The organism is Pseudomonas jessenii (assembly GCF_002236115.1).
In the GTDB taxonomy this organism is placed as follows: Bacteria; Pseudomonadota; Gammaproteobacteria; order Pseudomonadales; family Pseudomonadaceae; genus Aquipseudomonas; species Aquipseudomonas jessenii.
In genome coordinates this window covers 399,441-457,111 of the sequence record NZ_NIWT01000007.1, presented here as the reverse complement: position 1 = coordinate 457,111, position 57,671 = coordinate 399,441, and the positions used below count along the sequence as shown (strand labels likewise).

The following is a 57,671-nucleotide window of genomic DNA, read 5'->3' as shown; positions in this document are numbered from 1 at the left end:
GCCTGACCGGCAAGCCGGACTTCGGCAAAGGCGTGGAAGTGCTCGAAGTGGTCGAGCAGAGCCCGGAGCGGATCAAGGTCAAGCTCAAGGCCGCCGCCAATGCCCAGCCAGGTTTGCGCGCGGTCAGCGTCGGCACGCTAAAGGGCCCGAGCCTGTCGGTGTACAGCAAGATCGCCTCGGTCAAGGTTGTGCCGGAATTCTCGGTTGCACGGATCGGCGAGGGCGGTGGTTCGACGCCGAAAGTCCAGGGCCGTTTCGACGCGGAAGCCTGGGGCAAGGGCGCTGATGGCAAGCCGTACCGCATCGGTGTGTTCCCGGCGCAGTGGAAAGTCGAGGCCTTCGACGACCGCGCCAGGGAAGACGAAGACGTCAAGTTCGCCGGCACCATGCAGGCCGACACCGGCGTGTTCACTCCGGGCGATGCCGGGCCGAACCCGGCACGCAAGATGTCCACCAACAATGCCGGCAACCTCAAGGTGATCGCCGCCGTCGACGATGCAGGGAAATCCCTGACCGGCGAAGGCCACCTGATCGTGACCGTGCAACGCTGGAACAATCCACCCATTCCGTGAGTTGGCTGACGGCACAGGCTTCAGACACTTTTCGGAATGACCGCAAGCCCCGCCAAGCGGGGCCTGCACAGGAGGTTTGCCATGGGCGCTATCTTGAATCTGGTCGAACGCAACCTGCACGAAGTGCAGGTCGATGCCGACCGCATGCTGTTTCACATCCCCAGCAGTTCGCTGTTCGCCAGCGATGAACTGACGGGTACCATCATCGATACCTTGCGCGGGCCAGGTTGTTCCTCGGACGACCTGATCCAGCGCCTGGCCGCGCGTTTCAACGGCGAGGAAATCACCGAGACCCTGCGCGAGCTGATGGCCCTGGAACTGGTCAGCGACGGCTCGCCGCTGACCCCCGACATCGCGACCAAGCGGGTCGAGCGCACGGCGATCAATACCGTGGTGCTCAACGTCAACACCGGCTGCAACCTGAGCTGCACGTATTGCTACAAGGAAGACCTCGACAAACCGTCGGCGGGCAAGAAAATGGACGTCGAAACGGCGATCGCCTCGGTGGAAATGCTGCTGCGCGAATCCCCGGACGAAGAGCGTTTCACCGTGGTGTTCTTCGGCGGCGAACCGCTGAGCAACCGCAAGCTGATCGAGTACATGGTCGACTATTGTGAGAAGCGTTTTCGCGAGGCGGGCAAGTTCGTCGAATTTGTCATGACCACCAACGCCACGTTGCTCACCGAAGAAACGGTGGATTACCTCAATGCCCATCGTTTCGGTTTGTCGGTGAGCATCGACGGGCCGAAGACCGTGCACGACCGCAACCGCATCACCGTGGGCGGGCAGGGCACCTATGACGTGGTGCGGCGCAAGGCCGAGATGCTGTTGTCGCGCTACAACAGCCGTCCGGTCGGAGCTCGCGTAACGCTCACCACCGGCGTGACCGACGTCGAAACCATCTGGGATCACCTGTTCAACGAACTGGGTTTTGCCGAAGTCGGCTTTGCCCCGGTGACCTCCGGCGACATCAGCAGCTTCAACCTCACCAGCGATGAACTGGTGCAGGTGTTCGCCAACATGAAGGCGCTGGGTCGTCGTTACCTGGAAGCGGCGCTGGAACACCGCAACATCGGTTTCTCCAACCTGCACCAGCTCATCACCGACATCCACGAAGGCCACAAGAAAGCCCTGCCATGCGGCGCGGGCCTGAAGATGCTGGCGGTGGATCACAAGGGCGAGCTGAACCTGTGCCACCGTTTTACCGGTTCGAGCCTGCCGACCTTCGGCAACGTCCATAGCGGTGTGAAACAGGTGGAGTTGAACGACTTCCTGTCCCAGCGCCTGGACCGTACCAACACCGGCTGCGAAGACTGTCAGATCCGCAACCTGTGTTCCGGCGGCTGCTACCACGAGAGCTACGCCCGCTATGGCGATCCGACCCACCCAACCTATCACTACTGCGAACTGATGCGTGACTGGGTCGACTTCGGCATCGAGGTCTACACCCGGATCATGGCCAATAACCCTGCGTTCATCAGCAGTTACATCACTCCGCGCAAGGCTCACTGATATGAAACATCTCAAGGCAATCAATAACAAAGCGTTGAAGCTGGATCAGGCCGCGGATGAAAACCGCATAGAAGAAGTGGTGGCCATGAGTTCCGTGGCGGGCTGTGCCTCGACCACCGACCCGGGCTGGGAAATCGATGCGTTTGGCGGTGTGTCGTCGCTGTGCCAGCCGATGGAGGCCGACCTCTACGGCTGCTCCGACCCTTGCTGGTGGCCGGCCCAGGTGCCCGACATGATGAGCACCTACCCGGACTGGAACAAGGATGCCCAGGCGTCCAACGACAACTGGCGCAACCTCGGCACTGTCTTCCCCAAAGACAAGTGATCACAGAAGAAGGATTCCAGCATGCGTAACATCAAAGCCTGCGGCCTGGCCGCGTTCGCCGTCCTGAGCAGCTGTTCTGTCAGTGTTCTGGCCGATGAAAATACCGCGCTGCAAGTCGGTCACGAATACATGGTGACCACCAACTACCCGAACAACCTGCACGTGATCGACCTGGCCACCGACACGCTGTTCAAGACCTGCAAGATGCCCGATGCCTTCGGCCCCGGCTCCGTGCAGTTGTCGCCGGACCGCAAGACCGCCTACGTGCTGAACAATCACTATGCGGATGTCTACGGTGTCGAACTGGACAACTGCAAGCAGGTGTTCCACGCCAGCATCACCCAGAAGCCGGGTGAGAAGGCCAGGTCCATGTTCGCCTTCACGGTCAGCCACGACGGCAAGGAGCTGTACACCGTCGCCAACCCGACGCTGATGATGAACGATCGCTACGAAGTGCAGCAGCCACGGCTCGACGTGTATTCGACCGATGCCGGCATGGACGCCAAGCCGCTGCGCAGTTTCCCGGCGCCGCGCCAACTGACCATCATGCAGAGCGGTGACGACGGCACGCTGTACGTGGCCGGGGCGGACGTTTACAAGGTCAATGTGCAAACCGGCAAGTTCGACGTACTGATCCCCAGCCGTCACTGGAAACGCCCGAACTACAGCGCACCGGACGTGCTCTACGTGTGGAACCAGCAGACCTACCGGCATGACTTCTCGCTGCTGTACACCGCGGCGAAATTCAAGGACAAGAAACAGGACCCGGCCACCGCCGAATACCTGTACGGCCTGTTCAGCGTCGACCTGAAGACCGGCAAGACCGAAACCACCGACTTCGGCCCTTTGACGGAGATCTACTTCAGCGGTATGCGCTCGCCCAAGGACCCGAACCTGATGTTTGGCGTACTCAACCGCCTGGCCAAGTACGACATCAAGCAGAAGAAAATGCTCCAGTCCGCCGCGCTCGATCACTCGTATTACTGCATTTCCTTCAACAAGGACGGCAGCAAGATCTACCTGGCGGGGACGTTCAACGACGTGGCGATCTTTGATGCCGACAGCCTGAAACAGACGGGCAGCATCAAGTTGCCGGGCGGAGACATGGCGATTACCACGGCGCAGATTTTTGTCCGGTAATTGCGGCGCCTGAACTGACGCCTTCGCGGGCAAGCCCGCTCCCACAGTGGATTTTTGGTGTGGTCACTATTGTGTGAACACCACTGAACCCTGTGGGAGCGGGCTTGCCCACGATGGCGGCATGTCAGGCAACATCAATGTTGAATGTGCCGACCTCATCGCGAGCAAGCTCGCTCCCACAGTTTTTGTGGTGACGCCGGCATTGCGAGTACGTCCTAATCCCCTGTGGGAGCGAGCTTGCTCGCGATGGGGCCCTCAAAAACACCGCAAAAACAGCAAAAATCAAACCCCCGGCACCGGGCAACTCATATCCCCCTCCTGGCACTTCAGGTAGTTCTTGAACGTCTGAACCCGTGCCTTGGTCAGTTCCGTGGTGCAGTTGCTGTAAATCAGCGGATACACACTCCCGCCTTCCACCCCGGATGCCGAAAACTTGCACTCGGCATCGCGGAACGCAACCCACGCCCGCTGCGCACCCACCAACTGCTTCTTGCTGTCCGGGTTGCTCTTGAGCCGCGAAGTGATTTGCTGGTACAGCGCATTCAATTCCTTGTCGGCGGCCGCGTTCTGCTGCGCCGCGCACTGGTTCATCGTCGCCTGATCGCTGGCGTTGTCGCAGTCCACGGCGAACGCCATGGAGGTGAACAACAAGGGTGTCAGCGCCAATAAGAAGCGTGGGTTCATGCTGGAGTGCTCGCTGTGACCGAAAGAGAGGTGCAGTGTAGCGCTGAGGGGCACAGGCAACTGCCGCGCAGATTTTTCATGTCGCTATCCTTTTCCATGCTGTTTCGAGGGCGAACGTTAGCAGTTTCGACCCGCTGACTTTGCGATTGCCCAGAACTTATCCACGCAAATGCAACCGAATATCTCAGGTATGGTTGATTGCTTATCCCGATTGGTACAACTTTAGAGTTGGTCTTGTGGTCTTACTGACCTACTGTTCAAGTACAGGAGGTGACTTATGAACCCAGCATCTGATCGCATCGAAAGGAAAATCCTGCTCAAGGCCAAGCGTTCACAGGTCTGGCGTGTGCTGGCCAATGCCGAAGTGTTCGGACAGTGGTTTGGCGTGGCGCTGGAAGGCAAGCGTTTTGTGGCAGGCGAATGGACCCAGGGGCAGGTTACCTATCCCGGTTATGAACATTTGCGCTGGAATGTACTGGTAGAGCGGGTCGAGCCGGAACGGCTGCTTTCGTTTCGCTGGCACCCGTATGCCGTGAACCCTGAAGTCGATTACTCCCAGGAACCCACCACCCTGGTGAAATTCGAGCTCGAAGACATGGACAACGGCACGTTGCTCAAGGTCTCCGAGTCCGGTTTCGATCACATTCCCCAGGCCCGTCGCGAAAGGGCTTTCCGCATGGACAGTCGTGGCTGGGAAGAGCAAATGAACAATATCGAGCAGTTTTTGATCGACAATGCCAAAGCCCACGAGCAACAGAGTGGCTGAAGTCGGCTCGAAACCTGAGGCGTCTAAGGGTTTTCGGAGGGTGGTTTATAGCGAATGTCTTACACGCGATGGTAGCGATATCGCCTGTTACAAATTGGATCCGAAGCGTAATCTGGCCTCACCCACTGAAGCACAGGATGTGCTCAGGATCATGGATGATCGACCATATGCAAGGAACGCTACGACAAGGAGTCGTCATGGTCTTGGAAAAACCCGCTTCGGCGGGTTTTTTTTGCGTGCATGAAAAGTCGTGGCGGCAGGAACCGGGTTCCCGCCGCCATTTTTTCACTGTCGATCGAGTTTCGCCGCCGCACGCTCGGTGATCTGCGCCCGCAGTTTCAACGAGTCGGCAGCCCGCTGGCGAGCCTCTCCCAACACGCTGGCCGGGGCCGTCTCGGGGCTACCCGCGGTAAACGGCGGGGCCGGGGCGTATTCCAGTTGCAGTTGCACCAACTCGGCGGTGGCCTGGTCGAACAGCTCGGCGGCCAGGGTCAGAGCGAAGTCGATACCGGCGGTGATGCCGCCACCGGTCAACAGATTGCCGTCACGAACCACCCGGTCTTGCACCGCGATTGCGCCCAGCGGCTTGAGTAATTCGTGATATGCCCAGTGAGTGGTGGCGCGTTTGCCCTTGAGCAATCCCGCCGCACCCAGCACCAGCGAGCCGGTGCACACCGACGTGATGTACCGCGCGTTGGCGGCCTGGGCCTTGAGAAAGTCCAGAGTCTGGTCATCTTCCATCAAGGGTCCGACACCACTGCCACCGGGCACGCAGATCACGTCCAGTGCCGGGCAATCATCGAAGGTGGTGGTCGGTTTCAACAGCAGGCCGGTGCTGGCGGTGACCGGCATCAGGTCTTTCCAGATCAGATGCACTTTCACATCCGGCAGCGAGGCCAGTACGTCGTAAGGGCCGGTCAGGTCCAGTTGCTGAACCTGTGGAAACAACAGAAAACCGATCTGCAACGTCATGGTGTTTTTTCTCGTGAAGTGGGTGGACGGTTTGACTCTAGGCTCGTAGGCTTTGGCGCATACGCCAATATCCCCACGAATTACGCCAAATGTCGAAAACCATCCATGTACTCGCTTTCGCCAACGTGCAATTGCTCGACGTCACCGGGCCGTTGCAGGTTTTCGCTTCGGCCAACGACATAGCCCGCCAGCAAGGCCTGCCGCCACCCTATGCGCCGACGGTGATTACCAGTGGCGGCGGGGCGGTGATGTCGTCGGCGGGGTTGGCGCTGTTGGCCGAACCGTTGCCGGATGAGGGCACTGATACCCTGATCATCGCCGGTGGCTGGGGTGTTTACGCAGCGGCGCAAGATGCGCCGTTGGTTGCCTGGGTGCGCGAACATGCTCGTGGCTGCCGGCGGGTTTCCTCGGTATGCACCGGTGCGTTCCTGCTGGCGGCCAGCGGCTGGCTCGACGGCCGGCGCGTGGTCACCCACTGGACCCGTTGCGAGCAACTGGCGCAGCAGCATCCGCAACTGCACGTCGAGCCCAACCCGATCTTCATCAACGACGGCCCGGTCTGGACCTCGGCCGGGGTGACCGCCGGCATCGACCTGGCGTTGGCCATGGTCGAAGAAGACCTGGGGCGCACCATGGCCCTCGAAGTCGCGAGGCAACTGGTGGTGTTTCTCAAACGTCCGGGTGGCCAGTCGCAATTCAGCGTGACCCTGTCACTGCAACAGGAAGGCAACCGTTTCGACGAACTTCACGCCTGGATCAGCGAAAATCTGGCCCACGACCTTGGTATCCCGACTCTGGCCTTGCAGGCCGGCATGAGCGAACGCAGCTTCGTGCGCCACTACCGCGCCGACACCGGCCAGACCCCGGCCCGGGCCATCGAACTGATCCGCGTCGAAACCGCGCGGCGTTTGCTCAGCGATACCGGCGTGCCGATCAAACGAGTAGCGGTGCAATGCGGCTTCGGCAGCGAAGAAACCCTGCGCCGCAGTTTCCTGCGGGCCATGGGCGTGACGCCACAGGCTTATCGGGAGCGGTTTTCGGTCAGTGTCAGCGCAGATCCACTGGGGTCTTGAGCCACCTTTTGCCTGAGTTCGAACATTGTTTAACCCGTATTCACGGCTGCCAAAACCTCTTCTCCCCACTCAACCTCCGATCCAGAAAGCAAGCCGCACTGATCAACGCAAGATGCGTCAATGCCTGCGGCGTGTTGCCCATGTGCCGCCCATGGCTGTCGAACTCTTCGGCATACAACCCCAGCGGGTTGGCGTACCTGAGCAACTGTTCGAACTCCAGGTGGGCCTTGTCGAGCTGGCCGGCGCGGGCCAGGCATTCGACGTACCAGAACGAGCACGCGGCAAAGGCGCCTTCGCTGCCGGGCAGGCCGTCGATCTGGCTGTCGTCGTTGCGGTAGCGGTAGATCATGCCGTCGCGTACCAGGCTTCTTTCGATGGCTTGCAGGGTCGCCAGCCAGCGCGGGTCGCGGGCGCTGACGAAACGCACCAGCGGCATCAGCAGCATCGAACCGTCCAGGCCGGTGCCGCCGATGTGCTGGACGAAGTGCCCGCGTTCCTCGCACCAGAAGTTCTCCCAGATGTCGGTGTAGATCGCCTGGCGGGTCTGGTCCCAACGCGCGAACGGTGCCGGTAGCGAGCGCTTTGAAGCGAGGCGGATGGCGCGGTCCAGGGCGACCCAGCACATCAGCCGTGAATGCAGGAAATGGTATTGCTCGCCGCGCATTTCCCAGATGCCGACATCTTTCTGCTCCCAGGTTTCACAGACCTGATCGACCACCTCCACCGTGTGTTTCCAGCCTTCATGGGAGATGGCTTCGCCGTATTTGTTGACCAGGTAAATCGCGTCCATCAGCTCGCCAAAGATATCGAGCTGGACCTGTTCATAGGCCTGATTGCCGATGCGCACCGGTTGTGCGCCACCATGGCCGGACAGGTGCGTCAGCTCGATCTCCGGTAATTCCTGGCGACCGTCGATGGCATACAGGATGTTGAGTTTCATCGGCTTGCCCTGACAGTCGCTGACCCGCCCCCGCAACCAGCGCATGTAGGCGTTGGCCTCTTCGACGAAGCCCAGGCGCATGAATGCATAGACGGTGAACGAGGCGTCGCGGATCCAGGTGAAGCGATAGTCCCAGTTGCGCGAGCCACCAGGGCTTTCCGGCAGGCCGAAGGTGGCGGCGGCGAGAATGGCGCCGTGCTTGCGCGAGGTCAGCAGCTTCATCGCCAGGGCCGAGCGGTTGACCATTTCGCGCCAGCGGCCGCGGTAGTTGGACTGGCCGATCCAGTCGCGCCAGAATTTCAGGGTGCGCTCCAGGCACAGTTGTGCAGCGCCTTCCTTTAAGCGCGGATCGTCGAGGGCACCGAGCAGGAATTGACTGGTCTGGTCTTGTTCGAGGGTGAATTCGGCCACCGCCGCATTGCCGTCGATATGCAAAACCTGATCCGAAGACAGGCGCAGGGACGGCTGATCGACCGCGTCGAAGGTGACGTCTTTTTCATCCATGCGGGCGCGGGTTTTGGCGCGAGCGTAGTCATGACGCACGGCGCAGCGCATCTGGAAGGTGGCGCGGCCGCTGACCACACGGATCCGCCGCATCAGCAGCGGCAGGTCATCCTCGGTGTCACCGACGGGCAGCAGGTCGGTGACCTCGACCACGGCGCGATCACTGAGCCAGCGGGTCAGCAGCACATTGGTGTCGGGCAGGTAGATTTGTTCGCGACGGGCGTCGGGCAAATCCGGTGACAACTGAAAAATCCCCGCCTCGGGGGTGTCCAGCAGCGAGCAGAAGATCGACGGACTGTCGAATTCCGGCCAGCAGAAAAAGTCCACGCTGCCCTTGTCATTGACCAGCGCCGCGCTGCGCATATCGCCGATGATGCCGTGGGCGTCGATGGGGCTTTGGCGTTCGGGGTGATCAGCCATTGTCGCGAAACTCCGGGAACCTGGGGCCTATTCAACTGACTGGCCGGGGTCGGTGAGAGTTCATTTGGCGAAGGGAGGTGAGTTGTCTGTTCTGGCCCCATCGCGAGCAAGCTCGCTCCCACAGTTGATTGGTGTACGCCGGCCATTGTGGGAGCGAGCTTGCTCGCGATGGGGCCTTCACATTCAACCAACAATTCCACGCTTCCCCCGCAATCAGCCGTTATGGCAACGTGCAGTCCCCTGATGAGACCCGTCCCATGGCAAACCCCTATCGCGAGTTGTTCAAAGCCCCCGGCAGCCGCGCATTCGTGCTGGCCGGAATGATCGCGCGCATGCCGATTTCCATGACCGGCATCGGCCTGATCACCATGCTCTCGCAGTTGCAGGGTGGCTACGCAATGGCCGGCGCGGTGGCGGCGACGTTCGCCCTGGCCACGGCGTTTTGTGCGCCGCAGGTGTCGCGGCTGGTGGATCGATTTGGCCAGGGGCGGATTCTACCGGTATCGGCATTGCTGGGCGGTGGGGCACTGTTGCTGTTGTTGCTGTGCACGCGGTTGCAGGCGCCGCACTGGACACTGTTTTTCTTCGCCGCGCTGGCCGGTTGCATGCCGAGCATGTCGGCGATGGTGCGGGCACGTTGGACTGAGGTGTATCGCGGCCGCCCCGAGTTGCAAACCGCCTACGCCCTGGAGTCGGTGCTGGACGAAGTCTGCTTCATTGTCGGGCCACCACTGTCGGTGGGGTTGTGCGTGGTGGCATTCCCCGAGGCCGGTCCGCTGGTGGCCTTGCTGGCGCTGGCCATCGGCGTCACCGCATTCGTCCTGCAACGCAGCACGGAGCCGCCGGTGCATCCCCATGAAGAGCATCACCAGGGCTCGATCATCCGTTCCCGCGACATTCAGTTGCTGATGCTGTTGATGGTCGCCATGGGCACCATTGTTGGCGTGGTGGACGTGGTCAGCGTCGCCTTCGCCCAGCATCAGGGCCAACCGGCGGCGGCGAGCATCGTGCTGTCGGTGTACGCCATCGGCTCGTGCCTGGCCGGGTTGGCGTTCGGCGCACTGCGCTCGAAAGTGCCGCTGGCGCGCCTGTTCCTGTACGGCGGGGTGGCGACGGCGGTGACCACCTTGCCGTTGCTGTTGGCGACGAACATTTTAGGCTTGTCATTGGCGGTGTTTGTCGCCGGCCTGTTTTTCGCGCCGACGCTGATTGTCGCCATGGCCCTGGTGGAGCAGATCGTACCGCCGGCCAAACTCACCGAAGGCCTGACCTGGCTGGTCACCGGCCTGAGCATCGGCGTGGCGATCGGCGCCGCCGGCTCCGGCTGGCTGGTGGACGCCTTCGGCGCGCGCAGCGGGTTCTGGCTGGCGATTGCGGCGGGGGCAGTGGTGCTCGGTTCGGCAATCCCGAGCTATCGTCATTTGAAATAGAGATTCAATGCTGGAAACAGCCTCCTGTGGGAGCGAGCTTGCTCGCGATGACGGTGTGTCAGGCACTCATGATGTCGACTGACACTCCGCTATCGCGAGCAAGCTCGCTCCCACAGGGTTACTCACATGGCTAATTCTTTGGGCACCTCATCCGTTCTCTTAGCAGACAACTCTCGAGGAAAGCCCGGTGACCCCGCTGACATTGCTGTGCCTGCCCTATTCGGGCGCGAGTGCCATGGTCTATAGCCGTTGGCGGCGAAAACTGCCGGAGTGGCTCAAGCTGCAACCGGTGGAACTTCCGGGGCGGGGCGCGCGCTACGGCGAGCCCTTGCACACCGACATGCGCCGTCTGGCGCTGCAACTGGCCCAGGAACAGAAAGCCACGCTCAAGACGCCGTATGCGTTATTCGGCCACAGCATGGGGGCGCTGCTGGCCTGCGAGATGGCCCATGCGTTTCGCTCGCTGGGTTGCCCGGAACCGGTGGCGCTGTTCGCCTCGGGCACCGCCGCACCGACGTTGCGCGCCGATTACGACCGTCAGTATGCCGAGCCGAAAACCGACGCCGAACTGATCGAGCAATTGCGCACCCTCAACGGCACCAGCGAAGAGATCCTGGCCAATGAAGAGTTGATGAGCCTGACCCTGCCGGTGCTGCGCGCGGACTTCCTGCTGTGCGGGCGTTTCGAGCCGGTGCAGCGCCCGTTGCTCAGGTGCCCGGTGCACGTGCTCGGCGGCAAGGCCGACCGCGCCACCACCGAACAGTTGATCGGCTGGAGCCAGGAAACCCGTGGCAGTTTTTCGGTGGACATGCTGGCTGGCGGGCACTTCTTCATCCATGAGCAGGAAGCGAAGGTGCTGCGGGTGATCAAGGATCAGCTTGAGGTGCATCATCGGCGGCTTTCCATGGCTGCCGTGGGTTAACACCACTCCAAAATTCTACCCGATCCCTGTGGGAGCGAGCTTGCTCGCGATGGCGTCGTGTCAGCCGGCAATAATGGTGCCTGACACACAGCTATCGCGAGCAAGCTCGCTCCCACATTTTTGATTTTCAGTAGCCCAGAATTTCGCGTTTCACTCCCTCCTGATACTTGTTCCCATCCGCTAATTTTTCCCGCCTGCATTCGTTTTATAGGGACGACGCGCCCTTGCGCCTGCTGCCTACTGATGCGGATGCCGATAGATGAATGCTGAAGACTCCTTGAAACTCGCTCGCCGGTTTATCGGGTTGCCCCTGGAAAAGCGTCAAATGTTCCTTGCGGCCTTGCACAAGGAGGGCGTGGATTTCGCCCGTTTTCCGATTCCGGCCAGCATCGAGGCTGAGGATCGCCAGGCGCTGTCGTACGCCCAGCAACGCATGTGGTTCCTCTGGCAACTGGATCCCCACAGCGGTGCCTACAACCTGCCGGGCGCGGTGCGGCTGACCGGGTGCCTGAACCTGTCGGCGCTGGAGCAGGCGTTCGCCAGCCTGGTGGCGCGGCATGAAACCCTGCGCACGGTGTTCGCTCGTCAGGCCGATGACAGCCTGTTGCAAGTCCCGGCCACCGCGCCGCTGGTCATCGAGCAGGTGGATTTCAGCGCACTGCCCGCCGAGGAGCGCGAACGTGCCGTGGCTGAAACCGCCGAACAGCAATCGGTACTGCCGTTCGATCTGTCGACCGGTCCGCTGCTGCGGGTCACCTTGCTCAAGCTCGCGGGACAAGAGCACGTGCTGTTGCTGACCCTGCACCACATCGTCTCCGACGGCTGGTCGATGAACGTGCTGATCGACGAATTCATCCGCTGCTACGACGCCTTCGATGCCGGCACGCAACCGCAGCTGACGCCGCTGCCTATCCAGTACAGCGACTACGCCCTGTGGCAGCGCCGCTGGCTGGAGGCGGGTGAGCAGGCGCGGCAACTGGCGTACTGGCAGGCGCAATTGGGCGATGAACATCCTGTGCTGGAACTGCCGCTGGATCATTCGCGCCCGGCGATGCCGAGCTATCGCGGTACCCGCTACGAATTCGCGGTCCAGGCGCAACTGGCCGAGCAACTGCGCAGCACCGCACAGAAGCACAACATCACCCTGTTCATGCTGTTGCTCGGCGCTTTCAACACTTTACTGCATCGCTACACCGGGCAAACCGACATCCGCGTCGGCGTGCCCATCGCCAACCGCAACCGCGCGGAAATCGAAGGCCTGATCGGCTTCTTCGTCAACACCCAGGTGCTGCGCACCCAACTGGACGGCCAGACCCGGGTCGACGACCTGCTGCGCGCCATCAAGGAAACCGCCCTTGGCGCCCAGGCCCATCAGGACCTGCCGTTCGAGCGCCTGGTCGAAGCGCTGAAACTGGAGCGCAGCCTCAGCCACACGCCGCTGTTCCAGGTGATGTACAACCACCAGCCGCATGTGGCCGACATGGCCTCGGTCAGCACTGCGTCCGGCCTGGAGCTGGGCAACATCGACTGGCAAAGCCGCACCACCCAGTTCGACCTGACCCTCGACACCTGGGAAAAGGGCGGCAAGCTGCACGCCGCGCTGACCTACGCCAGCGACCTGTTCGAGGCCGATACCATCGCGCGCATGGCCCGGCACTGGACGCGCCTGTTGCAGGCGATAGTCGACGACTCGACACAAAAAATCGGCGAGTTGCCGATGCTGACGGCGGATGAGCAGCAAGTGCTGGTGCAGGACTGGAACCGCACCGCCGAGATCTATCCGGTCGAGCAGTGCATGCACCAGTTGATTCAGGCCCAGGCCCGACGCACCCCCGGCGCGCCGGCGCTGGTGTTTGGCGATCGTCAGCTCAGCTACGCGCAACTCGACGCCCGCAGCAATCAACTGGCGCACTGCTTGCGCGAGCAGGGTGTCGGCCCGGATGTGCTGGTGGGGATCTGTGTCGAGCGTTCACTGGAAATGGTCATCGGACTGCTGGCGATTCACAAGGCCGGTGGTGCCTACGTACCGCTGGACCCGGAATACCCGGCTGAGCGCCTGGCCTACATGATCGAAGACAGTGCGATTGGCCTGCTGCTCACCCAAAGCGCTTTACTCGGCGCACTGCCCACCGAGGGCGTCAAGGTCATCGCCCTGGATCAGGAGCAAGACTGGCTCGACGGCTACAGCGAGTCCTGCCCGCCAGTTGAAGTGCATCCACTGAACCTGGCCTATGTGATCTACACCTCCGGCTCCACCGGCAAGCCCAAAGGCGCCGGCAACAGTCACGCGGCGCTGGTCAACCGCTTGTGCTGGATGCAGCAGGCTTACGGGCTGGATGGCGGCGACTCGGTGTTGCAGAAGACCCCGTTCAGTTTCGACGTATCGGTGTGGGAATTCTTCTGGCCGCTGATGACCGGCGCGCGCCTGGTGGTGGCGCCACCGGGGGCGCATCGTGAACCGGCGCGGTTGATCCGCCTGATCGGTGAGTACGGCATCAGTACGCTGCACTTTGTGCCGTCGATGCTCCAGGCGTTCATCCACGAGCCGGGTGTCGAGGCGTGCACCGGTCTCAAGCGCATCGTCTGCAGCGGCGAAGCCTTGCCGCTGGATGCCCAATTGCAGGTGTTCAAAAAGCTGCCGGGTGCCGGGTTGTACAACCTTTACGGCCCGACCGAGGCGGCCATCGACGTCACCCATTGGACCTGCATCGACGAAGGCGCCGACAGCGTGCCCATCGGCCGGCCCATCGCCAACCTGCGCACCCATGTGCTGGATGCACAATTACTGCCGGTTCCGGCCGGCGTGGCGGGGGAGTTGTACCTCGGTGGCGCCGGGCTGGCGCGCAGTTATCACCGGCGTCCGGCGCTCAGCGCCGAGCGTTTTGTGCCGTGCCCCTTCCATGACGGTGCGCGCTTGTACCGCACCGGCGACCGCGTGCGGCAGCGCGCCGATGGGGTGATCGAATACCTCGGGCGCCTCGACCATCAAGTCAAATTGCGCGGCCTGCGCATCGAACTGGGGGAAATCGAAACCCGGTTGATGCAGCATGCGTTGGTGCGTGAGGCCGTGGTGCTGGTGCAGGGCGGCAAGCATCTGGTGGCGTATCTGGTGCTGGAAAACGCCGACACCGATGCGCAGTGGCCACAAACCCTCAAGGCCTGGCTGCTCGACAGCCTGCCGGAATACATGGTGCCCACCTACCTGATGCCACTGGACGCCTTGCCGGTGACCGCCAACGGCAAGCTCGACCGCAAGGCTTTGCCGCCGCCCGACGCCACGCCGCAACAGGCATTCGTTGCGCCACAAGATGCGATGCAGATCGCGCTGGCGCAGATCTGGCAGGACGTATTGGGCGCGGAACCCGTGGGCCTCGAAGACAATTTCTTCGAGCTCGGCGGCGACTCGATCATTTCCATCCAGGTGGTCAGCCGTGCCCGCCAGGCGGGCATTCGCCTCAGCCCGCGGGATCTGTTCCAGTACCAGACCGTGCGTAGCCTGGCGCTGGTCGCGGCGTTCGACAGCCGCAGCACTGTCGATCAAGGCCCGGTCAGTGGCGAGGTGATCCTGACCCCGGCGCAGCATTACTTCTTCGAACAGGCAATCGCCCAGCGTCAGCACTGGAACCAGTCGCTGCTGCTGACGCCCCGGGACGCGTTGAATCCTGAGGTGTTGGAGCAGGCCTTGGTTACCGTTATCAACCACCACGACGCCTTGCGCCTGCGCTTCATCGACGGTGCCGAAGGCTGGCAGCAGCGCCACGCAGCGCCAGTCGAGTCAGCTGGATTGTGGCAACGTCGGGCGTCTTCGACCGAAGCCTTGACCGCCCTGTGCGATGAAGCGCAACGCAGCCTCGATCTCGCAAGCGGGCCGCTGCTGCGTGCCTTGCTGATCAGCCTCGACGATGGCAGTCAGCGCCTGTTGCTGGTGGTTCATCATTTGGCCGTGGACGGGGTGTCATGGCGGGTATTGCTCGAAGATTTAAAACAGGCTTACCGGCAAGTGGCACTGCCCGAGAAAACCAGCGCCTATCAAGCCTGGGCCGCGCATCTGCAACAGCATGCCGGCACCTTGCCTGGGCAAATGCCGTACTGGCAGGCGCAACTGGCGGACGCCCGGGACCTGCCGTGCGACAACCCCAAGGGCAGCTTGCAGCAGCGCCACGGGCACAAGATCGAATCGAAACTGGATGAGGAACTGACCCGCCAGTTGCTGCAACAGGCCCCGGCGGCCTATCGCACCCAAGTCAATGATCTGTTGCTCACGGCGTTGGCGCGGGTCATCTGCCGCTGGAGCGGGCAGGGCTCGACGTTGATCCAGCTGGAAGGCCACGGCCGCGAAGACCTGTCCGACGACCTCGACCTGAGCCGCACCGTCGGCTGGTTCACCAGCCTGTTTCCGGTCCGCCTGCAACCCGAGGCCGGGGTGGCAAATTCGATCAAGTCGATCAAGGAGCAACTGCGCGCCATTCCCGGCAAAGGCCTGGGCTATGGACTGCTACGCTACCTGGGCGAACCGGCGCAGCGCCAGGCCCTGCAAGACTTGCCGACGCCACGGATCACCTTCAACTACCTGGGGCAGTTCGATCGTCAGTTCGACGACGCCGCGCTGTTCGTCCCGGCCCCGGAAAGCGGCGGCCAGGCTCAGGGCGATGATGCGCCACTGGCCAACTGGCTGACGGTGGAGGGCCAGGTCTATGGCGGGCAGCTCTCGCTGCAATGGGGCTTCAGCCGTGACATGTTTGCCGAGTCCACGGTGCAGCGACTGGCCGATGCCTACACCGAAGAACTCAAGACGCTGATCGAACATTGCTGTGCGACAGCGCCAGGCCAGGTTACGCCGTCGGACTTCCCGCTGGCGCGCATCACCCAGGCACAACTCGATGCCTTGCCTGTTGCGGCGCCGGCCATCGAGGACGTTTACCCGCTGACGCCGATGCAACAGGGCATGCTGTTCCACACCCTGTACGAACCCCAGGCCGAGGCCTACATCAATCAATTGCGCCTGGACATCCAGGGCCTGGAGCTGGCGGCATTCGGCCGGGCCTGGCAAACGGCGATCAACCGACACGACATCCTGCGCAGCAGCTTCCACTGGCTGGGGCTTGAGTGCGCGCATCAGGTGATTCATCGCCAGATCGACCTGCAACTGCAAGTGATCGACGCAGCCGACATCGACCTCGATGCACTGGCCGCCGAGGAGCGCAGCCGTGGCTTCGAACTCGGCACCGCTCCATTGTTCCGCCTGCTGCTGGTGCGTCGGGGCAGTGAAGGCTGGCACCTGATCCATACCAGCCATCACATCCTCATGGACGGCTGGAGCAACGCCCAGTTGCTCGGCGAAGTGATCCAGCACTATGCCGGCCAGACGTTGGCCAGGCCGTTGGGGCAATACCGCGACTATCTGGGCTGGATTCAACAGCAGCCGCTGCTGGCCGCCGAACAGTTCTGGAGACAGGCGCTGGCGCCGCTGGAAACGCCGACGCTGCTGGCGCAAGCCTTGCCGACGCCTGCACATGGGTACGGCATGGGTGAACATCAATTGACCCTTGAAAGCGCCGCGCTACAGCGCCTGAGCGATTTTGCCCGCCAGCAGAAAATCACCCTCAACACCTTGCTGCAAGGCGCTTGGGGCCTGCTGTTGCAACGCTACACGGGCCAGTCCTGTGTGGCGTTTGGCGCAACGATTGCCGGACGCTCCGCGCCGCTGCCGGGCATAGAGCAGCAGTTGGGGCTGTTCATCAACACCTTGCCGATCATCGCCGCGCCGCAAGCGGGGCAGTCGGTGGCCCAGTGGCTCAACGACCTGCAAGCCCTGAACCTGAGCCTGCGCGAGTTCGAACACGTGCCGCTGTACGACATTCAGGGCTGGGCCGGGCAACAGGGGGCGCTGTTCGACAGCCTGCTGGTGTTCGAGAACTTCCCGGTGGCCGAAGCCCTCAAGCAAGGGGCGCCGGCGGGCCTGACCTTCGGTGCGCTGCACAATCACGAAATCACCAGTTACCCGCTGACCCTGGGCATCGAAGTCGGCGCCAGCCTGCGCCTGGATTTCAGTTTCGACCGAACCCGGTTCAGTGCCGCGCAGATCAGCCAGTTGGGCGCCAGCCTGTTGCAGGTGCTGGAGCAGTTCGTCGCACAGCCACAACAGGCATTGGGCGCGGTCAGCTTGCTGGATGCACAGGCGCAAGCAATGGTGCTGGCGTGTTCCCGTCCGCCGGCGCCGCCAATCGATAGCCCGTTGTTGGCTCATCAGCGGTTTGAGCAACAAGCGGCACGCACCCCCGATGCGCTGGCGGTGATGGTCGGTGACGAGCGCCTGACCTACGCCCAGCTCAATGCGCAAGCCAACCAGCTCGCCCATCGCCTGCGTGCCCAGGGCGTGGCGCCGGGGCAGCGGGTGGGCCTGTCGGTGCGGCGCAATGGGCAGATGATCGTCAGCCTGATGGCGATCCTCAAGTCCGGCGCCGGTTATGTGCCGCTGGACCCGGATTACCCGGCCGAGCGCCTGGCCTACATGATCGAAGACAGCGGCATGGACCTGCTGCTGGCGCAACCGGGCCTGCTGGCCGATGTAGCGCTGCCGCAAGGTTTGCCGCGCCTGGCGCTGGAGCCGGGTGCAGACACCGGGTATTCCACCGACAACCTGATCAACCTCGCCAGCGCCGAAGACCTGGCCTATCTGATCTACACCTCCGGCTCCACCGGACGCCCGAAAGGCGTGTGCCTGGCCCATGCCGCACTGCGCGAGTTTTGCGTGATCGCGGCGCACTATTCACAACTCACCCCGCAAGACCGCGTGCTGCAATTCGCAACGTTCAGCTTCGACGGCTTTGTCGAGCAGTGCTACCCGCCATTGTGCGTGGGCGCGGCGCTGGTGATGCGCGGCGATGAACTGTGGGACACCGACACCCTCTATCGCCAGATCATCGAGCATGGCGTGACCCTGGCGGATTTGCCGGCGGCCTACTGGTTCCTGCTGTCTCAGGAGTGGGCCGCACACCCGCAGCGGGACAAGGGGCGTTTGCGTCAGGTCCACGTCGGTGGCGAAGCCATGTCGCTGGAAGGTTTGAAGCTGTGGCACGCCGCCGGCCTGGGCGATGTGCGCCTGCTCAACACCTACGGGCCAACCGAAGCCACGGTGGTGTCCAGCACCCACGAATGCACACTGGCCGATACCCGCAATCACATTGGCGTGCCCATCGGCAAAGCCCTGCCGGGGCGTGCGCTGTATGTGCTGGACAGCGAAGGCCACCTGCTGCCGACCGGTTGCGTCGGCGAATTGTGCATCGGCGGCGACATAGGCCTTGCCCAGCGTTATCACCAGCGACCGGGCTTGAGCGCCGAGCGCTTCATCGCCGATCCGTTTTCCAGCACGCAGGGCGCGCGGCTGTACCGCAGCGGCGACCTGGCGCGCTATCGCGAGGACGGTGCGCTGGAGTACCTGGGACGCATCGATCATCAAGTGAAAATCCGTGGTTTCCGGGTTGAGTTGGGTGAGCTGGAAGCGCATCTGCAAGGCTTGCCGATGATCAGCGAAGCCGCAGTGCTGGTGCACGAAGGCGTTGGCGGCAAGCAATTGATCGGCTATGTGGTGCCGGCTTCAGATGAACTGCTGGACGCTGATGCGCGTCAACTCACCGACACCGTACGCCGCGCCCTGGGCGAGCGCCTGCCGGAGTACATGCTGCCGGCGCAACTGGTGTTGCTGGCCGCGTTGCCGCTCAACCGCAACGGCAAACTCGACCGCGCCGCGTTGCCGGCCCCGCAGGTCTGGGAGGCCGACGTCGGCAGCGCCCCGCAAGGCGCACTGGAAATCGAACTGGCGCAGATCTGGCGGCAGGTGTTGCAGGTCAATCGCGTCGATCGGGAAAACAGCTTCTTCGAATTGGGCGGGCACTCGTTGCTGGCGACGCAAATCGTCTCGCAGATCCGCCAGCGCCTGGGCCTTTCGGTGAGTTTGCGCAGCCTGTTCGAACACCCGCGCCTTGAAGATTTCGCCGCCCGGGTGCAGGCGCTGCAACACAGCTGTGAGCGCCCGGCGCTGGTGGCGGATACCTCTGGCGAACGCCAGCCGTTGTCCTTTGCCCAGCAGCGCTTGTGGTTCCTGTGGAACCTGGAACCGGACAGTTCGATGTACAACATGCCGGGTGCCTTGCGCCTGCGCGGCGAACTGAACCTCGACGCCCTGCGCCGAACCTTCGAAACCCTGGTGCAGCGTCATGCCGTGTTGCGCACCACCTTTTACGAAGAAGACGGCCAGGCCTGGCAGCGGGTGCACGGACAATTGCCGTTGAGCTTCGAGGCCAGCGACCTGCGGCATCGACCGGCGCCGAACGTCGAAGCGCAACAACGGGCCCGCGAGGAAGTCGCCCGGCCATTCGACCTGCGCCAGGGTCCGTTGCTGCGGGTGCGGGTGCTGCGGGTCGCGGATGACGAACATGTGCTGTTGCTGACGGTGCACCACATCGTCGCCGATGACTGGTCGTTCCGCGTCCTGATCAATGAATTCGTCACGCTCTATCCAACCCTCAACCGTGGCCAGACCCCGCAACTGCCGGCGCACAGTGTGCAGTACGCTGACTTCGCCAAATGGCAGCGCCAGTGGCTGGAGCAGGGCGGCGAGTTGCAGCGCCAACTCGACTACTGGCAGCAGCGCCTTGCCGAGCCACAAGCGGTGCTCGAGTTGCCCGCCGATGGCGACCGGCGCACGGCGCAAGAGGGTGCCAGCGCCCATTTCACCTTCAGCGCCGAACTCAGCCAGCAGGTGCGCGACTTTGCCCAACAGCGCGATCTGTCGCTGTTCATGCTGCTGCTGGCCGGTTTCACCCTCGTCCTGCGCCAGCGTACCGAGGTCAGTCGGGTGCGTATCGGCACCGATATCGCCAACCGAAATCAAGCCGAGCTTGAAGAAATGGTCGGCTTCTTCGTTAACCAATTAGTACTGCAAGTGGAGGTCGATGCCGAGCAGTCGGCGGCGCAGTTGCTGGAGGCCTGTCGCCGGGCGGTGCTGGAGGCTTCGGATCATCAAGACCTGCCGTTCGAGCGTCTGGTGGAAGCCTTGCGCTTGCCGCGCCGGGCCGGCCGTTCGCCGCTGTTCGACATCAAGCTGATCTACCAGGAAGGCGTCGGTCGCTTGTCGTCGATGGAGGGCCTGGAGGTCGAGGACTTCCCGTCCGGGCGTCAGGCTGCCGAGATCGGCATGGTCGCCGCGTTCTACAACGATGCCGAGCACATTCACCTGAGTTTCGAAACGCCAGTGGGCCAGTACCTGCCGAGCACGTTGGAGTGTTTGTTCGAACAGATCCGGGCGGTACTCCAGGCGCTGATACGCGCTGACGGAGTGCAGGTCGGTGAGTTGCTGGACCTGGCCGCCGATGTGCAACGCCGTGCCGATGCGCGCTTGAGCGAACAACGCAAGGCGCTGCTCGGCGGCGCCATGGCGATCAAGCGCCGCTCGGCGAACCGTGGCGCACCGGCGACGCAATCCGCGGCGGACTGATTCAGTCGGCGGCGCCTTTGAGCGCCGCCGTCAATATTTTCTGGAGGGGTTTATGACCGTTTCAACGACCAAGTCCATTCCCAAGATGGGTCGTGGTGCCCGCAAGAGCCTGTCCACCGATCCGACGCGGCTGGTGAGTTTTGCGCCGATGTTCGAAGGCCTCAGCATGCCGCTGGTGTGCCGTCCGGCCGTGTCCGGCGTGAGCCTGGTGGAATGGGCGACCCAGAATCGCGCGCTGATCGAAAGCAAGCTGCTGGAACACGCGGTGATCCTGTTCCGTGGCTTCCAGGTGGCTGATATCGGCGAGTTCAACCGCTGCGTCGACGGGATTTCCGGCGGTGCCCTGGAATACCTGTTCCGCGCCTCGCCAAGGACCCAGATCAGCGGCCAGTTCAAGATCTACAGCTCCACCGATTACCCGGCGCCGGAGAAAATTTTCCCGCACAACGAACACTCGTATTCACCGGTGTTCCCGCGTCACCTGTATTTCTACTGCGACACGCCGTCGACCACCGGCGGTGAAACACCCTTTGGCGATACCCGCCGGATCCTCGCGCGGATCGACCCGGCGGTGCGCGAAGAGTTTGCCCGCAAACGCATCATGTACGTGCGTAACTACGGCGACGGCATGGGCCTGCCATGGCAGACCGTGTTCCAGAGTGAGGATCGCAGCGAAGTCGAGGCCTACTGCGCCAAAATCGGCATCCAGGCCGAATGGAAGCCGGGCAACCGCCTGCGCACCCGGCAGAACGGCCCGGCCATCGTGCGCCATCCACTGACCGGCGAGCGCATCTGGTTCAACCACGGCACCTTCTTCAACGCACTGACCCTGCCGGACAGCATCCGCGACAACCTGCTGCGTGAGTTCGGCCCGCAAGATTTGCCGCAAAACACCTTCTTCGGCGATGGCTCGCCGATTCCCGAGGACGTGATTCGTCACCTGCAAGGCATCTACCGCGAGGTGATGGTCGAGTTCGCCTGGGAGAAGGGCGACGTGGTCCTGCTCGACAACATCCTCAGCGTGCATGCGCGCAACGAATTCACCGGCTACAGAAAAATCCTCACGGCCATGGCCATCGCGCAGAAAAGCGCCGACCTGGATCAGGAATAAGGACACCCGACATGAACACCACCGCCCTCGAACCTTCGGTAGACGTATTCCAGACTTCGGCCCAGCAGGCCTTTTATTTGCGGGCCCAGGAACTGGGCGCACGACCGCTGTTCGCCGCGCTGACGTTGCCGGTCGCCCGGCCAGTGGACGCCCAGGCATTGCGCAGGGCACTGGAAACACTCAGTCAGCGCCATGAAATCCTGCGCACGCTGTACCGTCGTTTGCCGGGCATGAAGTGGCCGGTGCAGAGCCTGTGCGATGGGTTGCCGCTCACCCTGCTGGGTAACCAGCCTTCAGTGGCCGAGGCCTTGAGCCGCAGCCGTGAAGTCATGGTTGAAGATTCGAATCAGGCGCTGGTGTTGGCGCAGGTTGAAGACGAGGCAGGGCAGCAGTTCATCACTCTGCTGACCCCGGCATGCAGCATCGACGAGGCATCGCTGCGGGTGCTGGCGAGTGAACTTGGCAGCCTGTTGCGCGGTGAAACCCTGGCCGACGACGAGGACGCGCTGCAATACCTGGACTACAGCGCATGGCAGGAAGAACTGCGCGAAGAGGACATCGGCCACCAGGGCGCGGCGTTCTGGCGCAACCTGCAATCGCAGTTCGTCGTGGCTCATCGCGTGCCGTTCGAAAAAACCGTCGAAGTCACTCTGGTTCGTCGTCAGGCAACGTTGATTGACGCCCCATGGCTTGCTGGCGTGCAACGCGTCGCTGCCGAAACGGGCGTTGAGGCAGAGCAATTGGCGCTTTTGCTGTGGACTGCATTCGTTGCACGCATCGGCCATCAGGAAAAGCTGCTGATGGGCTGGCAGGTGGAGGGTCGCAACGAGCAAACCATCGCCACCCTCGGACGCTTCGCCCGGCGTTTGCCGGTGGCCTTCGATCACCGCAGCCAGCAGACACTGGCACAAGCGTTGGTGGCGTTTGCCGCCAGCGTCGAACAGTCGCTGTCGTGGCTCGATTGCCTCAATGAATTCGAACTGAGCGCCGAAGGTACCGCGCCGCTGCGTTACGGCTTCGTCTATCAGGCTGCCATTGAAAGCGCTATCGAGGTGGACGACGGCAACCCCGAAGTCCTTCGCCTGCGAGTGCAGGGCGATCAGTTGCAGTTGTCGTGTCTTGACGGTGCGCTGCCCGAATCGATGCTGGTTGAATGGCTGGAACAGTTTGTCGAGTTCAGTCACCAATTGCTGGGTTCGCCCGAAATGACCCTGGCTCAGGCGACTCTGGTCAATGACGCACAACTGACCCGATTGGTCGAAGGCTTCAACCCGAACGCCACCGAACAGGCATTGCCGTTCCGCTTCCTGCAAGAACTGTTCAGCGAACAGGCGCGCCTGCATCCGCAACGCATCGCCCTGAGCGTCAACGGTCAGCGCCTGAGCTATGCCGAACTGGATGCGCGCTCCAATCAGGTGGCCAATGCCTTGCGCGGCCAAGGCGTGACACCGGATGAAATTGTTGCGGTCTACGGCCAGCGCTCCCTGGAAATGGTCATCGCCCTGTTGGGCACGCTCAAGGCTGACGCTGCGTACTTGCCGCTGGACCCGAACTACCCGATCGAGCGTCTGGCGTTCATGCTCGCCGATACCGGCGCGCGCCATGTGCTGGCCTGCCAAAAGCTGCCGGATGCATTGCCTGGTGAGCGGATAATTTCCCTGATGCCAGGGGCCGAAGTCTGGTCCGCCGCGCAAACCCGGCCTGAGCCACAAGGCGACAGCGCCAATCTGGCCTACGTCATCTACACCTCCGGGTCCACCGGCAAGCCAAAGGGCGTGATGATCAGCCATGCCAACGCCGTGGCCTCGACCCTGGCGCGCAATGCCTTTTATCGCCAGCCGCTGCGCGGGTTCCTGATGCTCTCGTCATTCTCCTTCGACAGCTCGGTGGCCGGGGTTTTCTGGGCGTTGGGGCAGGGCGCGACCCTGTGCCTGCCGGACGAAGACAGCTACAAGGATCCGGCGCAACTGGCGGCGCTGATCCAGTGCGAAGAGATTTCCCACTACCTGACCTTGCCGTCGTACCACGCACAGATTCTCGAACACCTCGACCGCCAGGCGCTGGCCTGTGTGATCGTCGCCGGCGAAGCCTGCAGCAACGCACTGGTACAGCGACATCGCGAGGCATTGCCGGGAGTGGCTCTGGTCAACGAATACGGCCCGACCGAGGGCACCGTGTGGTGTTCGGCCTGGGAGTTGCCCCTCAGCGATGATGACGACAGCATTCCCATCGGCCAGCCGATTGCCGGCATGCGCATCCACGTGCTCGGCCCGGACCTGCAACCGGTGGCCGTGGGCGTCGAAGGCGAGTTGTATGTCGGCGGGGCCGGCATTGCCCGAGGCTATCTGCAACGGGCCACGCTGACCGCCGAGCGTTTTGTCCCCGACCTGTTCGCGAAGGCGGCGGGCCAGCGCCTGTACCGCACCGGCGACCTGGCGCGCTATCGCGCCGATGGCGTGCTGGAGTATCTGGGTCGGGTCGATCACCAGGTGAAAATCCGTGGCTTCCGCATTGAGCTGGGCGAAATCGAGTCGGTCATGCGTAACGCGCCGGGCATCGAGGACGCCGCCGTGATTGCCCGGGAAACCCCGACCGGCCCGCAATTGCTTGGCTTCGTGGTGTCCCCGGCCGACACCGCCGACATCCGCCTCAACGAATTGCGCAGCCACTTGGCCGAGGCACTGCCCGAGCACATGCAACCGGCGCGCTTGCAGGTGCTGGAGCGCTTCCCGTTGATGCCCAACGGCAAACTCAATCGCCAGGCCTTGCTCGATCTCGATGTGCGCCGCAGCGTCTTCGTCGCGCCGCGCAACGACCTGGAAAAAACCCTGGCGGCGATCTGGGCCGAAGCGCTGCACGTCGAACGCGTCGGCGTGCACGACAACTTTTTCGAACTCGGCGGGCACTCGCTGCTGGCCACGCGCATTCGTGCGCGGATTCAGGAAGAACTGAACCGGGCGATCCCGCTCAAGCTGTTTTTCGACGGTGACACCCTGGAACGCCTGGCGGCGCAGATCGAGCAGTTCCGTCAGCACAGTGAACATAAAGAAAACGATGTAGACGCCCTTGAAGCGTTGTTCGACGAAGTGGATGAGGAACACGCGCGATGAGTGCTGCACCGGACAGAATGATGACCCTGGCCCAGCGTTTCTGCGGCTTGAGCGCGGACGCCCGGCGCGCGTTGCAACAGAAGATGCATGCCCAGGGGCTGACCCTGGAACTGCTGCCGATCCCGCCACGGGACCGCGCCGTCGACACGCTGCCGGCGTCCTACGCGCAGCAGCGCTTGTGGTTCCTCTGGCAGATGCAGCCCCAGGCCACTGCCTACAACCTGACCGGTGCCTTCCGCCTGAGCGGCGAACTCAACCCTGAGGCGCTGGCGCAGACCCTGAGCGCGCTGGTGCAGCGTTACGAAGTGCTGCGCACCACCTTCGTTTTCGACGACCGGCAAGTGCTGCAAAAGATTCACCCACGGATGGATGCGCCGCTGCTCGAAGTCAGCGCTGGCGACGAGGCCGAACTGCAGCGGCAGATCGCCCTGAACGCCGAGCAGCCGTTCGACCTGCAACACGGCCCGTTGATGCGCTGCCGCTTGATCCGCCTCGATGCGCAGCAACATGTGCTGGTGCTGACCTTCCACCACATTGTCACCGACGGCGGTTCGCTGCCGATCCTGTTGCAGGAGTTCACCCGGCTCTATGCACAACTGAGCGCCGGGCAGGCCGCGCAACTACCGGAGCCGGGCATTCAGTACGCCGACTTCGCCCGCTGGCAGCGGCTGTGGCTGGAGGCCGGCGAGGCCGATCGCCAGCTCGATTACTGGCGCGTGCAGTTGGGCCGCGAACACCCGCCACTGAACCTGCCGACCGACCGTCGTCGCCCGGCGATCCCGAGCCAGCAGGGGGCCAGCGTCGAGCTGGAAATCTCCACTGCGTTGACCGCCCAACTGCGTGATCTTGCCCGCCGCGAAGGCTGCACCCTGTTCATGGTGCTGATGGCAGCGTTGCAGACACTGTTGCATCGCTACAGCGGCGAGCAGGACATTCGTGTCGGCGTGCCGATTGCCAACCGCACCCGCCAGGACGTGGAAAACCTGCTGGGCTTTTTCGTCAACACCCAGGTGTTGCGCAGCCAGCCCCGGGCCGACCAGCCGTTTGGGCAATTGCTGGCCGAGATCAAGACCGCGGCACTCGGCGCACAGGCCCATCAGGACCTGCCGTTCGAGCAACTGGTCGATGGCCTGGGCGTGGAGCGCAGCCTGAGCCACACGCCGCTGTTCCAGGTGATGTTCAACCACCAGCGCGACAGTGGCGGCCCGCAACGCTGGGACCTGCCGGGGCTGAGCGTCGAACCGCTGATCTGGGATGAGAAAACCACCAAGTTCGACCTGATGCTCGACACCGTCGAGGGCGACGAGGGCATCCACGCGTCGTTCGTCTACGCCACCGAGCTGTTCGACGCCTCGACCATCGAGCGTCTCGGCCGGCACTGGCTGAACCTGTTGCAGGCGATTTGCACTGACAGCACGGTTGCCTTGGCGGACCTGTGCATGCTCGACGCCTCCGAGCAGCAGGCCACCTTGCGCGACTGGAATCGCACTGCCGGGTTGAACAGCGATCAGGCGAACCTGTTGTGCGCCCATCAACTGATCGAAGCCCAGGCCGCCGCGCACCCGAACAACATCGCTGTGACCTGCGACGGCATCACCCTCACTTACGCCGAACTGAACCGCCGCGCCAACCGCATCGCCCATCGCCTGCGTGAGCGCGGCGTCGGCCCGGACGTGTTGGTGGGCATTGCCCTGGAGCGTTCGCTGGAGATGATCGTCAGCCTGTTGGCGATCCTCAAGGCCGGTGGCGCCTACGTGCCGCTGGACCCGCAATACCCGCAGGACCGCCTGGCCTGGATGCTCGCCGACAGCGGCACGCGCCTGTTGCTGACCGATTCCGCGCTGTTGCCGCAGCTGCCGTTGAACGAAGGCATTGAAGTGATCTGCCTCGATCACGCCAGCGACTGGCTGCTTGAGGCCAGTGCCGACAACCTGCCGAACCTGACCGCTCCAGCGAACCTGGCCTACGTCATCTACACCTCCGGTTCCACCGGCAAACCCAAAGGCACGCTGCTGCCACACAGCAACCTGACGCGGCTGTTCAGCGCCACCGAGCACTGGTTCGGTTTCAATGCGCAGGATGTGTGGAGCCTGTTCCACTCCTATGCCTTCGACTTTTCCGTGTGGGAAATCTTTGGCGCGCTGTTCTACGGCGGCAAGCTGGTGGTGGTGCCCCACGCGGTCAGCCGCTCCCCGGAAGACTTCGCCCGCTTGCTCAGTGATGAGGGAGTCACGGTACTCAACCAGACCCCTTCGGCCTTTCGCCAGTTGATGCCGTTCGCCTGCGCCAATGCGCCAGACATGTCCCTGCGGTATGTGGTGTTCGGTGGCGAGGCGCTGGACGTAGCCAGCCTGCGGCCATGGTACGACGCCTTCGACGACCGGCAGCCGTTGCTGATCAATATGTACGGCATCACCGAAACCACCGTGCATGTGACCTACCGGCCGCTGTCCCGCGCCGACCTCGATGGTGCCAATAGCTCGCCGCTGGGGGAGCCGATCGGCGATCTGCGCTGGTACGTGCTCGACCCGCGCCTGAACCCGGTGGCCAAGGGCTGCGTCGGTGAGTTGTACGTCGGTGGTGCCGGCCTTGCCCGCGGTTATCACCAGCGGTCCGATCTGACCGCCACGCGGTTCGTCCCGGACCTGTTCGCCGCCGAGTCGGGCGCGCGCCTGTATCGCACCGGCGATCTGGCGCGTTATTGCGCCGATGGCAGCATCGAGTACGCCGGGCGTATCGACCATCAGGTGAAGATCCGTGGTTTCCGCATCGAACTGGGGGAAATCCAGGATCGTCTGCAAAGCCATCCGGCCATCGAGCAGGCGCTGGTCCTGGCACCGCAGGTCAATGGCAGCCCGCAATTGGTCGCGTGGTTCACCGCGAGCGGCGACGACAGCGATTTGCGCCACTCCCTGCGTGAACATTTGCAGGCCGGTTTGCCGGACTACATGGTGCCGGCGCATCTGATCAAACTCGACCAATGGCCGCTGACCGGCAACGGCAAACTCGATCGCGCTGCATTGCCCAAGCCCGACGCAACGCTGGCGCAGCAGGCCTACACGGCGCCGATGGATGAGCTGCAAACCGAGTTGGCGGCGATCTGGCAAGACGTGCTCAAGCTCGAGCGCGTGGGCATCGACGACAACTTCTTCGAACTGGGCGGCGACTCGATCATCTCGATCCAGGTGGTCAGCCGCGCGCGACAGGCCGGGATTCGCATCACCCCGCGGGACCTGTTCCAGCACCAGACCGTGCAGAGCCTGGCGAAGGTCGCGGTACGCAGCGCCGGGTTGGTCATCGACCAGGGGCCGGTGCGTGGCGAGGTGCTGCTGACGCCGATCCAGCACTGGTTCTTCGAGCAAGACATCGAGGCCCGTCACCACTGGAACCAGTCGCTGCTGCTGGAACTGCGCGAGCCGCTGGACAGCGACAGCCTGCAACAGGCCTTGGCCGCGCTGGTAGAACATCACGACGGGTTGCGTCTGCGGTTGCGTAATGTCGACGGCGTCTGGCAACAGGCCCAGGCCGAGCAGTGGAACAGTTCCGAGGTGCTGTGGCAGCGCCAGGCCGCCAATGCCGATGAACTGCTTGAACTGTGCAACGCCGCGCAAGCCAGCCTGAATCTGCAGGACGGCCCGCTGTTGCGCGCCTTGCTGGTGGACATGGGCGCGGCGGGCCAGCGCCTGTTGCTGGTGGTGCATCACCTGGCGGTGGACGGCGTGTCCTGGCGATTGCTGCTGGAAGATTTGCAAACCGCGTATCAACAAGCGCAGCAAGCTCAACCCCTGCGTCTGCCAGCGAAAACCAGCGCCTATCAGGCCTGGGCCGCTCGCCTGCAAACTCATGCGCAAAGTGCTGCATTGGCCAGCCAGGCCAGTTACTGGCAAGACCAGTACCGCGACGTACAGGTGCAACTGCCCGCCGACAACCCCCAAGGCAGCCTGGCCAGCCAGCATGCCGTGAGCGTGGAAACGTTGCTCGACAGCACATTGACCCGCCAACTGCTGCAGGACGCCCCGGCGGCTTACCGCACCCAGGTCAACGACCTGTTGCTGACCGCGCTGGCGCGGGTGCTGGGCAACTGGACCGGTCAAACTTCGACGCTGGTGAAACTGGAAGGCCATGGCCGCGAAGACCTGTTCGACGACATCGACCTGACCCGTACCCTGGGCTGGTTCACCTCGATCTTCCCGGTGAAACTCACCCCAGCGGGCGATCTGGCTGCAAGCATCAAAGCAGTCAAGGAACAGCTGCGCGCCGTGCCCGACAAGGGCATCGGCTTCGGCATCCTGCGCTATCTGGCCGACGCCGGCCTTGAGGATCTGCCGTCGCCGCAGGTCACCTTCAACTACATGGGCCAGTTCGACGCCAGTTTCGACGAACAGGCACCGTGGCGCCCGGCCCGGGAAAACGGTGGCGCCGAGCAGGGCGCATCGGCCGAACTGGACCGGGGCCTGAGCATCAACGGTCAGGTGTATGCCGGGCAACTGCGCCTGAGCTGGACTTTCAGCGGTGACGTGTTCAACCCGCAGACCGTGCAACGTCTGGCCGATGCCTACGCCCTGGAGCTGCAACAGCTGATCGAACATTGCCTGAGCGGTGCCGGCGGGTTGACCCCGAGCGACGTGCCACTGGTGCGCGTCGATCAGGCGCAGCTGGATGCCTTGCCGCTGGCGGCCAGCCAGATCGAAGACATCCTGCCGCTGTCGCCGATGCAGCAGGGCATGCTGTTTCACAGCCTGTTCGCCCCGGATGCCGGGGCCTACATCCCGCAGATGCGCGTGGATGTGCAGGGGCTCGACGTCGAGGCGTTCCGCGATGCCTGGCAGCAGACGCTTCAGCGCCATGAAGTGCTGCGTGCGGCGTTCTTCAGCGAAAGCAACGGCTCGCGGCCGTTGCAAGTGATCCTGGCCGACGCCACGCTGCCGCTGACCGTGCTCGACTGGCGCGATCAATCCAAGGTTACCGGAGCGCTGGATCGCCTGGCCGAGGACGACCGTCTGCGCGGTTTCGACCTGACATTGGCGCCGTTGCTGCGCCTGACCCTGGTGCAGACCGCCGATGACCGCCATCACCTGATCTTCACCAACCACCACATCCTGCTGGACGGCTGGAGCACTTCGCAGTTGTTCGGCGAAGTGCTGCAGCGGTATTGCGGAATCATGCCGGCGCCGAATGTTGGCGGTTATCGCGATTACATGACTTGGCTGGGCACCCGTGATCGCGCCGCATGCGAAGCGTTCTGGCTGGAGCAATTGCAGTCGTTCACCGAACCGACGCGACTGGCCGGCGCCTTGCCGGGGCCGGTTGCCGGGCAGGGCGATGCTCATCGCACCCTGCACCTGAGCCTGGATCGCGCGGCCACCGAGCGCCTGAGCGGGTTCGCCCGTCAGGCCCGCGTCACGCCCAACACGGTGCTGCAAGCGGCGTGGCTGTTGCTGTTGCAGCGCTACACCGGGCAGCAAACAGTGGCGTTCGGCGCCACGGTGTCGGGGCGTCCAAGCGAATTGCAAGGCATCGAGCAGCAGATCGGTCTGTTCATCAACACCTTGCCGGTGATCGCCACACCGCACCCCGAGCGCACGGTCAGCCAATGGATCGATGAAGTCCAGGCGCTCAACCTCAAGTTGCGCGAAGTCGAATACACACCGCTGGCGGATGTGCAGCGTTGGGCCGGCCACTCTGGCGAGGCGCTGTTCGACACGCTGCTGGTGTTCGAAAACTATCCGGTGGCCCAGGCGCTGGAGGAGGGCAATGCCAGCGCGCTGAAGTTCTCCGGCATCAGCAACCACGACCAGACCAGCTTCCCCCTGGCCATCGCCGCCGAGCTGGGTGAATGCCTGGATTTGCGTTTCAACTACGACACGGCGCTGTTCAGCGCAGAAGCCATTGAAGGCTTGAGCACACGTCTGCTGGCATTGCTCGATGCCATGGTCAGTGCGCCGCAGCAGCCATTGGGGCGCTTGAACCTGCTCGATGCCGCACAAACGGCGCAGCAGATCGAGGGCTTCAACCGCACCGCGCAGGCCTGGCCGGATGTGCGTCCGGTTTACCAGTGCTTCGAAGCCCAGGTGCAGCAAACCCCAGAGGCTCCGGCCCTGGTGTTTGCCGGCCAGACCCTCAGCTATCGCGAACTCAATCGACAGGCCAACCGGCTGGCGCACTACCTGCGCAGCCAGGGCGTCGGCGCCGAAGTGCTGGTGGGCATTGCCGCCGAGCGTTCGCTGGAACTGGTGATCGGCCTGCTGGCGATCATGAAGGCCGGTGGCGCCTACGTGCCGCTGGACCCGGACTACCCGCGCGAACGCCTGGAGCACATGTTCGACGACAGCGGCATACACCTGCTGCTGACCCAGCGTCATTTGCTTGAGCAGTTGCCGATTCCGCCCGCCACCACGGCGATTTGTCTCGATGACATGGCCGGTTTACTGGACGGCCTGAGCGACGAAAACCTGCCTTGTGTGGTCGAGCTGCAATCGCTGGCCTACATGATCTACACCTCCGGCTCCACCGGCAAACCCAAGGGCGCGGCCAACCACCATGAGGCCTTGTACAACCGCTTGGCGTGGATGCAGGGCGCGTACCCACTGGATGGGCGCGACACCGTATTGCAGAAAACCCCGTTCAGTTTCGACGTGTCGGTCTGGGAGTTTTTCTGGCCATTGATGACCGGCGCACGCCTGGCCGTGGCCGGGCCGGGTGCCCATCGCGATCCGGCGCAACTGGTCAGCCTGATCGAGCAGTACAAGGTCAGCACCCTGCATTTCGTGCCGTCGATGCTGCAGGCGTTCGTTCAGGGCGAAGGCTTCGAGCGTTGCGCCAGCCTGCGGCAGGTCATGTGCAGCGGCGAAGCCCTGTCGGCGGACTTGCAACACAGCCTGTTCCGCGTGCTGCCCAACGTTGGCTTGTACAACCTGTACGGCCCGACCGAAGCGGCCATCGACGTGACCCACTGGACTTGTGTCGACGACGGCGGCTTCAGCGTGCCGATCGGTCAGCCGATTGCCAACCTGGTGACCTACATCCTCGACGACAGCCTGCAACCGCAAGTGCAAGGTTGTGTGGGTGAGCTGTATCTGGGCGGCATCGGCCTGGCCCGTGGTTATCACAACCGTCCGGAGCTGACCGCCGAACGCTTTGTCGCCAGCCCGTTCGGTGAGCAGGGCGAGCGCTTGTACCGCACCGGCGACCTGGCGCGTTATCGCGCGGACGGCGTGATCGAATACGTCGGGCGCATCGACCATCAAGTGAAGATCCGTGGCTTGCGCATCGAGCTGGGGGAAATCGAAGCCTGCCTGCTGGAGCATCCATCGGTGCGCGAGGCCGTGGTGATCGCCCTCGACGTTGGCAAGTCCAAGCAACTGGTGGCTTACGTCACAGGTGATGCTGCCGTTGATCCACTCAAGCAACACCTGCGCAACGCACTGCCCGAGCACATGCAGCCGAGCCACGTGCTGTTGCTCGATCAGTTGCCGGTGACGCCCAACGGCAAGCTCGACCGCCGCGCATTGCCGCAACCGGACCTGCAAGTGCGCGAATACGTTGCGCCGCGCAGTGCCGTGGAAGCGACGCTACAAGCCGTGTGGCAGGCGTTGTTCGAAGTGCCGCAGATTGGCATGCACGACAACTTCTTCGAACTGGGCGGCGATTCAATCGTCTCGATCCAGGCTGTCAGTCGCGCACGCAAGGCCGGGTTGAGCATTTCGCCCAAAGATGTGTTCAGCCATCCGACCATCGTCGAACTGGCCGCGGTCGCTCAACCGCTCACGGCAGATCAAGCCGTACAGACGGTGTTTGCACCGACCGCGAACATCGAACTGAGTGACGCGCAGTATCAGGCGCTGGAACTGGCAGCGGACGAAGTCGAGGATGTTTATCCGCTGTCGCCGATGCAGCAGGGCATGCTGTTCCACTCGGTGCAGGACGGCGACTCGGGGCTGTACGTCAATCAGATCGAAGTGGGTGTGCGCGGCGTCGACGGTGCGCGTTTCCGTGCAGCCTGGGCGGATGCTGCCAAACGTCACGGGATTCTGCGCACCGCATTCCTCTGGGAAGGCGACAAGGAACCGCTGCAAGTGGTGCTGCGTGACGCGCCGTCACTGCTCACTGAATTGGACTGGCGCGGGCTCGATGATCAGCCTGAGCGCGTCCGCCAACTGGCCCTCGAGGAGCGCGAACGCGGCTTCTCGTTGAACCGTGCACCGCTGTTGCGCCTGTTGCTGGTGCGCCTGGAAGACGACCGCTATCGCCTGATCTGGACCTACCACCACATCCTCATGGATGGCTGGAGCGTGTCGCGCCTGATCGGTGAAGTGCTGCGCCATTACAGCGGTGAGGAGCACGAGCCGGTGGCCGCCTATCGCGACTACATCGACTGGCTCGGCCAGCAAGTCGCCGAGGCCAGCGAAGCGTTCTGGAAAGACAAACTCAGTAACCTCGAAGGCGCCACGCACCTGGCCCGCGCACTGCCGGTCAAGGCGCCGCAAGCCGGTTATCACGCGATCTATACGCACCTGAGCGCCGGGCAGACCGCGGGTTTGCAGGCCTTTGCCCAGCAACAGCAAGTGACCCTCAACACCCTGGTGCAAGCCGCGTGGTTGCTGCTGTTGCAGCGCTACACCGGCCAGCGCACGGTGACCTTCGGCGCCACGGTGTCCGGGCGCCCGGAAACACTCAACGGCTCGGAGAACATGCTCGGGTTGTTCATCAACACCTTGCCGGTGGTCAACACGGTGCCGACCGAAGCCAGCGTCGGCGACTGGCTGCGGGAGATCCAGGCCTGCAACCTCGACATCCGCGACTTCCAGCAAACCCCGCTCAGTGATATTCAGCGCTGGGCCGGGCAGGGCGGGCAGTCGTTGTTCGACAGCATCATCGTGTTCGAAAACCAGCCGGTGGACCGTACCCTTCGCGAGTGGAACGGCGATTCCCTGCGCTTCGAGGACGTCTCCGATTTCGGCCTGACCAGCTTCGCCATGGACCTGATGGTCAGCCTCGACGAAGGGCTGCGCATCGAGTACATGCACCAGCGCGATCAGTTCGATCTGGCGACCGTCGAAGTGTTGCGCAGCCACATGGAAAGCCTGATGCAGCGCCTGTGCGACGACGCCGGGCGTGCCGTCGGTGAGCTGGGCCTGCTGACCCTGGACGAAGGCCGGGCGCTGGACGGCGAACTGCCGGTGGTGGCTGAGGGTGACGAGACGCCGGTGCACGAACTGATCCGTCAGCGTGCGCGACTGCAACCGGATCACACGGCGCTGGTGCTCAGTTATGCCGATCGCGACGCCGAGCAGTTGAGTTATGCCGAGCTGGACCATCGCTCCGATGCCCTGGCAGTGCATCTGCTGGAGCAAGGCGTGCAGGCCGAAGACGTGATCGGTGTGTTCATGGAGCGCTCGCTGGAGCTGGTGGTGTCGCTGCTGGCGGTGATGAAGTGCGGTGCGGCCTACGTGCCGCTGGACCCGCAATACCCGCAGGAACGCCTGCGCTACATGATGGCCGACAGCGATATGCGCTTGCTGCTGACCCAGGAGCGTCTGTGCGATAGCACGCAACTCAATCCGGGCACGGCGATGGTCGCAGTGGATCGCTTGAACCTCGACGTCGATGTGGCGGTGCCATCGAGTTCCGTGCAAGCCGGGCAACTGGCCTACCTGATCTACACCTCGGGCTCCACCGGCAAGCCGAAAAGCGTCGCCGTCGCCCACGGGCCTTTGAGCATGCATGTGCAAGCCATCGCCGAGCTATACGAGATGGACCCGAACAATCGCGAGCTGCATTTCATGTCGTTCGCCTTCGATGGCGCCCATGAACGCTGGATCACCGCGCTGATCAGCGGCTCGACCCTGGTGATCCGCGACAACAATCTGTGGACCGCCGAGCAGACCCTGACGGTGCTGCACCGTCAGCGCATCAGCGTCGCCTGCTTCCCGCCGGCCTATCTGCTGCAACTGGCCGAACACGCCGAATTGCAGGGCGGCAACCCGCCGCCGGTGCGCATCTATTGCTTCGGTGGCGACGCGGTGCCGGACGCCACCTTCGAGCGGGTCAAGCACACACTCAAGCCGCAATTCCTGGTCAACGGCTATGGGCCGACGGAAACCGTGGTCACGCCGCTGCTGTGGAAAATCGCCGCCGACGGCCATTGCCAGGCGATGTATGCGCCGATTGGTCAACGCGTCGGCAGCCGCAGCCTGCACGTACTGGACATGGACCTCAACCCGCTGCCGGTGGGCATGGTCGGTGAGTTGTACATCGGCGGACGGGGTGTCGCGCGCGGCTACCATCGCCACCCGTGGCAGAGCGCCGAGCGTTTCGTCGCCGATCCGTTCAGCACCGAAGGCGGGCGCCTGTACCGCACCGGCGACCTGGTGCGCCGTCGCGAGGATGGCGTGTTCGATTACGTCGGGCGTATCGACCACCAGGTCAAGGTGCGTGGCTTCCGCATCGAACTGGGTGAAATCGAAGCCCGCTTGCGCGAGCAGGCCGGGGTCAACGATGCGCTGGTGGTGGTGCGTGACAACGGTCAGGGGCCGCAATTGGTGGGCTATGTGGTGGCGGCGCAAGACGATGGCCTCGGCCCGCGTTGCCAGGCGGCATTGCGCGAGAGCCTGCCTGACTACATGGTGCCGACGCAGGTCGTGGTGCTGCCGCGCTTCCCGTTGACCCCCAACGGCAAGCTCGATCGCAAGGCCTTGCCGGACCCGGCCTTCACCGGCCGTGACTACGTGGCGCCGCGCACGCCGCTGGAATGGGCGCTGGCGGATATCTGGCAACAGGTGCTGGGCATCGAGAAGGTTGGCATTACCGACAACTTCTTCGAGTTGGGCGGCGATTCGCTGCGCACCCTCAAGGTGATCTCGAAAGTGCGCGCCCTGAACGAGCCGGGCTTCCAGCTCAAGCTGCGGGACATGATGGCCAAGCCGACGATTGCCGGGTTGTCCGGTGTCGATGAACAGCCGCTGCGACACAGTCCGCAACCGCTGTTGCTGCTAAACCAGGTGGTGAATGATCAGCCGCCGCTGTTCTGCCTGCACGCCGGTTTTGGCACGGTGTTCGACTACGAGCCATTGGCCCGACGCCTCGATGGCGAGCGCACGGTGTACGGCGTGCAATGCCGGATGCTGCTCGACCGGCAGTGGCACGACAGCTCGCTTGCGCAGATGGCCCAAGATTACGTCGAGGCGATCCGCGCCCGGCAACCCCAGGGGCCGTACCACGTGCTGGGCTGGTCGCTGGGCGGGGCGTTGGCGTTGATGGTGAGTGACTTGTTCGAACAGCAGGGCCAGCGAGTGGCGTTTGTCGGCCTGGTGGACAGCTTTGTGCCGACCCAGGTCAATGCCGTCGTCAGCCCGGATGAGTGGCGCACGGATCTGGCCGAGTTCCTCGGTGCAACCTTGGGCATGGATGGCGAGGTGATTGCCCGGGTGTTGAGTACCGAGTCGACGGGGGACCACGAGGCAGTGGCGCGGATCATTCGTGCGGTGATCGACAGCGAAAGCGATCAGGCCAGCGGCTACGCGCTGCTCGGTGCCGACGAGTTGGCCCAGACGTTCATGGTCAGCACGCGGTTGAAGGCGCTGTCGCGACAGGTCGAGACCTTGCCGACTCCGCAGGCCGAGCTGCATTGCTGGTGGGCCGATGGCAACCCGACGACCGAACGCGCGACCCTGGAGCGTCAGCGACCACGGCTGCGCAAGGTGCAAACGGTAACGGCCGGCCACTTCGATATCCTGCAGCAGGAGGAGTGCCTGGACGCCGTGGTGGCGGCGCTTGGCCGGGAGGTGGTGCCGCTGGTCTAAACCGTTCATTCGTGGTCAGGCCCACTTACCTGTGGCGAGGGGGCTTGCCCCCGTTCGGCTGCGAAGCAGTCGCAATCCCGAACAACGCGGTATGTCTGACTGATCTCAAACGCTGGTTCTGGGGCCGCTTCGCGACCCAACGGGGGCAAGCCCCCTCGCCACAGGTTTCTTGTTCGGCCTGGGAGATTCTTCATTGAACAGGATGACGCCCTAATGAACGCTCCTCACGGTTCGTTTATTGGGCGAGCTTTTTATTTTTGGAGACTACCGCCCATGGCACTGCACCCGGACATCGAAGGGTTTCTAGAGCTGGCCGAGTTCGGCCGCCTCAGCGGCAAAAGCCAACCCATGCATGAGCTGAACCCGAGCGAAGCGCGGCAGCAGTTCGAACAGACTTCGCAGTTGCTCGATGCGGCGCCAACGGGCGCGTTGACGGTGACGGAGGTCAGCATTGCTGCGCGGGATGGGCATTTGCTCAATGCGCGGCTGTATGCCAACCCGCAACCGGACGGCGAGCCGCGCCCGGTGTTGCTGTACTTCCATGGCGGCGGATATGTGGTGGGCAGCCTCGATTCCCACGACACCCTGTGCCGGCGCCTGGCGCTGGCGGGGGAGTTTGCCGTGTTGTCGGCGGACTATCGCCTGGCGCCGGAACACCGTTTCCCCACCGCTTACAACGATGCCGAAGACATCACGCGTTGGCTGGCCATCACCGGAGCCAAGGAGCTGGGGCTGGACGCCAGGCGCATTGCGCTGGCGGGGGACAGCGTCGGCGGCAGCCTGGTGGCCTCGCTGTGCATCGCCATCGCCCAGGACCCGTTGGGATGGCCGCTTGTGCCTCGTCTGCAAGTGCTGCTGTACCCGGTGATCGACGCGGTAAAAAAACGCCCGTCCCTCGAGCGATTCGCCGAAGGCTATCTGCTGGAAGCCACCACGCTGGAATGGTTCTACCAGCAATACCAACGCAGTGAAGCGGATCGTGCTGACTGGCGTTTTTCACCGTTGTACACCGAGTGCGTGCAACGGCTGACGCCGACGGTGTTGTGGCTGGCCGAATACGACCCGTTGCTCGATGAAGGCCTGGCCTGGGCCGAGAAACAGCGTACTGCGGGGCAACCCCTGGTGCTGGAGGTCAAGGCCGGCATGACCCACGACTTTGCGCGCATGGGCGAGATGGTCCAGGAAGTGCCGGGGATGCTGGCGCAACTGGCGGCGCAGATCAGCGAGAGTCTGGCCTGACGTATGGCGTAGTGATCAGCGACGCCGTCCCCCTGTGGGAGCGAGCTTGCTCGCGATAGCGGCAGCACATTCAACATTGATGTGTCTGACACACCGCCATCGCGAGCAAGCTCGCTCCCACAGTTTGTTTTGCGCTGACTCGGATGACTAAGGTGGATCAAGCCGATCCAGCGCCCGATTCACCGCCAGTTCCCCCAGCATGATCACCTGCGCAATCCCCAACAGCGCATTGCGGCTTGTTCCTTGTAGATGATCCACCAGATCGTTGGCCATGACATTGGCCGACGCCAGCGACTCACAGGCGTGCACCAGCAGGGTTTCGATACTGAGTTCGGGATTGACGATGAACATCGTGCAGGGTGTACGCGGAGTGGCCATGATGTTGGTGCCGGGGTTGAGGTGGTGATCGAGGCTTTCGTGCGGGGAGGATGGGGCGGAATCCGGCGGATTGGGTGTCACTTTGAACATAAGCTGATTACTCCTGAATGGAGCCGCTCATTCTTCTCTACTAAAAGAAGGGTGGCGGCTGGACGCAGGTTAGTAGACCGGGGAGATCAGCATTTGCCGGCGCGCCGAAGCGCCCTGCGTACAGCCACCATCAAGTTCAGGCAGACCTGACTGATAGCGCTTTTACACCTTGCTGATAAGACCACGGGCTACTAAACCCGATCACTGACAATCAGTGACCCGAATCAAGTTACCGACGACCCCCAAGGCGCACAAGCCGGCGGATTCTGGCGTACCTGTAGGCAACGACGCAAGGCGTTGTGGCTTTCACGAAGTAACCTGTAGGCTGCTTAAACAATCGTGGTTAGCGATGTTTAACAGGCGACTATTAGATTTCTACGCTCGATGTGTTTCGCGAAAACATTTGGGAAATGTCTGAAATTTGAAAAGGCCTGGCGTTCCTCGACACCTGGCTAAAAACTGCTAGATTCACCGCTCGATTGGCACGACAAGGAATGTTCGTTCATGAAATTTGGCTACCTGATCATCTACGTCAAGGATGTAGAGGCCTCTCTCAAGTTCTTCTCATCGGCCTTCGGGCTCGGCGTTCGGTTCATCCATGAGTCCGGCACCTATGGCGAACTGGAAACCGGCGAAACCGCGCTGGCATTCGCCGCCGATGAACTGGCCGCATCGAACTTCAGCACCGGTCATGTCCCGGCGCACTCATCCCTCAAGCCGCTAGGCATCGAAGTCGGGCTGGTAACCGAGGATGTTCCCGCGGCCCATGCCAAAGCGATTCAAGCAGGCGCCAGCGAAATCGCTGCCCCGACTACCAAACCCTGGGGGCAAACCGTGTCTTACGTTCGATGCCCTGACGGAACGCTGGTTGAGCTGTGCACACCCGTAAACGCTACCGAGAGTGCGTCTTGAAAGCCGGGCGCGAAGCGAACCTCACAGACAAGTCTGGCAGTAACCTGCAAGTGGTCACGTCAACGGACCCATTGGCGATACTTGAAATCTCAGGGATTACGCCGCAAATCCGGGAGCTGGAAACGCAGGCCGTTGCCGAAGGCTTCAGGTTCCTCTCCCGGTTGATCGAGGAATGGGAAAGCGGTGCCAATCGATTCGATCAGCAGGGTGAGTGTCTTTTCGGGGCGTTCCGGAACGGGCGGCTGATTGCCATTGGCGGGCTCTCGTGCGATCCATTTGCCGGGCGGGACACAGGAAGATTACGGCGGGTCTACGTCGCACGTGCATCAAGGGGCCAGAACGTGGGCAAAGCGTTGGTGCAGCACCTGCTGGAATTGGCGAATGAGCATTTTCGCGTTGTGCGACTGTCCACGGACACACCCGAGGGCGCCGCCTTTTACCTGCGCTGCGGGTTCCAGCCGATCCAGGATGATTTTGCGACGCATATGAAGTCATTGGTGGATGTCCTATAGACAATGGGACATCGCTTTTGAAGTGCCTAACCCACTTTTTCGCTCAGTAACGGCTGTGTATGATCATTACGGCCCGATGCTGCCCGCCGCTTTCAACCACGACGATTGGCCCCCGGTATTAAGGATGGACACGGTATGACCACGCAGGACATTTCGCTTCAAGACATCGCCGCGCCTGAAGGCGTTTGTTATGGCTGCGGCAGCCAAAACCCGCACGGGCTGCACATCAAGAGCTTCTGGCATGAAGACGGCGTGCATGTCATGGCGCAGCACATGCCGGATGACAAGTACTGCGGCTGGCCGGGTCTGGTTTACGGCGGTTTGATCGCGATGCTGGTCGATTGCCACTCCAACTGGGCAGCGATGGCTTATCACTACCGGGCAGAACAGCGCGAGGTGGGCAGCTTGCCCCACATCACCTGCGTCACCGGTAACCTGGGCATCAAGTACATCAAGCCCACCCCGATGGGTGTCCCCCTGACACTGCGTGCAAAAGTCGAGGGCGAGGTCGGGCGCAAAAGTCGGGTTATTTGCGAGGTCTTCGCCGGGGATGTCCTGACCGCTGTCGGGGATTCCACGTTTGTTCGTGTCGATACCGAGCAACTCAGGGCCGCTGCGCACGATCGCCAGGTCGACGTCTGAACTCGGTGCGCCGAATCGCAACATCACCTTTGCCGTTCGTCAGCAAGCCAGCACCTTTCCCGATGCCGGGTCTTCCAAGGTTTATACCCCACCGGGAAGACCCAAACGATGAACAGAAAAATGCTTGCACTCGCGGTTGCGGCTCTGCTGTCGACGGGCTCTTTTTTTGCGCCGGTCGCCGAGAAAGCAGCTGCCGGTTCCGCCGTTCCACCGGCTGCCATTCCTGGCATTAACCAGTCTCAAGACGCTGAATCCAAAGACGAGAAGGCCAACAAAAAGGGCGAGGAGGCGTCGGGTTCAAACTCTGGCGCCGAATCGCATGAGATGGAAAAGGACGCAGCGTCCTCAAGCGGCTCGCAGGACGAAGCCGAAGCGACGCGGTAACCGCCGGATTGGCAGCAGAAAACAGAATCGGGCCGTTGTAGGAGCGAGCTTGCTCGCGATGGACTCAAGAGCGCTGCGTTTAGCCAGTAAACACGCGTTATCGTTAACGACCATCGCGAGCAAGCTCGCTCCTACAGGTGGAAGCAGTCAGCCATCAGGGCCGCTGTAGGAGCGAGCTCGCTCGCGATGGACTCACAGGCGCTGCGTTTAGCCAGTAAACACGCGTTATCGTTAGCGACCATCGCGAGCAAGCTCGCTCCTACAAGTGAGAGCAGTCAGCCATCAGTACTGCGCGCGCAGGCTCAGGGTCAGGGTGCGCGGGTCGCCGTAGAAGTTGGTGCCCCAGGAGGCATCGACGCGGTCGTAGTACTTGCGGTCGAACAGGTTGTTGGCGGTCAGTGTCGACGACAGGTGTTCGTTGAACTTGTATCCGACTTGCGCCGAGGTAACAGCATAGCCGCCTTGATGGAACTTCACGTCACGCTGGTAGTAGGTGTCGCTGACCACACGCACGCCACCGCCGACGCTGAAGTCCTTGAGCGGGCCGTCGGTGAATTCGTACTTGGTCCACAGGTTGAAGTTGTGCTTGGGCGTGATGGTGCTGAAGGTCTTGCCTTTGTTGGCCTGGTCGCCGTCCAGGAACTTGGTGGAGGTGTAGGCGTAACCGGTGACGATGCTCCAGTTGTCGGTCAGGTTGCCGCTCAACTCGGTTTCCCAACCCTGGCTGCGTGCCTTGCCTTCGGTCATGTAGGCACCGGAGGTGTTGTCGTATTCGGCGCGGTTTTCATCGTAGATGCGAAAGGCGGCGATGCTGGCGTTCAGGCGACCGTCGTAGAATTCGCGCTTGAGGCCGATTTCGTATTGCTTGCCTTCGCGCGGGCCGACCGGCTCGCCGTTTGTGCCGATTTCGCTCTGCGGTTTGAACACGCCGGTGTAGCTGAAGTAGGTTGACAGTTCAGGGGTGATCTTGCCGATGATGGCGCCGTACGGCACGACCTTGCGGTTGATGCTGGTGTGGGCTTCGCCGAAGTTGTTGAAGAAGGCGTTGGCGTTCTTCGCATCGCTTTCGTACCAGGTCACGCGGCTGCCGCCGATGACATCGAGCCAGTCGGTGACGTTGAATTTGGCGCGGGTGTAGACGCCGTACTGATCGGACTTGGACCAGTTGCCATTGACGTGCGCATAGTCGTTGCGGGGAATGTCGATGCTGCCCGGATTCCACACGTTGATCGGGAAGTACTCGCCGCCGCCGTAGGTGAAATCCTTGTCCAGGTGCTGGTACTCGGCACCCACGGTGAACTCGTGTCGGCGATCGGCGAACTCGAACGGCGTGGTGACAAAGCTGTCGACGCCGACGGTCTTGATGTGGGTGTAGTAGTCGTAGGCCACGGCCCAGCTGTCACCGGTGGCCGGGTCGACCGCGCCGTCGGCCCAGGTGAAGTTACGCTCCGGGGTTTCGGCATCGCGGTAGGTCAGGGTGGTCTTGAACTGACCGCCGTTGTCCAGTTCGTGGTCGAGTTCGGCGAAGGATTCCCAGACTTTTTCGTTGAGGGTGTTCCACTTGGCATCGACGAAGGTCGAGCGCGGCACGTCGAGCAATGAGCCGTCGGCGTAGGCCGGCAGGCCGAAGGCCGGGGTGGAGTTGTTCTTCTGGTAAGCGCCGCCGACCGACAGGGTGGTGGCCGGGTCGAGGTCGAATTCCAGGCGACCGTAGACCATCGGGCGTTCGTTCTGCGCGTAGTCGACGAAAGACTGGTTGTTCTCGTAGGCGGTGATGAAACGACCGCGCACGGTGCCCTGATCGTTCAACGGGCCGGTGACATCCACCGAAGAACGGTAGCGATCGTAAGAGCCGGCGGCCAGCTCGCCACCGAGGGCGAATTTGCTTAGGGCGCGCTTGCGCACCACGTTGATCGTACCGCCGGGTTCGCCCGCGCCCTGGTACAGGCCCGACGGGCCGCGCAGCACTTCGATGCGGTCGTACATCGCCAGGTCAAAACTGGTGGCCATGTCGCCCTGGCCGGTGGGCTGCGAGACGCCGTCGACCTGCACCTGGTCGACGAGGAAGCCACGCATGTAGACGTCATTGAGGCTGGAGCCGGAGTTGTAGGTCTTGATGGTCACGCCGGTGACCTGACGCATGGCGTCCTGCAGGCTGTTCAGGTTCTGGTCGTCCATGCGCTGGCGCGTGACGACGGACACCGACTGCGGGATGTCCTTGAGCTTGATGTTGCCTTTGCCGATGGTGACTTCATTGGTGGTGTAGGAGTGCGAGCCTTCGGTGGTCGGCCCCAGCGCCACGCCGGTGATTGACGTCGCACCCAGTTGCAATGCACTGGAGTCACCGGCCGATGGCACCAGCGACACGGTGTTGCCATTCAACTGAAAATTGATGCCGCTCCCCAGCAGCAAGGTTTTCAGTGCCTGTTCCGGTTCCATGTTGCCGGACACCGCCGTGGACTTGATGCCGTTGACCATGTCCTGGCTGTAGAGAATCTGCAGGTTGGTCTGCTGGCCCAGTTGGCGCAATGCACTGGCCAGCGACTGAGCCGGTACATTGACGTTCACCGGGGCTGCTTCGACCTGGGACGTACCCAGCAGCAACAGGGTCAGCAGCGCGCCCGGCACGACCGTTCGGAATTTCTTTTGCCGTTCGATGGCTAACGCCAAGGGTGCGCGGGACAGAGTAAGGCTTTGCATTGCTCGAATCGCTCCAGAATAGTGTGTGCAGTTTTTTAGTTAATGATAATTATTATTAGACGGACCACTTTGGCTAAACCGGAAAACAAACTTCAAAAAACAAGGATTTGCGTGCGGCCACGGCGCTTAGGCGGTTGCGCGCTCGGTGACGACCCGGCCCGATTCCATGCGCACCAGTTGATCGGCCATATCGAAATAACGGTCGTCGTGGGAGATGACGATGATGGTTTTGCCCAGGCGTTTGAGGTCCGGCAGCAGCTCGGTGTAGAAGATGCGGCGGAAGGTCGGGTCCTGGTCGGCGGCCCATTCGTCGAACACCAGCACCGGGCGTTCTTCCAGCCAGGCATTGACCAGCGCCAGGCGCTTGCGCTGGCCGGTGGACAGGTCGGTGGTGGTGAAGCTGCCGTCCCTGACGCTGACCTTGTGCGCGATCTCCAGCCGTTGCAGGTAGGCGTTGGCATCTTCGGGGATGTGCTGGTCGCCCTGGACCACGTCATCGAACAGGTAGTAATCGGCAAAAATCGTGGTGAACAATTGGCGATAGTCGTCGCGATTGTGCGCATCGATGCCCTGGCCGTTGAGCAGGATCGAACCCTGTTGCGGCGCGTAGAGGCCCAGCAGCAACTTGATCAGGGTGGTCTTGCCGCAGCCGTTTTCGCCGACGATGAAAATGATGTCGCCTTGCTCGATGGTCAGGTTCACCGGGCCCAGGCGAAACGCGTCACTGCCCGGTGCGGCGGGGAAGGCGTAGCTGACATTGTTCAGTTGCAGGCGGTCGACCACGGTTGGCCGGATGCCGTTGTCGTTGAGCAACAGGTGCGGCTCGGGCGAGGAAAACTGGCTCGACAGCTCGGCGATGCGGCGGAAGGCAATCCGCGCCCGGCTCACGATCGGCAAGGTGCTGACCAGATGCTCGATCGGGCCTTTCATGTACAGCAGCACCAGCACGAAACCGCTCATCACCGCTTGGTCGGCGCTCGGCCAGAACGATTGCAGGGCCAGGGCCAGGCCGATGACCACGAAGAACAGCATCGAGCCCAGCGTCTTGGCGATCACGAAGGTGTTGATCGAACGCACCTGGGTGTTACAGATGAAATCGGCGGTGCCCTGGATGCCCTTGACGAACATGCGCTGGCGGCGCGGGCGGTGGATGCGCAATTCCTTGGCACCGCCGGCAATGGCGTTGTAGTGCTTTTGCAAATCGTCTTCGGCATCGCGGGCGGCCATGAAACCCTGGATGCCCTTGCCCTGCGCATAGAACTGGATGCCGGTGCCGATGGCAATTGCCAGCACCATCATCAGGAACATCGGCCACGACAACATCGCCAGGTAACCCATGCAGCCAAGGGTTACGGTCAGGGAAATCGCCAGCGGCGCGAAGGCGAAGGCGAAGTCGCTGATGGTGTCGACGTCGTGGGTCAGCACTGGGATCAGCCGGTGGCTGCGGTAGCGCTCGATCTGCTCGATGGGCGCCGAAAGGACTTTCTCCCCCAGCGTTTTGCGCAGCCTGGCAATGATGTGCTGGCCAACATAGTTGGTGCCGATGTCGGAGCAGATCGAACTGCCCAGAGCCAGCAGGCACAGGCCGCCGAACAGCGCGACCACGCCTTGGGTCAGGCCGTGCGGCGAATGCAGCGCGTTGTTGATGGTGGCCAGCAACACCGTCACGCTCAGGCCACCCACCATGCCCAGGAAAATGGACGCGGCGACGATCAGTCGAAACGGTTTCAACAGGGCCAGTAATTCGCCGATGGCGCCTCGGGTAGGCTGGGTCATGGCAGACAGTTCCTTGGGTCGTAAGGCAGATACCCAGTAGAACGTCTGGTGAAGGGCTTAATTTAAACGGTGGGAGACAGGTGGCGGGGCTCGGTTCGCTGACAGGGCACAAAGCAGTGTGGGAGCGAGCCTGCTCGCGAAGGCGGACTATCAGTCAGCTTCTATTTTGGCAGGCAGACCGCTTTCGCGAGCAGGCTCGCTCCCACAAGGGGAGAGGGAGGTCAGAGAGTGCGTACGACGCGGAAACCAATCCAGTCGCCACGGGTTTGCGGGTCGATGTCATTGCGGTTACCCGAGCGGGAAAACACCGGTGCTTCGCCCCAGTCGTTGCCACGGATGCGCAGGGTGTCGCAGTTCGGTTCGGTCCAGGCGCTGCCATCGGTGGGAGCGCCGACGTAGTCCGGGTGGTAGCAGTCGGCGATCCACTCGTAGACGTTACCGTGCATGTCGTACATGCCGAAGGCGTTGGGCGGGTAGCTGCCGACCGGTGAACTGTAGCTGTAGCCATCGGTGGGGCCGTAGGTATTAGCGTGGGTGGCGATGCTGTACTCGGTGCCGGGGTCGAACGGGAAGGGGAAGGGTCCCGTTGCCCCTGCGCGGGCGGCGTATTCGCGCTGGGCCTCGCTGACGATGTGGTAGTGCTGGCCGGTCTTCATCGACAGCCAGGCGACGTAGGCACTGACCTCGGCGAAGTTCATGCATACTGCCGGCTGGCGCGGGCTCTGTGGATAACGCGGCTTGCTGTTGATGCACTCGCGGCCGGGGCGGGTGTCGCCATCGGGCAGGGTGATTCCGGTTTCCTTGAGGTACTGGTCCCATTCGCCAGCGGTGATCTGGTAGCGGCTCATGGCGAACGGCTTGTCGAACGTCACCTCATGCATCGGGCCTTCATCAGGCTCACGGCCGACTTCGTCTTCCGGGGTGCCCATGGTGAATGTGCCGGCGGGCAGCACGACCATTTCCGGGCAGTTACGGCAATCCTTGAAGACCTTGCCCGGCAGCGGCGCCGTATACGCCTGGGCGAGGCCGGGCATGGCACTGCCGAGCAATGCCAGCAGCATCAGGGCGCCCAGGCCTTTGGAACGCCCCCTGTTCAGGATGTTTTTCATAAGGGTTCTCGCTAAAGGGAATCGGCGGTTCAGAGCTTGCTGGCCATCAGTTCCATCAACTTGTCGATGTGCGCTTGGGTATTGAGCAACCCCGGCGACACACGAATGATCGGCCCGACATCACGGTCCACGGCGTCACACACCACGCGCTGATCCATCAGGAAGTTGGCGACTTCGTCGCAGTCCTGGTTCTTGATGCGGAAGAAGGTGAAACCGGCGGAATACTCCGGCGACAGCGGCGTGACCAGCTCCACCGACGGGTGTGCCTGCAAGCGTTTCTTCAGGTAGCTGTTGATGTCGTGAATGCGCGTCGCGACCTCGGCCTTGCCCAGCTCCAGGTGCAATTTGAAAGCTTCGGTCAGTGCCCAGCGGTGTTCGAACGAGTGGTAGCCGCCGTAGGTCATCACGGTGGAAAACTGGGTGGCTTCAGAGAAGGTCGGGATGGTCGGGGTCACGTCCTTGAGCTCGTCGGAGCGGGCGCAGATGATCCCCGTGCCCCGTGGGCCGAACATCCATTTGTGGGTGCCGGCAATGAAGAAGTCGCAGTGCATGTCCGGGAAGTCGACGTTCTCCACACCGAAACCGTGTACGCCATCGATCACGTAGAGGATGCGGTCCTTGTCGGCGCGGCCACGGTTTTTCTGCTCCACCAGTTTGCCGATCTCGCCGATGGGCAGCTTCACGCCGCTGCCGGAATGCACCCAGGTCATGCCCAGTACACGGGTTTCGGGGCGAATGTTGCGTTCAATCGCGGCCAGCACTTCGGCGGTCGAGACCTTGTACGGGTCTTCGAACAATTTGATCTTGCGAACCTGGGTGCCGTCCTTTTGGGTGCGGTATTCGAACACGCTGTTGGCGGCGTAGTGCTCGTGTTCGCTGGTGAGGATCTCCTGGTCCGGGCGCACGTGGATACCGGCGTAGACCATCGCCAGGCCTTCGGTGGTGCTGCCGGTCAGGGCGATCTGCGACGGCTTGGCCTTCAAGTAGCGACCGGCCCACACGCGCACCTCTTCTTCGCGGCGTTCGGTTTCGCCGCGATGCCAGTCCATGGCCAGGCCCGGGTTGCGATCGAGATTGGCGCGATGCATCTCGATGGCTTCACGCACAGGCAGCGGGTGCGAGGTCACCAGGAAGTTGGCGAAGTGCAGGTAGTTCGGGTCCTGCGTGAACAGTTGGCGCAACTGGTCCCATTTGTCCTTGGGCAACGGCGCGGGGCTGTCGGCCCGTGCTGGCAGGCTCACGGCGGAGGCCAGGGGAATGCCGGCCGCCAGAATGCCGGCCTGCTTGAGGAATGAACGACGGTTGGTCATGGATTCGGTTCGCTTTGGCAAAAGGAAAAATCAGTTTTTTACGACAGGCCGGGAAGACTTCTGCACCTGGTCCCAGACCCGCAGGAAGTTGCCGCCCCAGAGCTTGGCGATGTCGGCGTCGCTGTAGCCGCGGCTGATCAGTTCGGCGGTCACGTTGCGGGCCTCGCTGACGTCTTTCCAACCGTCCAGGCCGCCGCCGTCGTTGAAGTCGGAACTGATGCCGACGTGGTCGATGCCGATTTTTTTCACTGTGTAGTCGATTGCATCGCCGTAATCCTTGAGGGTGGCCTTGGGTTCTTCGTCGAGGATCGAATAGAGCTGGCTGGCGTACTCGCCGAAACGCTGCTCGGGCCAGACGGTGATCACCGGGTCGCCGGGCATCAATGCCATCTCCAGACCTTGCAGCGGTTGCAGGTCGAAACGGGCGCGCAGGGCGTTGAGTTTGTCCTGGGTGGCCTGGCTCAGCGGACGGATATAGGTGGGGAAACCGACGACCTGCACTACGCCGCCGCTGTGCTTGATCAATTGCATTTCCGTGTCACTGAGGTTGCGCGGGATGTCCACCAGGGCGCGCGGTGCCGAGTGGGAGGCGACCATCGGCGTGCGGCTCAGTTGCGCCACTTGCTCCAGGGCCTTGGTCGACATCTGCGACACATCGATGATCACGCCCAGGTCGTTGAGGCGATGCACCGCTTGCTTGCCGATGTCCGACAGCCCGCCCAAGGCATCCCGGGAATCGTTGAAGAACGGCAGTGGCCGCGACGAGTCGGCCCAGGCGTTGTTGCCCACGTAGCTGAAGCCGAACATGCGCATGCCGCGCGCAGCCCACTTGTCCAGCGCATTGAGGTCATTGCCCAGCGGGTAGGCGTTGAGCATGCTGATGAACACCGCGAACTTGCCTTCGCCGTGCAGGCGGCGCAAGTCGTCGGGGGTGTAGGCGATGGCCACTTGATTGGGGAAGTCACGCACCATCGCGCTGATGATCTTGTAGCGGGTTTCCTGCTCAAAGCGGGCTTCGTCGACGAAGCCGGCGGTAGGGCGATGGGGCGCGTTGGGACCGTTCCAGATCTCCGGCCAGCCGAAAATCGTCAGCGCCGCCCCGGACAGACGCCCGCGACCGGTCTTGACCAGGTCGAACTGGCCTTCACCATCCTTGTCGACTTCGTTGCCGGCGGTGCCGAAATCCATGGGCACGGTGATGTGGCTGTCGAACGAGAGGATGCGTTCCTGCAGTTGCTCGGCCTGTTTCATCACCTTGACCGGGTAGCCGGGGTTGTCCCTGAACCAGTGATCCCAGGCCGCGAAGCCTGCACCCGCGCTGATCGCCAGGGCCAGCGGCAGGCCGATGAAAAGAGCCTTTTTCGAACGTAATTTTGTCATTGCCGTCTCAGTCAGGTTCGCCGCCCCGGATCAGGCGCTGGGGCCTTTGCTATCTGGGGGGAACGAGTGGCTGACCGGAAAATTTAGCGCGGCTGATGGCCTCATCGCGAGCAAGCTCGCTCCCACAGGGATCTTCAGTGCGACATAGATCCAGTGTGGGAGCGAGCTTGCTCGCGATGCTTTTAAATTTATGCGGGCAACAAACGTTCTAGCTTGGATAAAGCCTGCTCCATGGCTGACACAGGTAGGGCAATGACGATTTCTCGACGATGGTTCCTCGCGGGTCTGGCGCTGACCGGTGCCGCCGTGCCGGCGGTGTATTACGGGCATCGCGAACTGACCAGGCCGGACCCGACGATCACCCCCGGCGAAGCTTCGTTCGAGGTGGCGGATGTTGCCGGCCAACGCTTGGCGGATACCTTGCGCGGGGTCTGGCAGATTCGTTTCGAAGGTCGTGACGCCGGTATCGAAGGTTTGCCCCTCGAAGGCCTGGAAGTGTTCCTCGACATCGGCCACAAGGGGCGCGGTGTCAGTGGTTATCTCGACACCGCCGAGCGTTTGCGTTCCACCGAAGCGCCCCGTTACCGAGTGCTCGGCGATCTGTCCGGGGCCAACCCGAAGCAGTTGGGTTGGCGTCTGCTGGGCGCCAGCGGCTGTTGCGATTACGAGTTCGACATGACCCTGGACGAGGTCTGGGCCGGTTTCGGCAATGCTGGCAGCGGCAGTCTCAGTGGACGTGTGCTGGACCTGAATCGGCCACTGATGCTGACCGCCCAGGACAATCGCTTCATCGCCGTCAAACGGGTATTCCCTGAAGCTCGCGAGCGCGCCGGCCTCAATCCGACCCTGCTCGCCTGGCTGGTATCGCCGGAGCACCGGTTGTTCCACCAGCTCTGGCATGCCTCCCGGGACAAGTGGCACAAGCTGTCCGAAGACCAGCGCGGCGCCTTGCGCGGGCTCGGCTGGCAACCCGGACCGCGGGACCAGGAGCGCGATGCCCGAGGTGTGCGCAAGGATCGCAACGGTTCTGGCGTGGACTTTTTCTTCATGCACCGGCACATGCTCGGCACCGCGCGTTCGATGCAGGACCTGCCGTCCTGGACGCACTTCCCGTTGCCGCAACCGGAGCTGGCGCGGGACCGGCTTGGCTTTGCGCGTTACTTCGACAATCACGATGGTACCGCGCTGCCGCCGACCTGGCGGGCCGAGGACGATGACGAGTACACGCAATGGGTCAGCGACATCAAGACCGGCGAGACGTATCACAGCAATTTCCAGGTCTGGGAATCCCGCTACCGCGATCCGCGTTACCTGTCGACGCTGACCCTCGGCCAGTTCGGCTCGGAGGTCGAACTGGGCCTGCACGACTGGCTGCACATGCGCTGGGCTTCGGTGCCGCGTGATCCGTCCAACGGTCAGCCGGTGCCGTTCGCCCGGGATCCGGCGGACTTTTCCGCGCGCTGGTTTGCACCGGAAAACGACTTTCTCGGCGACCCGTTTTCTTCCCATGTCAGCCCGGTGTTCTGGCATTTCCATGGCTGGATCGACGATCGCCTGGAGGACTGGTTCCGCGCCCACAAGCGTTTTCATCCGGGGCAGGTCAGTCGGCTGCAGGTCAACGGCGTGCAATGGTTCGCGCCGGGACGCTGGGTCGAGATCGACGACCCTTGGCTCGGCCCGAGCACCCACGGTTGCAGCACCACACCGGGGTTGCAGGCCGGCAAGTCAGTGGAAATGGACCCGGAAACCATGAAGCTGGCGTTGCGCATTACCTTTGGCGAGGACGAGACGAAACTGAAGGATTTGTTCCGCAAAGTGCCGCAGCGGCCGTGGTATGCGCGCAATCTGAAGGCTAAACAAAGCCAGGCTTGATACCGCGTTATCGTTCAATCGCGAGCAAGCTCGCTCCCACAGGGGATCTTCAGTGACCACAAAATTTGAGTGCGACCAGGGTCAAATGTGGGAGCGAGCTTGCTCGCGATGGCGTCCTGTCAGGCAATGTTGATGTTGGATGTGCCGGCCCCTTCGCGAGCAAGCCCGCTCCCACAGGGTTTTGTATTTGCCGCATGATCCGGGCACGACGCATAACCTGTGGGAGCGAGCTTGCTCGCGATGGCGTCCTGACAGGCGCCACGACTAAAGAACCTGCCACCCCCCACCCAAAGCCTTGTACAGGGCAATACTCGCCTGCATCCGCGACAACCGCAGCTGCACGTTCAAATCCTGCGCAGCGTACAAGGTGCGCTGGGTCTCCAGCACCGTCAGCAAATCCTCGGCCCCGGCCTGATAACGGCTTTGCGCGATATTGAAGGCGGTCTGCGCCTGGCTCAGTTCTTCACTCTGCCACCCGCGCTGTTCATCCAGTCCGCGAATGCTGTTGAGGGCTTTTTCGACGTCGGCGAAGCCGTTGATGATCGCGCCGCGGTAGGTTTCCAGCAGTTCTTGCTGACGCGCCGTGGCCTTGTCGCGCTGGGCGCCGAGGCGGCCGTTGTTGAACACCGGCGCAAGCAGCCCGGCGGTGAGGTTGTAGAAGGGGCTGCGCAGGATGTCGTCGGCCCGGTCGGCACCAGAGCCGATTTCGGCGGTGAGGGTCACGGTCGGCAGCATCGCGGCCCGGGCGACGGTGACGTCGGCCTGGGCCGCGGCCAGTTGCGCCTCGGCCCGGGCAATGTCCGGACGGCGGCTGAGCAACTGGCTGGGTATCCCGGCGTCAATCGCAGGCCAGGTCAGTTGATCGAAGCGTTCCTGCCCCAGCGACAGCGCCTGAACCGGGCGGCCGAGCAGGGCGGCGAGGCTGATCCGTGCATCCTCGGCCTGTTGCTGCACCAGCGGCAGCTGGCGTTGCTGCGCCGCCACCAGGCTTTTTTGCTGTGCCAGTTCCAGGGCTGTGGCCGAACCCGAATCGAAACGGGTCTGCACCAGTTTCAACACGCTTTGGGCATTGGCCAGATTCAACTCGGCGATGCGGCTCTGCTCCTGCAACGACAAGGCTTGCGCGTAACCGTTGGCCACACCGCTGAGCAACGTCAGTTCCACGGTGGCCTGATCGAACTCGCTGGCTTTGAGACTGAATTGCGCGCTGTCGCGGCTGGCCCGCTGGCCACCCCAGAAATCGATTTCGTAGCTGGCAACCAGGTTCGCCGTGAAGTAGTCGACGGCGTCGTTATCGCTGTCGGCATCGAGCTGACTGTAGCCGCTGCCGCGCAGCAATTTCTGGCGATTAGCGTTGACCCCTGCCTTGACTTCGGGCAGTTGCGAGCCGCCGGCAATCACCGTGTCGGCCTGGGCCTGGCGCACTCTGGCGATGGCCGCGGCCAGGTCGTAACTGCCGAGCCGCGCCTGTTCGATCAGGCGACCCAGTTGCGGGCTGCCGAAGCGGTTCCACCATTGCTGGTTGTCATGGACAGCGCCTGCGGTGTGCCGGGATTGCCAGGCAGCCGGCGGCTGGACGCCGCTGTCGGGGCGCTGTGGCGGGGTGCCGCAGGCGCCGAGCAACAGGCACAGGGTTAACACACTGAGTGGCGGCTTCATCAATCGATCATTCACTGGTAAGGGCCGTGACCGGGTCGAGTCGGGCAGCCTTGCGGGCCGGCATGTAGCCGAAAACGACACCGGTGACCAGGGCGCAGCCGAAGGCACCCAGCACCGCTATCAGGGAGAACGCGACAGCGACTTCGCTGAAAATCAGCACGCCACCGACGATCAGCGCCAGGGCAATCCCGGTGAGGCCGCCCACCACCGAGAGCATCACCGCTTCGGTGAGGAACTGGCGCAGGATGTCGCGCTGGCGGGCACCGGTGGCCATGCGGATACCGATCTCGCGAGTCCGCTCGCGCACCGTCATGAGCATGATGTTCATCACGCCGATCCCGCCCACCAGCAGCGAAATGGCCGCAATCGAGCCGAGCATCAGCGACAGGGTGTTTTGCGTGCGCGCCTCGGCCTGGATCATCGCCGCGTTGTTGGTCAGTTCGAAATCGCGCTTGCCGTCGTGCAGACGCAGCATCAGTTGCTCGATGGCTTTTTCGGTTTCCTTGACCTTGCGCGCGTCGGCGGCGGCGATGGCGATGTACTCGGGATTGTGGGTGCCGAAAAGGCGCACGCTCGCGGCGGAGTAGGGGATGGCGATACGGTCGTCGCTGTCGGAGTCGCCGGAGCTAGCGCCTTTTTCCGCGAGCACGCCGACCACCTGGAAGGGGACGTTTTCGATCAGGATGTACTGGCCGATCGGGTTGGCCACGTCCTTGAGCAATTTGGTCCGCACCTTGTGTCCGATCACCGCGACCGCCGCGGCGTTCTGTTCATCGGCGTGGGTGAAGTAGCTGCCTTCGACCACCGGCCAGTTGAAAATCGCCGGGAAGTTGGTGTCGTTGCCGCCGACGTAGCTCATGTGATCAAGGTTGCCAAAGCGCACCCCGGCCTCCTGGCCGTTGACCGGCATGATCCGCATCACCTGGGGCAAGCTGGCAATCGCGGCGACCTCATCGAGGGTGACGATGCCCATGGGCGTGCGCGGGTTGGGCGCCGAGCCGCTGAGGTAAATGATGTTGGAACCGAACGCGCCCATCTGCGCCATCACCTGGCGCTTGCTGCCTTCGCCCACGGCCAGCATCACCACCACCGAGGCCACGCCTATGATGATGCCGAGCAAGGTCAGCGCGGTGCGGAACTTGTTGATCCACATCACTCGCCACGCCGCATGCACGGCATCGACCAATTCGCCTTTCCAGGCGCCGGTGGCTTCGGCGCCTTCGCTCAGGCGCTTGCGCAAATCGACGGCTTGCAGGGCGCCGGGGTTGGCAGAGTTTTGCGCGGTGGGATTGTCCCGGGCGCTGTCGCTGATGATCTCGCCGTCGCGAATTTCAATGATGCGCTTGGCCCGGGCCGCCACTTCGCGGTCGTGGGTGATGAGGATCACCACGTGGCCCTGGCTGGCCAGTTCGTCGAGCAGGGCCATGACCTCGGCGCCGCTGTGGCTGTCGAGGGCACCGGTGGGTTCGTCAGCCAGGATGATGTGGCCGCCATTCATCAATGCGCGGGCAATCGACACCCGTTGCTGCTGCCCGCCGGAGAGTTGATGGGGGCGGTTGCCGGTGCGCGAAGCCAGGCCGAGACGGTCGAGCAGGGCGGCGGCGCGGGCGTGGCGTTCAGCGGCTGGGGTGCCTGCGTAGATGGCCGGCATCTCGACGTTTTCCTGGGCCGAACCGGAGGGAATCAGGTGGTAGCCCTGGAACACAAAACCGAAGGCTTCACGACGCAGCCAGGCCAGTTCGTCACTGTCCAGCGCCGCGACGTTTTCCCCGGCGAAGCGGTATTCGCCCGAGGTCGGGCGGTCGAGGCAGCCGAGGATGTTCATCAGCGTCGATTTGCCGGAGCCGGAAGCGCCGACGATTGCCACGAACTCCCCGGCATGGATCGACAGGTCGATGCCGCGCAGCACATGGACTTCAGGTGCGTCGCCACCGCCGTAGGCTTTGCGGATGTCCGAAAGGTCGATCAGGGGCGTGTGCATTCAGCCGCCACTCCCGTCGACCGGGCCGATCAACAGGTGATCGCCTTCCTGCAGGCCATCGAGGATCTGTACCCGCAGGCGGTCGCTGATGCCGGTGCGCACGTTGCGCTGCTCGATGCTGCCGTTGCTGGCGACCACTTGCGCGGTCTGCTGGTCTGTCTGCGGGCCTGCCTGCAGGGCGGCGATGGGCGCGGTGAGAACGTTCTGCGCCTGATTGGCGACGAAAAATACCTGGGTGGTCATTTCCGCCATCAAGGCGTTGTCGGCGTTGTCGACGTCCAACAATACGGTGTACAGCACCACGCGGGCACTCCCGCTTTTGCTGGTGCTGGCGGGGCTGCCGCCGCCCTGGCTGGTCTGGTCCAGCGGCTTGGGCGGAACGGGGAGGATTTGCCGCACGGTGCTGGTCCAGCGCCGGGTGCCGCCGCTCAGGGTGGTGAACCAGGCGTGCATGCCGGGTTTGACGTGGCCGATGTCGGCCTCCGAGACCTCGGCCCACACGGTCATCGGCGACAGCTTGGCGATTCGCAGGATCAGCGGCGTTTGCTGCTGGGCGTTGAGGGTCTGGCCGACCCGGGCATCCAGCGCCACCACGGTGCCGGCCATCGGCGCATAAATCCGCGTGTAGCCGAGCTCCGCCTGATCGCTGCGCAGGCTGGCTTCGGCCTGGCGGATCTGCGCCTGGAACATGTCGACCCGTGCCTGGGTGGCGCGCAGTTCGGCCTGGGCGGTCTGCACGTCTTCTTCTCGGGTGGCGCCGCCGGCGGCGAGGTTCTGTTGACGTTGGTGTTTCTGCCGGGCCAAGTCGTGCTGCGCTCGCTGCTCCTGCAGCTGCGCCTTGAGGTTTTCGATGGAGAAGCGCCCGGCATCGAGTTTGGCCTGTTGCGTGGACGGGTCGATTTCCACCAGCAACTGGCCTTCCTTGACCACGTCGCCGACTTCCACGTGAATCTTGTGGATCTGCCCGGAGGCCTGGGCGCCGACGTCGACATAGCGCCGCGGTTGCAGGGTGCCCAATGCCGTGACGCTGCTTTCAATGTCGGTGCGGCTGACCTGAACGGTGACGAGCCCGTCGCGGCCCGGCGGGATGAACTGCCAGGCGGCGACGGCTACCACGGGGATCAGACAAAATGCTGCAAGCAGGGCGCGTCGGGTCTGTCGGGGACGTTTCATGCAGGGTTCCGGCCTAGGAAATCGGCCCGTCGTTCAGCAGCAGGTCGATGGCTGAACGCTGCCGGCAGGGCCGGACAGGGACGGGGAGCTGTCCTGTAAACGTAGAAAGCGCCGGGGAATTTAGGTGCTGACACAAACTAATGTAGGAGCGAGCTTGCTCGCGATGGACGTCAACGATAACGCGTGCCGTCTGGGTCAACACGTTGTCCTTGATGCCTTCGCGAGCAAGCTCGCTCCTACAGGGTTCGTGACTAAATACCAGGCAAGTTGAAGCAGTACTTTAAATCTATATGAGAATTACTATAAATTACGCGACTCGAACTGCCATTATCGTGCCACTGCTTATTTCAACGGTCACGCAAAGGGCTCAAGGACAGAAACCGCACCCCCCGTGCGGACGGGAGTCATGTTGGAAAACTACTATCGCGAACTGGTGTGTTTCCTGAACGCCAGGCTGGGCAACCGTCAGGTGGCCGAAGATGTGGTGCATGACGCTTATCTGCGGGTCCTGGAGCGTTCCAGTGATACGCCGATCGAGCAGCCCCGGGCGTTCCTTTATCGCACCGCCCTCAACCTGGTTATCGACGACCATCGGCGCAACACCCTGCGTCAGGCCGAACCTCTTGAGGTGCTCGACAATGAAGAGCGCTATTTCACCCCTTCGCCGCATAACGTGCTCGATCATGGCCAGCGTCTGGAAATGCTCCAGTGTGCCCTGGCGGAGTTGCCGAGGTTGTGCCGCGAGAGTTTCCTGCTGCGCAAGATCGAAGGCCTGTCCCATCCGCAAATTGCCGAGCAACTGGGCATTTCCCGGGCAATGGTCGAGAAGCACATTGTCAATGCCATGAAGCATTGCCGTATACGGATGCGACAGTGGGACACCCAGTGAGCCTGCGCGGTTAAATTTTTTTTCACGGTCCTCGTTCCTACTCAACAGACGACCTGTTGTGCGGCCCTTGGTGGGTCAGGTCACTTAGGTTCAATGCCCCGTCTTTGAGGGGAACATCCAGAGGACACTGGAAATGACACAGGCAATTGCATCGCCCCTCGTTCACGACCTGATCGGCGTCGGTTTCGGCCCGTCGAACCTGGCACTGGCCATCGCGCTGCAAGAACGCGGGGCGAGCCAGGGCGAACTGGATGTACTGTTTCTCGACAAGCAGGCCGACTACCGCTGGCACGGCAACACCCTGGTGACCCAGAGCGAGTTGCAGATTTCCTTCCTCAAGGACCTGGTGACCCTGCGCAATCCGACCAGCCCTTACTCGTTCGTCAATTACCTCAAGGCCCACGGGCGCCTGGTGGACTTCATCAACCTGGGCACCTTCTATCCGTGCCGCATGGAGTACAACGACTATCTGCGTTGGGTCGCCGGGCAGTTCACCGCGCAAAGCCGCTACGGCGAAGAAGTGCTGACCATCGAGCCGGTGCTGCACAACCATCAGGTCGAGGCGTTGCGGGTGATTTCCCGCGATGCGACCGGGCATCAGCAAGTGCGCACCACCCGGTCGGTGGTGGTCAGCGCCGGTGGCACGCCACGTATTCCCGAGGTATTCAAGGCACTCAGGGATGACGGTCGGGTGTTCCATCACTCCCAGTACCTGGCGCAGATGGCCAAGCAGCCGTGCGTGGACAACCGGCCGATGAGCATCGCGATCATCGGAGGCGGGCAGAGCGCGGCAGAGGCCTTCATCGATTTGAACGACAGCTTCCCGTCGGTGCAGGTGGACATGATCCTGCGCGGCTCGGCACTCAAGCCGGCCGACGACAGCCCCT

General features: G+C 62.8%; 32 protein-coding genes (2 of these 32 cut by a window edge). 20 read left to right on the top strand and 12 right to left on the bottom strand.

What is annotated here, in order from left to right:
• The 4 genes from peaA to peaD all read left to right on the top strand — a co-directional run.
• A protein-coding gene (gene peaA / locus PSJE_RS24865; RefSeq protein WP_090456935.1) for a quinohemoprotein amine dehydrogenase subunit alpha crosses the window boundary here: on the top strand, nucleotides 1-572 show its 3' portion. The gene continues 1,009 nt to the left of window position 1, outside the view; only the last 572 of its 1,581 coding nucleotides appear in the window; its start codon lies beyond the left edge, outside the window; it ends in the stop codon at nucleotides 570-572.
• An 81-nt stretch (nucleotides 573-653) separates the two neighbouring features.
• Complete coding sequence (peaB, locus tag PSJE_RS24860) at nucleotides 654-2,084, top strand: quinohemoprotein amine dehydrogenase maturation protein (RefSeq protein ID WP_008056152.1); 1,431 nt, start codon at nucleotides 654-656, stop codon at nucleotides 2,082-2,084.
• Between the two features lies 1 nt (nucleotide 2,085).
• The gene (qhpC, locus tag PSJE_RS24855) at nucleotides 2,086-2,409 is read left to right on the top strand and encodes a quinohemoprotein amine dehydrogenase subunit gamma (protein ID WP_008016081.1); all 324 of its coding nucleotides are present in this window, start codon (nucleotides 2,086-2,088) and stop codon (nucleotides 2,407-2,409) included.
• Nucleotides 2,410-2,430: 21 nt separating this feature from the next.
• Nucleotides 2,431-3,549: a quinohemoprotein amine dehydrogenase subunit beta gene (gene peaD, locus PSJE_RS24850; protein WP_090456933.1), complete on the top strand. Its 1,119-nt coding sequence runs from the start codon at nucleotides 2,431-2,433 to the stop codon at nucleotides 3,547-3,549.
• A gap of 282 nt (nucleotides 3,550-3,831) precedes the next feature.
• Here the strand turns inward: peaD and PSJE_RS24845 are convergent, their stop codons facing one another.
• Nucleotides 3,832-4,233 (bottom strand): lysozyme inhibitor LprI family protein, encoded by a 402-nt coding sequence (locus PSJE_RS24845; RefSeq protein WP_090456932.1) that lies wholly within the window; start codon nucleotides 4,231-4,233, stop codon nucleotides 3,832-3,834.
• Nucleotides 4,234-4,510: 277 nt separating this feature from the next.
• Here PSJE_RS24845 and PSJE_RS24840 point away from each other — a divergent pair, with 277 nt between their 5' ends.
• Nucleotides 4,511-4,999, top strand: coding sequence for an SRPBCC family protein (locus tag PSJE_RS24840; RefSeq protein ID WP_057713927.1), 489 nt, complete (start codon nucleotides 4,511-4,513; stop codon nucleotides 4,997-4,999).
• 285 nt (nucleotides 5,000-5,284) lie between these two features.
• Here the strand turns inward: PSJE_RS24840 and inhA are convergent, their stop codons facing one another.
• On the bottom strand, nucleotides 5,285-5,971 hold the full coding sequence (gene inhA / locus PSJE_RS24835; protein ID WP_090456930.1) for an isonitrile hydratase: 687 nt from the start codon (nucleotides 5,969-5,971) through the stop codon (nucleotides 5,285-5,287).
• 89 nt (nucleotides 5,972-6,060) lie between these two features.
• Here inhA and PSJE_RS24830 point away from each other — a divergent pair, with 89 nt between their 5' ends.
• Nucleotides 6,061-7,044, top strand: coding sequence for a GlxA family transcriptional regulator (locus PSJE_RS24830; protein ID WP_090456928.1), 984 nt, complete (start codon nucleotides 6,061-6,063; stop codon nucleotides 7,042-7,044).
• A 40-nt stretch (nucleotides 7,045-7,084) separates the two neighbouring features.
• Here the strand turns inward: PSJE_RS24830 and PSJE_RS24825 are convergent, their stop codons facing one another.
• Entirely contained in the window at nucleotides 7,085-8,908 is a 1,824-nt protein-coding gene (locus PSJE_RS24825; protein ID WP_090456926.1) for a glycoside hydrolase family 15 protein, read from the bottom strand.
• Nucleotides 8,909-9,165: 257 nt separating this feature from the next.
• On the opposite strand from PSJE_RS24825, the gene PSJE_RS24820 reads away from it, so the two are divergent.
• The 7 genes from PSJE_RS24820 (at nucleotide 9,166) to PSJE_RS24785 (ending at nucleotide 38,017) form a co-directional block, all read left to right on the top strand.
• Nucleotides 9,166-10,338 carry an MFS transporter gene (locus tag PSJE_RS24820; RefSeq protein ID WP_090456924.1) on the top strand — a complete coding sequence of 391 codons (1,173 nt, stop codon included), beginning with the start codon at nucleotides 9,166-9,168 and terminating at the stop codon, nucleotides 10,336-10,338.
• Between the two features lie 187 nt (nucleotides 10,339-10,525).
• Complete coding sequence (locus PSJE_RS24815) at nucleotides 10,526-11,260, top strand: thioesterase II family protein (RefSeq protein WP_090456922.1); 735 nt, start codon at nucleotides 10,526-10,528, stop codon at nucleotides 11,258-11,260.
• 259 nt (nucleotides 11,261-11,519) lie between these two features.
• Entirely contained in the window at nucleotides 11,520-20,756 is a 9,237-nt protein-coding gene (locus PSJE_RS24810) for a non-ribosomal peptide synthetase (RefSeq protein WP_090456920.1), read from the top strand.
• A gap of 52 nt (nucleotides 20,757-20,808) precedes the next feature.
• The gene (locus tag PSJE_RS24805; protein WP_090456919.1) at nucleotides 20,809-21,867 is read left to right on the top strand and encodes a TauD/TfdA family dioxygenase; all 1,059 of its coding nucleotides are present in this window, start codon (nucleotides 20,809-20,811) and stop codon (nucleotides 21,865-21,867) included.
• A gap of 11 nt (nucleotides 21,868-21,878) precedes the next feature.
• The gene (locus PSJE_RS24800) at nucleotides 21,879-24,977 is read left to right on the top strand and encodes a non-ribosomal peptide synthetase (protein WP_090456917.1); all 3,099 of its coding nucleotides are present in this window, start codon (nucleotides 21,879-21,881) and stop codon (nucleotides 24,975-24,977) included.
• Nucleotides 24,974-36,778, top strand: coding sequence for a non-ribosomal peptide synthetase (locus tag PSJE_RS24795; protein WP_090456915.1), 11,805 nt, complete (start codon nucleotides 24,974-24,976; stop codon nucleotides 36,776-36,778). Before PSJE_RS24800 ends, PSJE_RS24795 begins: the two co-directional genes overlap by 4 nt.
• 273 nt (nucleotides 36,779-37,051) lie before the next feature.
• Nucleotides 37,052-38,017 (top strand): alpha/beta hydrolase, encoded by a 966-nt coding sequence (locus PSJE_RS24785; RefSeq protein WP_090456913.1) that lies wholly within the window; start codon nucleotides 37,052-37,054, stop codon nucleotides 38,015-38,017.
• 147 nt (nucleotides 38,018-38,164) lie between these two features.
• Here PSJE_RS24785 and PSJE_RS24780 read toward each other — a convergent pair whose 3' ends face one another.
• Complete coding sequence (locus PSJE_RS24780) at nucleotides 38,165-38,485, bottom strand: DUF6124 family protein (RefSeq protein ID WP_090456911.1); 321 nt, start codon at nucleotides 38,483-38,485, stop codon at nucleotides 38,165-38,167.
• A gap of 504 nt (nucleotides 38,486-38,989) precedes the next feature.
• Here PSJE_RS24780 and PSJE_RS24775 point away from each other — a divergent pair.
• The 4 genes from PSJE_RS24775 (at nucleotide 38,990) to PSJE_RS24760 (ending at nucleotide 40,935) form a co-directional block, all read left to right on the top strand.
• The gene (locus PSJE_RS24775; protein ID WP_090456909.1) at nucleotides 38,990-39,397 is read left to right on the top strand and encodes a VOC family protein; all 408 of its coding nucleotides are present in this window, start codon (nucleotides 38,990-38,992) and stop codon (nucleotides 39,395-39,397) included.
• Between the two features lie 50 nt (nucleotides 39,398-39,447).
• Entirely contained in the window at nucleotides 39,448-39,909 is a 462-nt protein-coding gene (locus tag PSJE_RS24770) for a GNAT family N-acetyltransferase (RefSeq protein WP_090457961.1), read from the top strand.
• Between the two features lie 135 nt (nucleotides 39,910-40,044).
• Nucleotides 40,045-40,551, top strand: a complete 507-nt coding sequence (locus tag PSJE_RS24765) for a PaaI family thioesterase (protein ID WP_090456907.1) — start codon at nucleotides 40,045-40,047, stop codon at nucleotides 40,549-40,551.
• Nucleotides 40,552-40,659: 108 nt separating this feature from the next.
• Nucleotides 40,660-40,935 carry a hypothetical protein gene (locus PSJE_RS24760; protein ID WP_090456905.1) on the top strand — a complete coding sequence of 92 codons (276 nt, stop codon included), beginning with the start codon at nucleotides 40,660-40,662 and terminating at the stop codon, nucleotides 40,933-40,935.
• Between the two features lie 282 nt (nucleotides 40,936-41,217).
• On the opposite strand, the gene PSJE_RS24755 is transcribed toward PSJE_RS24760, so the two are convergent.
• The 5 genes from PSJE_RS24755 to pvdM all read right to left on the bottom strand — a co-directional run bounded on the left by PSJE_RS24755 (nucleotide 41,218) and on the right by pvdM (nucleotide 49,210).
• Nucleotides 41,218-43,635 (bottom strand): TonB-dependent siderophore receptor, encoded by a 2,418-nt coding sequence (locus PSJE_RS24755; RefSeq protein ID WP_090456903.1) that lies wholly within the window; start codon nucleotides 43,633-43,635, stop codon nucleotides 41,218-41,220.
• A gap of 126 nt (nucleotides 43,636-43,761) precedes the next feature.
• Nucleotides 43,762-45,411 carry a cyclic peptide export ABC transporter gene (locus PSJE_RS24750; protein WP_090456901.1) on the bottom strand — a complete coding sequence of 550 codons (1,650 nt, stop codon included), beginning with the start codon at nucleotides 45,409-45,411 and terminating at the stop codon, nucleotides 43,762-43,764.
• A gap of 221 nt (nucleotides 45,412-45,632) precedes the next feature.
• Complete coding sequence (gene pvdO / locus PSJE_RS24745) at nucleotides 45,633-46,520, bottom strand: dihydropyoverdine dehydrogenase (RefSeq protein WP_057713945.1); 888 nt, start codon at nucleotides 46,518-46,520, stop codon at nucleotides 45,633-45,635.
• 29 nt (nucleotides 46,521-46,549) lie between these two features.
• Nucleotides 46,550-47,830 carry a pyoverdine-tailoring periplasmic protein PvdN gene (gene pvdN / locus PSJE_RS24740; RefSeq protein WP_090456899.1) on the bottom strand — a complete coding sequence of 427 codons (1,281 nt, stop codon included), beginning with the start codon at nucleotides 47,828-47,830 and terminating at the stop codon, nucleotides 46,550-46,552.
• 30 nt (nucleotides 47,831-47,860) lie between these two features.
• Nucleotides 47,861-49,210: a pyoverdine-tailoring dipeptidase-like protein PvdM gene (pvdM, locus tag PSJE_RS24735; protein ID WP_090456897.1), complete on the bottom strand. Its 1,350-nt coding sequence runs from the start codon at nucleotides 49,208-49,210 to the stop codon at nucleotides 47,861-47,863.
• 252 nt (nucleotides 49,211-49,462) lie between these two features.
• Here pvdM and pvdP point away from each other — a divergent pair, with 252 nt between their 5' ends.
• A complete protein-coding gene (gene pvdP, locus PSJE_RS24730) occupies nucleotides 49,463-51,082 on the top strand; it encodes a pyoverdine maturation tyrosinase PvdP (protein WP_090456896.1) in 1,620 nt (539 codons plus the stop codon).
• 264 nt (nucleotides 51,083-51,346) lie between these two features.
• On the opposite strand, the gene PSJE_RS24725 is transcribed toward pvdP, so the two are convergent.
• Genes PSJE_RS24725 through PSJE_RS24715 form a run of 3 tightly spaced genes read right to left on the bottom strand, consistent with a single transcriptional unit; the run spans nucleotide 51,347 to nucleotide 55,895 of the window.
• Nucleotides 51,347-52,741 carry an efflux transporter outer membrane subunit gene (locus PSJE_RS24725; RefSeq protein ID WP_090456895.1) on the bottom strand — a complete coding sequence of 465 codons (1,395 nt, stop codon included), beginning with the start codon at nucleotides 52,739-52,741 and terminating at the stop codon, nucleotides 51,347-51,349.
• A gap of 7 nt (nucleotides 52,742-52,748) precedes the next feature.
• Nucleotides 52,749-54,722 (bottom strand): MacB family efflux pump subunit, encoded by a 1,974-nt coding sequence (locus PSJE_RS24720; protein WP_090456893.1) that lies wholly within the window; start codon nucleotides 54,720-54,722, stop codon nucleotides 52,749-52,751.
• Nucleotides 54,723-55,895 carry an efflux RND transporter periplasmic adaptor subunit gene (locus PSJE_RS24715; protein ID WP_090456891.1) on the bottom strand — a complete coding sequence of 391 codons (1,173 nt, stop codon included), beginning with the start codon at nucleotides 55,893-55,895 and terminating at the stop codon, nucleotides 54,723-54,725. It abuts the gene before it with no gap.
• Nucleotides 55,896-56,301: 406 nt separating this feature from the next.
• Here PSJE_RS24715 and PSJE_RS24710 point away from each other — a divergent pair, with 406 nt between their 5' ends.
• On the top strand, nucleotides 56,302-56,784 hold the full coding sequence (locus PSJE_RS24710; protein ID WP_057713952.1) for a sigma-70 family RNA polymerase sigma factor: 483 nt from the start codon (nucleotides 56,302-56,304) through the stop codon (nucleotides 56,782-56,784).
• Between the two features lie 133 nt (nucleotides 56,785-56,917).
• Nucleotides 56,918-57,671 carry the 5' portion of a lysine N(6)-hydroxylase/L-ornithine N(5)-oxygenase family protein gene (locus PSJE_RS24705; protein ID WP_090456889.1) on the top strand. Its footprint extends 584 nt past the window's final position, so the window shows 754 of its 1,338 coding nt (coding positions 1-754); it begins with the start codon at nucleotides 56,918-56,920; its stop codon lies off the right edge, out of view.

Excerpts from the sequence above, each read along its gene's own strand:
- PSJE_RS24755 (WP_090456903.1), bottom strand. The coding sequence starts at position 43,635 with ATGCAAAGCCTTACTCTGTCCCGCGCACCCTTGGCGTTAGCCATCGAA.
- PSJE_RS24750 (WP_090456901.1), bottom strand. The coding sequence starts at position 45,411 with ATGACCCAGCCTACCCGAGGCGCCATCGGCGAATTACTGGCCCTGTTG.
- PSJE_RS24805 (WP_090456919.1), top strand. The coding sequence starts at position 20,809 with ATGACCGTTTCAACGACCAAGTCCATTCCCAAGATGGGTCGTGGTGCC.
- PSJE_RS24775 (WP_090456909.1), top strand. The coding sequence starts at position 38,990 with ATGAAATTTGGCTACCTGATCATCTACGTCAAGGATGTAGAGGCCTCT.
- pvdP (WP_090456896.1), top strand. The coding sequence starts at position 49,463 with ATGACGATTTCTCGACGATGGTTCCTCGCGGGTCTGGCGCTGACCGGT.
- PSJE_RS24715 (WP_090456891.1), bottom strand. The coding sequence starts at position 55,895 with ATGAAACGTCCCCGACAGACCCGACGCGCCCTGCTTGCAGCATTTTGT.
- pvdO (WP_057713945.1), bottom strand. The coding sequence starts at position 46,520 with ATGAAAAACATCCTGAACAGGGGGCGTTCCAAAGGCCTGGGCGCCCTG.
- PSJE_RS24725 (WP_090456895.1), bottom strand. The coding sequence starts at position 52,741 with ATGAAGCCGCCACTCAGTGTGTTAACCCTGTGCCTGTTGCTCGGCGCC.
- PSJE_RS24795 (WP_090456915.1), top strand. The coding sequence starts at position 24,974 with ATGAGTGCTGCACCGGACAGAATGATGACCCTGGCCCAGCGTTTCTGC.
- PSJE_RS24810 (WP_090456920.1), top strand. The coding sequence starts at position 11,520 with ATGAATGCTGAAGACTCCTTGAAACTCGCTCGCCGGTTTATCGGGTTG.
- PSJE_RS24825 (WP_090456926.1), bottom strand. The coding sequence starts at position 8,908 with ATGGCTGATCACCCCGAACGCCAAAGCCCCATCGACGCCCACGGCATC.
- PSJE_RS24840 (WP_057713927.1), top strand. The coding sequence starts at position 4,511 with ATGAACCCAGCATCTGATCGCATCGAAAGGAAAATCCTGCTCAAGGCC.
- PSJE_RS24710 (WP_057713952.1), top strand. The coding sequence starts at position 56,302 with ATGTTGGAAAACTACTATCGCGAACTGGTGTGTTTCCTGAACGCCAGG.
- peaB (WP_008056152.1), top strand. The coding sequence starts at position 654 with ATGGGCGCTATCTTGAATCTGGTCGAACGCAACCTGCACGAAGTGCAG.
- PSJE_RS24765 (WP_090456907.1), top strand. The coding sequence starts at position 40,045 with ATGACCACGCAGGACATTTCGCTTCAAGACATCGCCGCGCCTGAAGGC.
- PSJE_RS24845 (WP_090456932.1), bottom strand. The coding sequence starts at position 4,233 with ATGAACCCACGCTTCTTATTGGCGCTGACACCCTTGTTGTTCACCTCC.
- PSJE_RS24760 (WP_090456905.1), top strand. The coding sequence starts at position 40,660 with ATGAACAGAAAAATGCTTGCACTCGCGGTTGCGGCTCTGCTGTCGACG.
- pvdN (WP_090456899.1), bottom strand. The coding sequence starts at position 47,830 with ATGACCAACCGTCGTTCATTCCTCAAGCAGGCCGGCATTCTGGCGGCC.
- PSJE_RS24830 (WP_090456928.1), top strand. The coding sequence starts at position 6,061 with ATGTCGAAAACCATCCATGTACTCGCTTTCGCCAACGTGCAATTGCTC.
- PSJE_RS24720 (WP_090456893.1), bottom strand. The coding sequence starts at position 54,722 with ATGCACACGCCCCTGATCGACCTTTCGGACATCCGCAAAGCCTACGGC.
- pvdM (WP_090456897.1), bottom strand. The coding sequence starts at position 49,210 with ATGACAAAATTACGTTCGAAAAAGGCTCTTTTCATCGGCCTGCCGCTG.
- PSJE_RS24785 (WP_090456913.1), top strand. The coding sequence starts at position 37,052 with ATGGCACTGCACCCGGACATCGAAGGGTTTCTAGAGCTGGCCGAGTTC.
- PSJE_RS24800 (WP_090456917.1), top strand. The coding sequence starts at position 21,879 with ATGAACACCACCGCCCTCGAACCTTCGGTAGACGTATTCCAGACTTCG.
- PSJE_RS24780 (WP_090456911.1), bottom strand. The coding sequence starts at position 38,485 with ATGTTCAAAGTGACACCCAATCCGCCGGATTCCGCCCCATCCTCCCCG.
- PSJE_RS24820 (WP_090456924.1), top strand. The coding sequence starts at position 9,166 with ATGGCAAACCCCTATCGCGAGTTGTTCAAAGCCCCCGGCAGCCGCGCA.
- qhpC (WP_008016081.1), top strand. The coding sequence starts at position 2,086 with ATGAAACATCTCAAGGCAATCAATAACAAAGCGTTGAAGCTGGATCAG.
- inhA (WP_090456930.1), bottom strand. The coding sequence starts at position 5,971 with ATGACGTTGCAGATCGGTTTTCTGTTGTTTCCACAGGTTCAGCAACTG.
- peaD (WP_090456933.1), top strand. The coding sequence starts at position 2,431 with ATGCGTAACATCAAAGCCTGCGGCCTGGCCGCGTTCGCCGTCCTGAGC.